Origin of the sequence: Vibrio chemaguriensis, from assembly GCF_012275705.1 — a bacterium.
Classification (GTDB): Bacteria; Pseudomonadota; Gammaproteobacteria; order Enterobacterales; family Vibrionaceae; genus Vibrio; species Vibrio diabolicus.
In genome coordinates, this window is sequence record NZ_SHOE01000029.1 from 1 (window position 1) to 51,720 (window position 51,720).

General features: G+C 44.6%; 39 protein-coding genes. 19 read left to right on the forward strand and 20 right to left on the reverse strand.

The window, feature by feature from the left end:
- The first annotated feature begins 146 nt into the window (after positions 1 to 146).
- Together EX191_RS19890 and pepT are read left to right on the forward strand one after the other, a co-directional pair.
- The gene (locus EX191_RS19890; RefSeq protein ID WP_031780521.1) at positions 147 to 1,010 is read left to right on the forward strand and encodes a DUF6279 family lipoprotein; all 864 of its coding nucleotides are present in this window, start codon (positions 147 to 149) and stop codon (positions 1,008 to 1,010) included.
- Between the two features lie 170 nt (positions 1,011 to 1,180).
- Positions 1,181 to 2,410 (forward strand): peptidase T, encoded by a 1,230-nt coding sequence (pepT, locus tag EX191_RS19895; protein ID WP_193448338.1) that lies wholly within the window; start codon positions 1,181 to 1,183, stop codon positions 2,408 to 2,410.
- A gap of 87 nt (positions 2,411 to 2,497) precedes the next feature.
- Here the strand turns inward: pepT and EX191_RS19900 are convergent, their stop codons facing one another.
- Positions 2,498 to 2,962: a dCMP deaminase family protein gene (locus tag EX191_RS19900; RefSeq protein ID WP_005373515.1), complete on the reverse strand. Its 465-nt coding sequence runs from the start codon at positions 2,960 to 2,962 to the stop codon at positions 2,498 to 2,500.
- A gap of 417 nt (positions 2,963 to 3,379) precedes the next feature.
- Here EX191_RS19900 and vmeY point away from each other — a divergent pair, with 417 nt between their 5' ends.
- On the forward strand, positions 3,380 to 4,507 hold the full coding sequence (gene vmeY, locus EX191_RS19905) for a multidrug efflux RND transporter periplasmic adaptor subunit VmeY (protein ID WP_005396140.1): 1,128 nt from the start codon (positions 3,380 to 3,382) through the stop codon (positions 4,505 to 4,507).
- Positions 4,508 to 4,515: 8 nt separating this feature from the next.
- Positions 4,516 to 7,668, forward strand: a complete 3,153-nt coding sequence (vmeZ, locus tag EX191_RS19910; RefSeq protein WP_046875892.1) for a multidrug efflux RND transporter permease subunit VmeZ — start codon at positions 4,516 to 4,518, stop codon at positions 7,666 to 7,668.
- A 92-nt stretch (positions 7,669 to 7,760) separates the two neighbouring features.
- On the opposite strand, the gene EX191_RS19915 is transcribed toward vmeZ, so the two are convergent.
- Positions 7,761 to 9,530 (reverse strand): methyl-accepting chemotaxis protein, encoded by a 1,770-nt coding sequence (locus EX191_RS19915; RefSeq protein WP_193448339.1) that lies wholly within the window; start codon positions 9,528 to 9,530, stop codon positions 7,761 to 7,763.
- 101 nt (positions 9,531 to 9,631) lie between these two features.
- Complete coding sequence (arfB, locus tag EX191_RS19920) at positions 9,632 to 10,045, reverse strand: alternative ribosome rescue aminoacyl-tRNA hydrolase ArfB (protein ID WP_005396137.1); 414 nt, start codon at positions 10,043 to 10,045, stop codon at positions 9,632 to 9,634.
- Positions 10,046 to 10,121: 76 nt separating this feature from the next.
- Between arfB and EX191_RS19925 the strand changes: the two genes are divergently transcribed.
- Positions 10,122 to 10,724, forward strand: a complete 603-nt coding sequence (locus tag EX191_RS19925) for a beta-phosphoglucomutase family hydrolase (RefSeq protein ID WP_031780520.1) — start codon at positions 10,122 to 10,124, stop codon at positions 10,722 to 10,724.
- A gap of 87 nt (positions 10,725 to 10,811) precedes the next feature.
- Here EX191_RS19925 and EX191_RS19930 read toward each other — a convergent pair whose 3' ends face one another.
- The gene (locus tag EX191_RS19930; protein ID WP_005396135.1) at positions 10,812 to 11,804 is read right to left on the reverse strand and encodes an OmpA family protein; all 993 of its coding nucleotides are present in this window, start codon (positions 11,802 to 11,804) and stop codon (positions 10,812 to 10,814) included.
- A 461-nt stretch (positions 11,805 to 12,265) separates the two neighbouring features.
- Between EX191_RS19930 and aroG the strand changes: the two genes are divergently transcribed.
- From aroG to EX191_RS19945, 3 genes are all read left to right on the forward strand, one after another.
- On the forward strand, positions 12,266 to 13,318 hold the full coding sequence (gene aroG, locus EX191_RS19935) for a 3-deoxy-7-phosphoheptulonate synthase AroG (RefSeq protein ID WP_193448340.1): 1,053 nt from the start codon (positions 12,266 to 12,268) through the stop codon (positions 13,316 to 13,318).
- Positions 13,319 to 13,460: 142 nt separating this feature from the next.
- Entirely contained in the window at positions 13,461 to 14,633 is a 1,173-nt protein-coding gene (locus EX191_RS19940) for an MFS transporter (RefSeq protein WP_193448341.1), read from the forward strand.
- A gap of 211 nt (positions 14,634 to 14,844) precedes the next feature.
- Positions 14,845 to 16,398: a methyl-accepting chemotaxis protein gene (locus EX191_RS19945; RefSeq protein WP_193448342.1), complete on the forward strand. Its 1,554-nt coding sequence runs from the start codon at positions 14,845 to 14,847 to the stop codon at positions 16,396 to 16,398.
- A 141-nt stretch (positions 16,399 to 16,539) separates the two neighbouring features.
- On the opposite strand, the gene tkt is transcribed toward EX191_RS19945, so the two are convergent.
- Together tkt and tal are read right to left on the reverse strand one after the other, a co-directional pair.
- On the reverse strand, positions 16,540 to 18,531 hold the full coding sequence (gene tkt, locus EX191_RS19950; protein WP_193448343.1) for a transketolase: 1,992 nt from the start codon (positions 18,529 to 18,531) through the stop codon (positions 16,540 to 16,542).
- 123 nt (positions 18,532 to 18,654) lie between these two features.
- Positions 18,655 to 19,605 (reverse strand): transaldolase, encoded by a 951-nt coding sequence (gene tal, locus EX191_RS19955; protein WP_005396118.1) that lies wholly within the window; start codon positions 19,603 to 19,605, stop codon positions 18,655 to 18,657.
- 466 nt (positions 19,606 to 20,071) lie between these two features.
- Here tal and EX191_RS19960 point away from each other — a divergent pair, with 466 nt between their 5' ends.
- On the forward strand, positions 20,072 to 21,073 hold the full coding sequence (locus EX191_RS19960) for a sugar-binding transcriptional regulator (RefSeq protein WP_005396112.1): 1,002 nt from the start codon (positions 20,072 to 20,074) through the stop codon (positions 21,071 to 21,073).
- 131 nt (positions 21,074 to 21,204) lie between these two features.
- A complete protein-coding gene (locus tag EX191_RS19965) occupies positions 21,205 to 22,497 on the forward strand; it encodes a glycoside hydrolase family 18 protein (RefSeq protein WP_193448344.1) in 1,293 nt (430 codons plus the stop codon).
- A 25-nt stretch (positions 22,498 to 22,522) separates the two neighbouring features.
- Here EX191_RS19965 and EX191_RS19970 read toward each other — a convergent pair whose 3' ends face one another.
- From EX191_RS19970 to moeA, 7 genes are all read right to left on the reverse strand, one after another.
- The gene (locus EX191_RS19970; protein ID WP_046875898.1) at positions 22,523 to 24,814 is read right to left on the reverse strand and encodes a bifunctional diguanylate cyclase/phosphodiesterase; all 2,292 of its coding nucleotides are present in this window, start codon (positions 24,812 to 24,814) and stop codon (positions 22,523 to 22,525) included.
- 21 nt (positions 24,815 to 24,835) lie between these two features.
- On the reverse strand, positions 24,836 to 25,666 hold the full coding sequence (locus EX191_RS19975; protein ID WP_193448345.1) for a sulfurtransferase: 831 nt from the start codon (positions 25,664 to 25,666) through the stop codon (positions 24,836 to 24,838).
- Between the two features lie 39 nt (positions 25,667 to 25,705).
- Positions 25,706 to 26,002, reverse strand: coding sequence for a hypothetical protein (locus EX191_RS19980; protein ID WP_005396101.1), 297 nt, complete (start codon positions 26,000 to 26,002; stop codon positions 25,706 to 25,708).
- A 140-nt stretch (positions 26,003 to 26,142) separates the two neighbouring features.
- Complete coding sequence (locus tag EX191_RS19985) at positions 26,143 to 26,592, reverse strand: hypothetical protein (RefSeq protein ID WP_193448346.1); 450 nt, start codon at positions 26,590 to 26,592, stop codon at positions 26,143 to 26,145.
- Positions 26,593 to 26,602: 10 nt separating this feature from the next.
- Positions 26,603 to 28,714 carry an LruC domain-containing protein gene (locus EX191_RS19990; protein ID WP_193448347.1) on the reverse strand — a complete coding sequence of 704 codons (2,112 nt, stop codon included), beginning with the start codon at positions 28,712 to 28,714 and terminating at the stop codon, positions 26,603 to 26,605.
- Between the two features lie 185 nt (positions 28,715 to 28,899).
- On the reverse strand, positions 28,900 to 29,649 hold the full coding sequence (gene moeB, locus EX191_RS19995) for a molybdopterin-synthase adenylyltransferase MoeB (RefSeq protein WP_047008138.1): 750 nt from the start codon (positions 29,647 to 29,649) through the stop codon (positions 28,900 to 28,902).
- Between the two features lie 9 nt (positions 29,650 to 29,658).
- Positions 29,659 to 30,894 carry a molybdopterin molybdotransferase MoeA gene (moeA, locus tag EX191_RS20000; RefSeq protein WP_193448348.1) on the reverse strand — a complete coding sequence of 412 codons (1,236 nt, stop codon included), beginning with the start codon at positions 30,892 to 30,894 and terminating at the stop codon, positions 29,659 to 29,661.
- Between the two features lie 287 nt (positions 30,895 to 31,181).
- On the opposite strand from moeA, the gene folE reads away from it, so the two are divergent.
- Both folE and EX191_RS20010 read left to right on the forward strand, forming a co-directional pair.
- Positions 31,182 to 31,835, forward strand: coding sequence for a GTP cyclohydrolase I FolE (folE, locus tag EX191_RS20005; protein ID WP_006741127.1), 654 nt, complete (start codon positions 31,182 to 31,184; stop codon positions 31,833 to 31,835).
- A gap of 275 nt (positions 31,836 to 32,110) precedes the next feature.
- On the forward strand, positions 32,111 to 33,349 hold the full coding sequence (locus EX191_RS20010) for an NRAMP family divalent metal transporter (protein WP_006741126.1): 1,239 nt from the start codon (positions 32,111 to 32,113) through the stop codon (positions 33,347 to 33,349).
- A gap of 46 nt (positions 33,350 to 33,395) precedes the next feature.
- Here EX191_RS20010 and EX191_RS20015 read toward each other — a convergent pair whose 3' ends face one another.
- Together EX191_RS20015 and clcA are read right to left on the reverse strand one after the other, a co-directional pair.
- On the reverse strand, positions 33,396 to 34,361 hold the full coding sequence (locus EX191_RS20015) for a TDT family transporter (protein WP_119184670.1): 966 nt from the start codon (positions 34,359 to 34,361) through the stop codon (positions 33,396 to 33,398).
- Between the two features lie 243 nt (positions 34,362 to 34,604).
- A complete protein-coding gene (gene clcA, locus EX191_RS20020) occupies positions 34,605 to 36,008 on the reverse strand; it encodes a H(+)/Cl(-) exchange transporter ClcA (RefSeq protein WP_193448349.1) in 1,404 nt (467 codons plus the stop codon).
- A gap of 491 nt (positions 36,009 to 36,499) precedes the next feature.
- On the opposite strand from clcA, the gene EX191_RS20025 reads away from it, so the two are divergent.
- Positions 36,500 to 37,078 (forward strand): hypothetical protein, encoded by a 579-nt coding sequence (locus EX191_RS20025; protein ID WP_193448350.1) that lies wholly within the window; start codon positions 36,500 to 36,502, stop codon positions 37,076 to 37,078.
- On the opposite strand, the gene EX191_RS20030 is transcribed toward EX191_RS20025, so the two are convergent.
- Positions 37,059 to 37,472 carry a helix-turn-helix domain-containing protein gene (locus EX191_RS20030; protein WP_005396084.1) on the reverse strand — a complete coding sequence of 138 codons (414 nt, stop codon included), beginning with the start codon at positions 37,470 to 37,472 and terminating at the stop codon, positions 37,059 to 37,061. The two genes, EX191_RS20025 and EX191_RS20030, sit on opposite strands and share 20 nt — an antisense overlap.
- Before the next feature lie 95 nt (positions 37,473 to 37,567).
- Between EX191_RS20030 and EX191_RS20035 the strand changes: the two genes are divergently transcribed.
- From EX191_RS20035 to EX191_RS20055, 5 genes are all read left to right on the forward strand, one after another.
- Positions 37,568 to 38,476, forward strand: coding sequence for an aldo/keto reductase (locus tag EX191_RS20035; protein ID WP_047008144.1), 909 nt, complete (start codon positions 37,568 to 37,570; stop codon positions 38,474 to 38,476).
- 366 nt (positions 38,477 to 38,842) lie between these two features.
- Entirely contained in the window at positions 38,843 to 39,847 is a 1,005-nt protein-coding gene (locus tag EX191_RS20040) for a response regulator (protein WP_006741121.1), read from the forward strand.
- Positions 39,847 to 40,284: a PAS domain-containing protein gene (locus tag EX191_RS20045; protein WP_005396081.1), complete on the forward strand. Its 438-nt coding sequence runs from the start codon at positions 39,847 to 39,849 to the stop codon at positions 40,282 to 40,284. Before EX191_RS20040 ends, EX191_RS20045 begins: the two co-directional genes overlap by 1 nt.
- Positions 40,285 to 40,370: 86 nt before the next feature.
- Complete coding sequence (locus tag EX191_RS20050; protein ID WP_193448351.1) at positions 40,371 to 41,912, forward strand: NAD(P)H-hydrate dehydratase; 1,542 nt, start codon at positions 40,371 to 40,373, stop codon at positions 41,910 to 41,912.
- Between the two features lie 436 nt (positions 41,913 to 42,348).
- Complete coding sequence (locus tag EX191_RS20055) at positions 42,349 to 43,392, forward strand: GMP reductase (RefSeq protein WP_005396079.1); 1,044 nt, start codon at positions 42,349 to 42,351, stop codon at positions 43,390 to 43,392.
- 134 nt (positions 43,393 to 43,526) lie between these two features.
- Here EX191_RS20055 and EX191_RS20060 read toward each other — a convergent pair whose 3' ends face one another.
- The 3 genes from EX191_RS20060 to EX191_RS20070 form a co-directional block, all read right to left on the reverse strand.
- Positions 43,527 to 44,822, reverse strand: a complete 1,296-nt coding sequence (locus EX191_RS20060; RefSeq protein ID WP_243238769.1) for a linear amide C-N hydrolase — start codon at positions 44,820 to 44,822, stop codon at positions 43,527 to 43,529.
- Between the two features lie 463 nt (positions 44,823 to 45,285).
- Positions 45,286 to 45,612 carry a hypothetical protein gene (locus tag EX191_RS20065; protein ID WP_047008149.1) on the reverse strand — a complete coding sequence of 109 codons (327 nt, stop codon included), beginning with the start codon at positions 45,610 to 45,612 and terminating at the stop codon, positions 45,286 to 45,288.
- An 87-nt stretch (positions 45,613 to 45,699) separates the two neighbouring features.
- Positions 45,700 to 47,391 (reverse strand): FAD-binding oxidoreductase, encoded by a 1,692-nt coding sequence (locus EX191_RS20070; RefSeq protein ID WP_193448352.1) that lies wholly within the window; start codon positions 47,389 to 47,391, stop codon positions 45,700 to 45,702.
- 283 nt (positions 47,392 to 47,674) lie between these two features.
- Between EX191_RS20070 and EX191_RS20075 the strand changes: the two genes are divergently transcribed.
- The gene (locus EX191_RS20075; RefSeq protein ID WP_193448353.1) at positions 47,675 to 48,148 is read left to right on the forward strand and encodes a DUF1842 domain-containing protein; all 474 of its coding nucleotides are present in this window, start codon (positions 47,675 to 47,677) and stop codon (positions 48,146 to 48,148) included.
- Between the two features lie 134 nt (positions 48,149 to 48,282).
- On the opposite strand, the gene EX191_RS20080 is transcribed toward EX191_RS20075, so the two are convergent.
- A complete protein-coding gene (locus tag EX191_RS20080; RefSeq protein ID WP_341480784.1) occupies positions 48,283 to 50,964 on the reverse strand; it encodes an ATP-binding protein in 2,682 nt (893 codons plus the stop codon).
- Positions 50,965 to 51,720: the final 756 nt, after the last annotated feature.

The following is a 51,720-nucleotide window of genomic DNA, read 5'->3' on the forward strand; positions in this document are numbered from 1 at the left end:
GCTATTCGTCGGCAGCGTCAGATGTGTATAAGAGACAGTTATTAAGGTGGCAATCAATATTTGTCACACTGGTGTAAGTTTGCCGCAATATTAAGTGATACAAGTTGAGTATAGAACTTAATCAATAGAAAAGGGAATACGAATAAGTGACTAAATTACAGGGTGTATCTAATAAGGTGCTTCGCTATGGCCTTCTATTTTGTTTCGTATTTCTTCTTGCCGGATGTACGAAGAAGTTTCTATACAGCAATATCGATTGGTTCGTTATCGATTACATAGAGGATTATGTTTCTCTGCAAGGTGAACAAGAAGTCTTGGTCGAAGAACGCTTATTATTGTTAGCAGAATGGCATAAGAAAGAAGAGTTACCGTTATATATCGATCATTTAAAAGAGCTTGAGAGATTAAAAGCGAGCGATATCACCCTAAATTATTTGCAGGAAAATCGAGATAGAATGCGAGCGCATTACGATAGAGTGGTAAGCAAAGCGGCACCAGACCTTTTTGCTTTGAGTTTACAGTTAACGAAAGATCAAGAACGGGAATTTCTGAGTAATGTACAAGAGCATTATCAAGAGCGAAACGCAAAATATGCGGATAAAACGGAAGATGAAATACGTGAAATTATTCTAGATAACACAGAAGAATGGATGGAAGAGTGGTTGGGAAGTCTATCAGAAAGTCAGCGCCAATTAGCTCAAACGTTTTCTCAACAAGTCACTCTTAACAGTCCTTTATGGAGAGGTTATCGAGCAACGATATATCAAGAGCTCGAATATCTGTTCGACAACAAGTCCAATGCTGTCACTTATCAGGATATATTTATGCGCCTGTTGTTCGAGCCAGAGAGCTATTACAGTGAGCAGCTTTCTAAAAATATTGATTCTAACTTTGTGCTGGTCGATCAACTGACATTAGATATTTCTCAATCTATGACCGATAAACAATGGCGTCATTTTCGCGGTAAGGTAAAAGAGTGGCGAGTACTAGCTGAGGAATTATTAGATTAGATTCATGCTTCAATTGACGAGGGGATGTGCATTAGCCTTTCTTATGAAAAAATGATTCAAAGCAAATTCTTATTGAGCTAAGAGCGTAACATAGCTTGAGGTTTGATGAGGTAAGGTCAGCTTACTGATGGTTGATAAAGCCTCATCGTATAAAAACAATGAGAATAAATATGAAACATTTAGTTGAAAGATTTCTTCGCTACGTCACGTTCGATACCCAATCAAATCCACATGTTACGCTTTGCCCAAGCTCGCCTGGTCAGCTTGTGTTTGCTGAGTTGCTTAAGAAAGAGATGATCGAACTTGGCTTAAGTGATGTGACATTAGATAAAAATGGCTACTTGATGGCTAGACTGCCAACTAACGTTGATTATGAGGTGCCGCCTATCGGCTTTATTGCCCATATGGATACCGCGCCTGACGCCTCAGGAAAAAACGTAAAACCGCAATTTATTGAAGATTATCAAGGTGGCGATATTGCGCTAGGGTTGGGGGATGAAGTGTTATCTCCGGTGCAATACCCAGATTTACATCATCTACATGGCCATAACCTTATCACTACCGATGGCACTACATTACTTGGCGCGGATAACAAAGCTGGTATTGCTGAGATTCTCTCTGCGGTCGCGCTGTTACTAGAAAATCCAGACATTCCACACGGCGACATTCGTATCGGCTTCACACCAGATGAAGAGATTGGCCGGGGCGCAGATTTATTTGATGTTGAAAAGTTTGGCGCGAAATGGGCATACACTATTGATGGTGGCCCGCAAGGTGAACTGGAATACGAAAATTTTAATGCGGCAAACGCCGATGTGATTTTTCATGGTGTCAGCGTTCACCCTGGTACTGCAAAAGGTAAAATGGTTAATGCGATGAACTTGGCTGCGAAATTTCAGGTTCAAATGCCTCAAGATCAAACTCCCGAAACAACAGAAGGCTACGAAGGGTTCTTCCATTTAAAATCGGCAGAAATGGGCGTGGCGCGAAGCGAGCTTGGTTACATTATCCGAGACTTTGATCGTCAGGGCCTTGAAGAGCGAAAAGCCTTTATGCAGAAACTCGTTGATGATATGAACGCGGGCTTACGCCATGGTTCTGTAGAACTGAAAATAACAGACAGCTATTACAATATGAGAGAAATGGTTGAGCCTTACCCGCATATCATTGAGCTAGCAAAGCAAGCGATGGAAGCGTGTGATGTGGAGCCAATTATAAAACCTATTCGTGGTGGTACAGATGGCGCTCGTTTATCTTTTATGGGGTTGCCGTGCCCGAATATCTTCACTGGTGGTTTTAACTTCCATGGGATTCATGAGTTTATTTCGGTTGAAATGATGGAGAAGTCAGTGCTTGTCATCGTCAAAATTGCTGAACTCACCGCGAAAAAACACGGTTAACAGAGTAGGTCGAGCGGTTCTTGTCGATTGAATGGGGAAAAATAGCCCAGAGTCATCTGGGCTATTTTTAAATTCAAAAACGAAACATTAACGTACGTCTTTGTCTTCAATTTCAATGTCTTCTAGTGGTAGCCAGTCGACTTTCACACCCGCTTGATCGAACATGTCTTGGCTGACTTGGATTTTATCTCCCCAGCGAGATAGAAAGTCTTCAGATTGCTCAGGGCAGTGCACGTGTGAGATCCCTGTTTGAATGATCTTTGCCGCGCAGTTAGGACATGGAAAATGAGTCACCCAAATATCACATCCGTCTAAATCACGTTTTGAGAACAAAATTGCGTTCTCTTCCGCGTGTAGTGTTTTAAGGTATTTCAACTCGCGTTCATCGGTATCGACACTGTCAGAAACACCGTGCGGGTAGCCATTAAATCCAACAGATACAATGCGATTCTGTTTAGTGATAACTGCACCGACTTGTGTTGATGGGTCCTTACTCCATGACGCCACTAGTTCTGCCATCTGGTAAAAGCGTTTTGCCCATTTAGAAATCATAGTCATCCTCTCTGTCGAAGGCGTTGAATTAATTGAATGATAACCCATTTATATTAAAAAAATAGTCAAAATCGGGGTCTTGAGTATGAAGGCGTCATTTTTTGTCTTTTTAACCATAAAACGTTCTTATCTTGAGCACCGAATCTCACTTTCCGTCTTTATACGATATCTCACTTAGTGTTTCCTAGCGCCTCTAAATGCACGATGCCTGAGAGTGTATATCAAATAGTTATGATTGAGCTGCTTGTGTATTGTTCGTTAAATATCACTGTTAACTAAATTACTTTATTTTCTTTTTGTTTCTCATGTTTACATTTAGAAACATTTTGGGGGCTTTTGAGTGAAGTTTTCAGTGGCAGCAAGGAGTAAGGTTGATGGGAATTCAACAATATCCTGTTCTATAAAGACGGTAAATACATGCAAAAGAAACCACTTGTCGCACTAATGGCGGCTACAGCAATCCTCGCTGGATGCGGGGAAGCTAATAATGCCCAAAGGGAAGGCCAAGCGCCTCTCGTAGTGACTCAGGATGTCACGGTTATCGACTACCAACCGAGCAAGTCTTATATCGGTCGCATTGAAGCAGTAGAAGATACCAATATTACCGCGCAGATTTCTGGCTATTTAAAAGCTCGTCACTTTGAAGAGGGGCAAATGGTAGAAAAAGGGCAGCTTCTTTATTCTATCGAGCCATCTTCTTTTGAAGCACAAGTCGCGAGCGCTAAAGCGGCACTTGCACAAGCAAAAGCCGCGCTAAAAAAAGCGGAACTAGACCACACCCGAGGTAAAAACTTGTTGCCTCGCGGTAGTATCTCTCAATCTGAGTTTGACGCCTTAACTGCGGCACTTCTTGGTGCGAAAGCAGAGCTAGAAGCAGCAAATGCTCAGCTTAAGCTTGCTGAAGTTAACCTTTCTTATACTCAAATCCGAGCTCCGTTCAGCGGTCGCATTAGCGATACCAAAGTTAGTACCGGTGATCTTGTTTCCCCTTCATCTGGCGTGCTGACGACATTGGTGAGCTTAGACCCAGTGCATACTTCATTTAGTGTGAGTGAGCGCGAGCGTTTAGCCATGGGTATGGATCAAGTCAAAGGCGACGGCTCAGCAGAATCAAACAGAGTTGAAGTTCAGCTTGAGCTGGAAAATGGCCAGTTTTTTGAGCATCTCGGTAAGCTCGATTTCTTAGGTAATCGTATTGATACCAAAACTGGTACGATTGCAATGCGTGCGCTAGTGCCAAACCCAGAGCAGAAGTTACTTCCGGGTCAGCACATCAAAGTGAACTTGAGAGATAAGAACACGAAAGACGTTATTGTTATCCCACGACGTGCCGTACAGACTGACTTAGAAGGTGACTTTGTGATGGTGATGGCTGAGGGAAGTGTGGCAGAGCGTCGTAACGTCGAGCTTGGACCTCAGGTTGAACAAGGCATTATCATTCGAGAAGGCCTCGAACAGGAAGATACGGTTATTACACAGGGCCTACAGCGTGTGCGTAATGGTGTAGAAGTGCGCATTCAAACACCTGCTGAAGATAAGCAGTAGGGGGCACTATGTTAAGTCGTTTCTTTATTCAGAGACCTAAATTCGCGCTGGTTATTTCGATCATATTAACGCTAGCAGGCGCGATCTCACTGGCGATTTTGCCAGTGGCGGAGTACCCACAGATAAGTCCGCCATCAGTCAGTGTTTCGGCATACTACACCGGTGCGAGTGCGGAAGTTGTCGAGCAGGCCATTGCGGACCCCATAGAGACGTCGGTCAATGGCGTTGAGGACATGATCTACATGTCTTCAAAGAGCGCGAACGATGGCTCATACAGCCTAAATGTCACGTTCGATGTTGGGACCGATCCAGACATGGCGCAAGTAAACGTGCAAAACCGTGTGTCACAGATCGAGTCAAAACTGCCTCAAGAAGTGCGCATGGTTGGTGTGACGGTGAAAAAACGCTCACCTGACTTGCTGATGGTCCTTAACTTCTATTCACCTGATGGTAAATATGACGATCAGTTCTTGATTAACTACATTAACTTGAATGTAAAAGATCAGCTGGCTCGTGCGAAAGGCATTAGTGAAGTTAACGTGATTGGTGGTGGCGAATACGCAATGCGTGTTTGGTTAGATCCGGAAAAAATGGCCAACCTTAAGCTAACCACGTCAGACGTATACGCCGCTTTGGCTGAACAAAACGTTCAAGTTGCGGCAGGGCGTGTTGGTGCAGCACCATACAACAATCCGCAAGAAGTTCAGTTTAACCTTGTGACCAAAGGTCGCTTGGAAAGCGTGAGCGAGTTTGAGAACGTTGTCCTTCGAGCTAATCCAAATGGTTCCACGGTTTATCTGAAAGATGTCGCTCGTGTCGAACTAGGTAAAAAGTTCTACGATGGTAACGGTAAATTCCGTGGTCAGGACGCGTCAATTGTTGCATTGTCTCTTCAATCGGATGCGAACGCGTTAGAAAGTGGTCAGGCCGTCATGGAGCTGCTTGAGGACTTGAGTAAAAACTTCCCTGAGGGAATGGCGTATGAGACCAGCTACGATACAACCGTGTTCGTATCTGAATCGATCAAAGGGGTAGTGAAAACGCTGATTGAAGCGATTCTATTGGTGATTGCTGTAACTTACTTGTTTTTGGGTAGTGCGCGTGCAACTTTGATTCCTGTTGTTGCGATCCCCGTTTCTCTGATTGGTACGTTTGCCATCATGCAGGCGACGGGCTTCACCATCAATACGGTCACTTTGTTTGGCTTGATCCTCGCGATTGGTATCGTGGTGGACGATGCGATTCTGGTTATCGAAAACGTCGATACCACCATGGCGAAAGACCCAACCATTTCACCGCGTAAAGCGACATTGCTAGCGATGAAAGAAGTAACGGGCCCAATCATCACGTCGACCTTGGTTTTACTTGCGGTATTCATACCAGTCGCGATGCTGCCGGGTATCACTGGTATCATGTATCGCCAGTTCGCTTTGACCATCTGTATTTCGGTTGTGATCTCATCCATTAACGCATTGACGCTGTCTCCAGCACTTTGTTCTTTGGTATTGAAGCAGGGTGGGGGCAACACCGCTAACTGGTTCCAGGCTTTCAACCGAGGCTTAGAGCGTATCACAACGCGTTATGGTCAGGTCGCTGGTTTCTTGGTGAAGAAATCTTTGCTACTCGTGACGTTCTTTATAGTCGCTATCGCGGCGGTCACTTTCTTTGCGAAAACCACCTCAACAGCGTTTGTTCCTCAAGAAGATAAAGGCATTTTGCTGGTTAACGTTCAGCTACCAGATTCAGCATCTTTATCTCGTACTGAAGAAGTCACCAATGATTTAATGAACATGATTGGTGAAGAACCTGGTGTGGATGGCGTGACGGTTGCGAACGGTTACTCGTTTATGACAGGCGCAGCAGCATCAAACGGTGCATCTGTGTTTATCAAACTGCATGACTGGGATACTCGTAACTCGTTGCAAGGGGAACACTCTGCCAATGCTATCGCGGCGCGTATTAACGGTCGTGCTGCAACAGAGTTGCCTCAAGCGGTTGTGTTTGCGATGGGGCCACCAGCGGTTCCTGGTATGGGGGCAGCGTCTGGTTTTGAGTTTGTGCTTGAAGATACGCTAGGGCGAAGCCGTACCGATTTGTCGATGGTCATGGGAGAAATGATCCAAGCGGCCAACCAAGCCCCTGAAATTGCCTACACGTTTAGTACGTTCCGCGCGAATGTCCCTCACTACTACGTTGATATCGACCGTGAGAAAGCACAGCAGTTGGGTATTTCACTGTCGTCTATTTTCCAAACCTTGCAAGGCAACTTAGGTTCGCTTTATGTGAATGACTTCACCATGTTTGGTAAGAACTTCCGCGTAACCATGCAAGCTGATAGCCAGCACCGTAGCAGCATGGAAGATCTAGAGCGTTTCCATGTTCGTTCTTCGAACGGCGATATGGTTCCGCTAAGTACGCTAGTGAGCTACGAGCAAGTGTTCGAGCCTGATGTAGCATGGCGTTACAACATGTACCGTAGTGCTATCATTCAAGGCCAACCAGCTCCGGGTTACTCTAGTGGTGATGCGATTGCTGCAATGGAACGCGTTGCTGCTGAAGTTCTCCCGCAGGGATACACGTATGAATGGACAGGTATGGCCTACCAGGAAGTACTTGCGGGTAACCAAGCCATTTATGCGTTTGCACTGGCTTTGATCTTCATTTACTTGTTCATGGTGGCACAATATGAGAGCTGGAGTATTCCATTAGCCATCATTTTGGTGGTCCCAGTAGCAACGTTAGGTTCCTTCCTTGCGTTGAATCTAACTGGCACGCCGCTTAACTTGTATGCCCAAATTGGTCTTGTCTTGCTCATAGCCTTGGCGGCGAAAAACGCAATTTTGATTGTGGAGTTCGCCAAGCAAGAGCGAGAAGAAAAAGATGCTGATATCGATAGCGCAGCGGTTAAAGGAGGCACGTTACGTTTCCGCGCTGTGAATATGACATCATGGTCATTTATCCTGGGTATCTTCCCGCTTATCTTTGCCGCTGGCGCGGGGCACGTGAGTCAAAACTCACTCGGCGTGTCGCTGATTGGTGGTCTATTGTGTGTGCTTCTAGCAGGTACATTCTTGATCCCAGGCTTCTACGCTCTGGTGCAAAGACAGCGTGAGAAAGTTCATGGCGGCAACACCAAGCTGGTTCCTCTTGATGATGAATAATCACATCCGAAGTGCGCAGTAAGCACGAAGTGACAATTGAAAAAAAAAGCCCGAAGCAATGATTGCCTCGGGCTTTCTATTTTGAAAAAGGGTTATTTTAGCGCAGTTTTGAATTGTGCAACGGCTTCATCCATATCATGAGCTTGAGCAGAGACAGAGTTCACTTCATGCAAGCATTCCTGAGCGGATTGCATGTTATTCTCAGATATTGCGTTAAGCTCGGTGATTGAGCCACTAACTTGGTTCATCACGATACCTTGCTCTTCAATCGCAGAAGCAATGCGCTCCGAATTGCCTTGGATTGCATGCATGTCAGTGATGATCTGCTGCAGGCTAGAATCCAGTTTTTCAGAGGCATTAAGCGTTTGTTGTCCTTGATCGTTACATTGATCAATATCCGCCACGACCGTAGACATTTGAGCTTGAATATCAACAACAACTCGCGTGATTTCCTCGGTAGATTGATGAGTTCGGCTAGCTAGGGCACGTACTTCATCGGCAACAACGGCGAAGCCACGACCTTGTTCGCCCGCTCGCGCGGCTTCAATTGCTGCATTGAGAGCCAGTAAGTTAGTTTGTTCCGCAATTTCTTGGATGATGTTCACCGCACCACCAATTTTATCTACATGTTGGTTCAACGAGCCAATCGACTGCTGACTGTTCGATAAAATACTGGTCAATTGACCAATGTTGGTTACAGTAGTTTCAACAACACTTCGGCCTTGTTCGGCATTATTCGCGGCTTGATGCACACCCTCTACCGCAACCGACGTGCTTTCCGATATTTCGCCTATCGTTGCCACCATTTGCTGAACCGCAGTAGCCATCGATGCAGTGTGGTCCGTTTGAGTATGGAACTGCTCCATAACCCCTTCTAGCTCACGATGCATATTATCGGTACTGGCCGTTAACTGCGCCGATTTTTCTTGGGTGCCACTAATTAACTGCTCAAGCTTATCCAACAGATCATTCAGGTGGTGGCTGATATCAAATAGCTCATCTTTGCCTTTCAAGTCAGAGCGCAGTCCCATGTTGTTTGTTTCGCTAATGCTTCGAATGGTACCAAGCAAGCTGTTTACTCGTGTATTGATTGAGTGAGAGATCTGCCAAATCAATGCGAAAATAACACCTAAGATCAGGGCAGTAATGACTTGCTTGATGGTCGACATTTGTTCATCACGCTTTGCAGCAGCAGAGCTAAGGGCTGTCGAAAAGGTTTCAAATTGCTCTTCTACGGCATGAGATAATGCGCGAGTTTCACCAAGTAGGCCTTGGTCGTAAGCGACCCCTACAACTTGTTTTTGTGCCGCTACTAGCTTACCTGTTTTGATGAGCTCCGGAGCATATAGCCCAACAAGCAAATCACTATTGAATTGACCTGATTTGACCGCAGAGTCAAAACGAACCAACGCCAGCAATTGCTGGTGGTCGGAGCGTTGCTTGGCTTCTAACAGTGCTTGCTCGTAAGCAGCAAGAAGGCCACTCTTTGCATCAAGTCCGTAGCGTTGGTAAGCACTGACCAGATTCTGAAAGCCCTTTTGGTATGCAAGGAGGTCTTGTTTGAATCGTTGACTGGAAGGTAATTCATTGCTCGTGAGTATGCTCGCAAGCTCTTTTTCTGTATTTAGAAACTTATCAACATTCGCATCAAATTTGCTTAAGTATTTGTCATTACTACGCAGTAAGAAATCTTTCTCGTTTCTGCGTAAGTTGAGTAAACGTATTTCTAGATCGCCAACGAGTTTGATGGCGTTGTTAAGTTCATTGCTCTTATTGGCGAAATGGGATGACGTACCCAAAAGGGCCACGATGCCTAAAATGGCGATAACTCCGAGGAAGTAGAGTTTTTGCCTAATAGTCATATTGTTGTTTCCTGAATAAGTAACTAAAAAGAGAAATCCAATGAGATTTCCCAAGGGCTAGCAAACGTTGTTCAACTAACATGTCGAGAAAACGACATGCATTAATACAGCACTTTCTTACGTTGCTGCTTTTTCGCTCCATGCTTGTTCTTGGTATCAAGTCTTCGGCGTTGAGAAGCGCGGGTTGGTTTCGTTTTAATACGCTTCTTCTCCTGTAAGGCGGCAGCTTTAATTAAAGCTTGAAGCCGATTCAGGGCGTCTTCCTTATTTTGTTCTTGCGTGCGAAATTGTTGCGCTTTGATGATGATCACGCCATCTTTAGTTATACGACTGTCAGAAAGAGCAAGTAATCGTTCTTTGTAGAAGTCAGGTAAGCTGGAATGTCGGATATCAAAGCGTAAATGTATAGCGGACGCTACCTTGTTAACGTTCTGGCCACCATTTCCTTGAGCTCTAATTGGGGATAATTGAATTTCCCACTCTTGAATTGTGACGGAGTTCGAAATTTTGAGCATGATAAGTAAATGCCGGTAAGGACGATTGAAAGAGCTGATAAATTAACATCACAGATGTACAAATAGAAGAAAAGACATGAGCACGATTGATTTTAGGCCCTATGAGGGATTCATATTTGATATGGATGGTACTTTAATAGATACCATGCCAGCCCATTTGGCTGCTTGGCAAGCAACCGCAGATCGCTTTGATTTTCCGTTTTGTCAGGAGTGGTTTCACAGTTTAGGGGGCATGCCGAGCTTTAAAATTGTTGAGGAGCTAAACCGTGTGCATGAGCTTTCATTAGATCCTAAAACCGTCGCTACATTTAAAATGGAAACGTTCGCTGCTATGGAGCTGCACGGGGACGTTATTCCGTGCACTAATATCGTGTTAGAAGAATATTTAGGCCACAAGAAAATAGCGGTCGGGACTGGCAGTCAACGAGAAAGTGCCATGCGCTTATTGAGCCACTCCGGTTTATTGGACAAGTTGGATGTTGTGGTAACAGCGAGTGATGTAGAGAACCATAAGCCTTTTCCGGATACCTTTTTGGTGGCGGCCGAGCATCTTGGGTTGGAAGCGTCACAATGTCTTGTATTCGAGGATACCGAGCTAGGTAAACGAGCGGCGCATGCAGCGGGTATGGATTGCGTTATGGTGCAAGATAACGAGTTAATCTTTTTTCCAAAACCATAGTAAAAAGAGCGATAAAGCGAGATCAAAATGGGGTGCAAACGCACCCCATTAACTGTTACAACATCATAGATAAAGTATCATAGATGTTTATTCAGGTTGAACTAGCTCTTGATATTCAAACGAAGGAACCACAACCTCTACGCGACGGTTTTTCTCACGACCTTCACGAGTGCTGTTGTCAGCAACTGGGTTTTCTTCACCCATGCCTTTCACAGTTAAACGATCTGAGTCAATGCCTGCAGCAGTTAGATAATCCGCAACAGATTGAGCACGACGCTCAGACAGTTTTTGGTTGTAAGTCGCAGGACCAGAGCTATCCGTGTAGCCAGTGATCTCTACTTGAGCTTGAGGGTATTCGTTCAAGAATGATACGAAGTTGTCTAGACGCTCCGAAACAGAGTCTGTTAGCTTAGCACTGTCGAATTCAAACGTACCTGTACCGTACTCTTCTTTGTGCACTTTGCTCATCATCACTGGTTCTGGATCTGGCTCAACCACTTCTTCTGTTACAACTGCCGCAACCACTGGCGCAGCCGCAAATTTGTAGTTAAAGCCGATACCGAAGAAGTTAGCGTCCATGTCGTCCCATACGTCATCAGACAGGTCTTGATAGCGTTGATATTCTGCGCGTACGCTCCAGTTTCTGTCGATAGTGTATTCAGCACCTAGCGAGCCAGTTGGAACGAAATCTTTTTCGTCATCAGACATCATGTAAGCACCACCGATCTTAGCGAATAAGTTCCAAGATTCGTTCAAGTGCCAGTTAAATTTAGGTGCGAGAGTTAAAGCCGTTAAATTGCCGTCGATCGTATTAACTGTATTAGCCCCTGACTTAAAGTTAGCTTTGTAATCGCCTAAGAAGTCGACACCATACTCTAGCCCGATGATATCGGTGAAGTCATAACCGATATGTAGTCCAGCACCAAAAGCTTCATCATCACAAGGGCTATTTAGATAGCAAGCATCGTCAAGTGTAGTCATGCCTACTTTGCCCCCGATATACATTTCAGCCTGAGCAGAGTTTAAAAGCGCGCTACTACCAGCTACCACTGCTGCTACTGCAATTGCTACTTTGTTCATAATGTTTCCTTGTATTGATTGCATATTAATTTCTACTTCGTTTTATCAAAAAATTAGAAAAAACCAGCGTTTATAAGAAATTAGTTTAATATTCTAATCATTTCATATCAAGCAACAATATCTTTGAACTTGATCAACATTTAATAACCAATAACACCTCACAAACTTCTGATATTTCTTACATTGTAGTAAAGATTTTTGGGGTCATAAGAAAATTGATGATTATTTTGAACTTTTTTTCGTAAACTTTATTTTACATTGTGCGCGGTGGTTAACAGGTGGTTTTTATTTGCATTTATTTGCAAAAACTGATTGCAAGTCTACGCCTAAGCCGATAAGTTACTTAAACGCTAGACAGAAAATGACCAGAGCCCTTGATGCTGCTCGCTTTGTGAACAATGTTGCAATGAGTTCAGTTGGCAAAAAATTGGGTCGGAAATAAAAACCAGGAAGTAGAAGTAATGTTTCAAACTGATGATGTAAGAATAAATAGAGTAAAAGAGTTATTGCCACCTGTAGCAGTATTAGAGAAGTTCCCAGCGACTGAAACCGCTTCTTCGACCACTTTCGATTGCCGTAATGCCATTCACAATATTCTTGAAGGAAAAGATGACCGATTGCTTGTAATTGTTGGCCCGTGTTCCATTCACGATCCTGCTGCTGCGGTTGAATATGGTAAAAAGCTAAAAGTATTACGTGATGAACTTGGTGAACAACTAGAAGTTGTGATGCGAGTTTATTTTGAGAAACCGCGTACAACGGTAGGATGGAAAGGTCTGATCAACGACCCTTACCTAAATGATACCTACAAGCTGAATGATGGTCTGCGTATTGGACGTAAGCTTCTTCTTGATCTTACCGATATGGGCTTGCCAACCGCGAGTGAGTTCCTAGATATGATTACGCCTCAGTACGTGGCGGATCTGATCAGTTGGGGTGCTATCGGTGCTCGTACGACAGAATCTCAGGTTCACCGTGAGCTTGCCTCTGGTCTTTCTTGTCCTGTTGGGTTTAAAAATGGTACAGACGGGAACATTAAGATCGCGAGCGATGCGATTCGTTCTGCAAGTGCTTCTCACCACTTCTTATCAGTAACAAAATACGGTCATTCTGCGATCGTAGAAACCGCTGGCAATCCTGATTGCCATATCATTCTCCGTGGTGGTAAAGAGCCAAACTACAGTGCAGCGCATGTTGCTCAAATTAAAAACGAGTTAGGCGGCGCAGGGCTACCGAAAAAAGTGATGATTGATTTTAGCCACGCTAACAGCTCGAAGCAGTTCAAACGTCAAATGTTGGTATCTGATGACGTATCAGAGCAAATCGCTGGTGGCGAAGAAGCAATTTTTGGTGTGATGATTGAGTCTCATTTAGTTGAAGGTCGCCAAGACCTAGTAGATGGCAAAGCGGCCACTTATGGTCAGTCGATTACCGATGCATGTATCGGTTGGGAAGATACGGAAACCGTACTTCGTCAGCTTTCAGATGCAGTAAAAGCGCGCCGTAACAAATAAGCTCAACAGAAAGAACTTTTTTAAAGAGCCAGAGGCATTGTGCTTCTGGCTCTTTTTTATTGAGAATTACTCGCATCTCTTTCTATTGTTTCTGCTTTCCTATATGTTATCTGTATGCGCTGTAACCAAAAGGAATTTGGAATTGAATCGTAATGTATGGCTATTATCCCTTTGCCAAGCCCTATTAATGACAGGGAATATTTTACTCATATCTGTTATTGCCCTTATTGGCAAAACACTTGCGCCGTCATCAAGTTTTATTACGTTGCCCGTTGCGCTGCAATTTTTAGGACTGATGGCTGCGACGATCCCTGCGTCACTAATTATGGGCAAGTTGGGACGTCGCCTTGGGTTTAGTCTCGGTAATGTTATTGGCATTTTGGGTGCCAGCCTAGCGACGTATGCGTTAAGTCAACAGAACTTCTATCTGTTCTGTGTTTCTACCTTTTTGCTCGGTGTTGGTATTGGCTTCGGAACGCTATACAGATTTGCTGCTATTGAAGTGTGTGAAGAGTCGGCAAGACACAGGGCGATTTCGATATCTATGGCGGGAGGGGTACTAGCGGCGATACTTGGCCCTAATTTGGCGGTGTATTCACAGCAATGGTCAGATGATGGTTTGTACATTAGTGCTTTTGCCGTGCTTATTGGACTTTATATAACTGCGTTGATCGTGCTGCAAACGATTCGTTTTCCACCAGCACACACGCAAGTTCTACATACTAAAGCGGATAAAGTGGGGCATATTATCCGTCGACCTAATTTCATGCTAGCGGTTATCGCCGCAATGGTTGCGTATGCGGTGATGAACATTTTAATGACAGCAACGCCTCTGGCGATGATTGGTTGTGGCTTTGATTTTGACAAAGCGGCAGGAGTGATCGAATGGCATGTGCTGGGCATGTTTGCACCAGCGTTTGTCACGGGACGGTTGATAGATCGGTTTGGCGCGAAGAATATGATTTTAGCCGGTGGATTGCTATTTGTTGCTTGTATTGGAATTAACATACACGGAGTGTCCATTTGGCACTTTAGTCTTGCTTTAGTTCTGTTAGGCGTTGGTTGGAACTTTATGTTTATCGCGGCAACTGGGTTATTTAGTCAAAGCTATGAAGCGAAAAACAGGAGCAAGGCTCAGGCATTTAATGAATTCTTCGTGTTCAGTTGTGTCACTATCACTGCATTACTATCTGGCTGGCTCGAATCCACCGTAGGTTGGCAAAACCTTAATTTGTACGTTCTTCCTTTTGTGCTACTCGTCATCGTGATGTTTGCTTTGAAAACGAACAAAGAAACGGAATCCCAAACTGCTTGATTAGATCTTCTATACATGGCCCGGCATAACGTGTCGGGTTTTGTTTATTAGCTCAACTCCACAACTTCTTCTTTATGTTTTTATTGATAATGTGAATTCCCACACTAAAAATGTCGAATTGATAAGACTTTTTGTCTAACTTTTTGTAATAAAAATAAAAATCCTGTATATATCTTGCCGAAAATCAATAAAAATTACAGAGGTTTCGTCTATGTCAGTCAATATTTCTCATAAAGCTCAAGAAACTCTCGTGAGGGAGTCTGAGGAACTCGTCTCAACAACGAACCTACAAGGTGTTATTACGTATTGTAACGAAGCCTTTTGCCGTGTTGCTGAGTACACTCACGAAGAACTCGTCGGTCAGAACCATAATATCGTTCGCCACAATGACATGCCTAAAGCCGCTTTCGGCGATATGTGGGCACGTCTTAAGCAAGGCAAAGCCTGGCGCGGCATGGTTAAGAATGCCACTAAGTCGGGTGGTTACTATTGGGTTGATGCCTATGTCACCCCTATTTATGAAAATAACCACGTTGTTGGTTATCAATCTGTGCGCGTGAAGCCAAAGCGAGAGTGGGTTGATATAGCCACGAAAGCCTACAAGAGTATGCGCGCCGCCGAGAAATCAGGTCGCACTTGGTCGTTGAAACTCAATGAAACCATTCGCTATGCGATTCTACTTGGCGCATTGACCGCACCGGCCGCCGCATATGCATTGTCTATTGAAGGTCCATTGGCTTGGCTTGCAAGTGCACTACCTGCGAGTGTTCTAGCGTTGTTATTCCGCCAAGAATTAATTGATACGCCTCAACAACTGAAAAAGTTACAAAAGCAATACGACAGCGTGAGTCGCTTGATCTATTCCGGCAACACGGCATTTTCGATTGCTGATTTCCATATCAAAATGCTGTCCGCAAGAATTCGAACCGTGTTGGGAAGAATGACTGACTCCGCACTGCCGTTGCAGCATTGTGCTGAAGAATTGAGCCAAACCACAGCAGAAGTTTCGGCTGCATTAAATCAGCAAAACACCGATATTCATCGCGTACGTGATGCGACTCAAGAGGTGGAGTCTTCGGCGAATTCAGTCTCTTCTAGCACCAATGATGCCCATATGCTAATTGATGACACCTTGAAGTCATGCTTGATGGCGAAGGAAACCATCGATCAAACGCACACCAATCTAACGCAGTTGAGCCTTCAAGCTGAAAAAGCGACGGAAACGACGTATCAACTGAGTGATCAGGCGCAGAAAGTGAATCATTTGATGGAAGAGATTGGTGGGATCGCAGAACAAACCAATTTACTGGCACTTAACGCGGCAATTGAAGCGGCGAGGGCGGGTGAGCAAGGTCGTGGTTTTGCTGTTGTTGCCGATGAGGTGCGCGCGCTCTCTGGTCGCACATCCAATGCAACTGAACAAATCCAAGCGTCTATCTCTGCTATGTTGGCGACGATACAAAGTTGGCAAAAAGACATTCTGGCAAACAAAGAGCAAACGGATACATGTGCCGAACAAAGCGCGCTTCGTTTGTCTGAGGTTGAACAGATGATGCAAAGCATGAGTGGGTTGATGGTCGATGTGGCGGAAGCGGCGAATAACCAGCTGAAGCTATCCAGCGATGTAAATCAGCATATTCACTCTATTGCTTCTACGGCAGAGCAAAACTTGGCAGCAACGCACTCCGTAGAGCAAAACAGCCGTCAGTTGAAAGAGCAAGTACAAGATTTCTATCAGCTCGCGCTTCGATTTGAAGACAAATAGCCGTAACGAAAGTCGTTGTGTTCACTTTCTGGCTGTGTTTACACAAATAGGGGCAAGATAAAAGAAAGCCCCGCCATTGCTGGCGGGGCTTTTCAGTTTTCACATTCGCAATAGAGAAAACTGATTATCTTTTTACTGAAATTACGCTAGTAGTTCTTTTGCTGTATTTACTACGTTTTCAGTAGTGAAACCGAACATTTTAAACAGTTCACCAGCAGGTGCAGATTCACCGAATGAAGTCATACCGATGATGCGACCGTCGAAGCCTACGTACTTGTACCAGAAGTCAGCAATACCTGCTTCGATAGCGATACGAGCTGTTACGTCTGATGGTAGAACGGCTTCACGGTAAGCGGCGTCTTGCTCGTCAAATGCATCTGTTGATGGCATTGAAACAACGCGTACTTTCTTACCTTCAGCAGTTAGCTGTGCTGCTGCTTCTACTGCTAGTTCAACTTCAGAACCTGTTGCGATAAGGATTAGCTCTGGCTTGCCTTCGCAATTTTTCAGGATGTAACCACCTTTCGCGATGTTTGCTAATTGCTCCGCATCACGCTCTTGTTGCGCTAGGTTCTGACGAGAGAAGATAAGCGCAGTTGGTGCATCTTTACGTTCAATCGCTAGTTTCCAAGCCACTGCTGATTCAACTTGGTCACATGGACGCCATGTGCTCATGTTTGGCGTTAGACGTAGCGATGCCATTTGCTCAACCGGTTGGTGAGTTGGGCCATCTTCGCCAAGACCGATAGAATCGTGCGTGTACACTTGGATGTTCTGAATCTTCATCAGAGCCGCCATACGCATTGCGTTACGAGCATATTCCATGAACATTAGGAATGTCGCGCCGTAAGGAACGAAACCACCGTGTAGCGCAATACCGTTCATGATCGCCGTCATACCGAATTCACGTACACCGTAGTGGATGTAGTTACCAGAGAAGTCACTTGCTTCTAGAGACTTAGAACCAGACCACATGGTTAGGTTAGACGGCGCTAGGTCAGCAGAGCCGCCCATGAACTCAGGTAGTAGAGCACCAAATGCCTCTAGAGCGTTTTGAGATGCTTTACGTGACGCAATGTTTGCTGGGTTTGCTTGAAGATCGGCAATGATTTGGCTTGCTTTCTCTTCCCACTGTGCAGGAAGTTCACCGTTTACGCGGCGTTTAAATTCAGCTGCCAGCTCAGGGTACGCTGCTTCATAAGCTGCAAATTTCTCGTTCCACGCTGCTTCCTTAGCTGCGCCTGTTTCTTTCGCTGACCATTCTGCGTAGACTTCTTGCGGAATTTCAAAAGGACCGTGCTCCCAACCTAGTTCTTTGCGTGTTGCTGCGATTTCTTCTGCACCTAGTGGCGCACCGTGACAATCGTGTGAACCAGATTTGTTTGGTGAACCAAAACCGATGATTGTCTTAGTACAGATCAGTGTAGGGCGAGGATCCGCTTTCGCCGCTTCGATTGCTGCGTTGATCGCTTCAGAATCGTGACCATCTACTGCCGGGATTACATGCCAGCCGTACGCTTCAAAACGCTTAGGCGTGTCGTCAGAGAACCAACCTTCAACGTGACCATCGATAGAGATGCCGTTGTCATCCCAGAATGCGATCAGTTTGCCTAGACCTAGTGTACCAGCTAGAGAACATGCCTCGTGCGAGATACCTTCCATTAGACAGCCGTCGCCCATGAACACGTAAGTGAAGTGGTCAACGATGTCGTGGCCTTCTTTGTTGAACTGTGCTGCTAGCGCTTTCTCAGCTAGAGCCATACCAACCGCGTTAGTGATGCCTTGACCTAGAGGACCCGTTGTGGTCTCGATACCAGGCGCGTAGCCGTACTCTGGGTGACCAGGAGTCTTAGAGTGAAGCTGACGGAAGTTTTTCAGATCATCGATAGATAGCTCGTAACCGCTCAAGTGCAGTAGAGAGTAAATTAGCATTGAGCCGTGGCCGTTAGACAGTACGAAACGGTCGCGGTCTGCCCACTCAGGGTTTGATGGGTTGTGGTTTAGGTGAGAGCGCCAAAGAACTTCAGCGATATCAGCCATGCCCATAGGTGCACCTGGGTGACCAGAGTTAGCTTGTTGAACACCATCCATGCTTAGCGCACGAATTGCATTTGCTAGATATTTACGATCCATAGTGATTACTTCTCGATAAGGGTTTGAATAGAGGGAACTCGTCGAAACAAGTTCAAATAGAAAATCTTGAATAAGCGCTGATGGTAAAAGCGAGTAGACGGGCTACTCGCTTTTGGTAAGCAATTAAAGCTTAGCTTCGATCATCGCTTCTAGTTTACCTTGGTCAACGGCGAAGTTGCGGATGCCTTCAGCCAGTTTCTCAACCGCCATTGGGTCTTGGTTGTGTTCCCATAGGAACTCAGAATGAGTCATTGGTGCAGGACGCTCAGCTGCGCCTTTAGAATCAACTAGCTTCTCAACCACTTCACCTTCTGCAGCTTCTAATTCTGCAAGTAGAGCAGGAGCGATAGTTAGACGGTCACAGCCAGCTAGTTCTAGGATCTCACCGATGTTACGGAAGCTTGCGCCCATTACGACAGTTTTGTAGCCGTACTCTTTGTAGTAGTTGTAGATCTTAGTTACAGACAGTACGCCTGGATCTTCTGAAGCTTCGAAGTCACGGCCTTCTTTCGCTTTGTACCAGTCCATAATACGGCCAACGAATGGAGAGATTAGGAATACGCCAGCTTCTGCACAAGCACGCGCTTGAGCGAATGAGAATAGAAGCGTTAGGTTACAGTTGATGCCTTCTTTCTCTAGGATTTCTGCTGCGCGGATACCTTCCCAAGTAGACGCTAGTTTGATAAGGATGCGGTCGTTAGTGATGCCAGCATCGTTGTACATTTTTACTAGTTGACGTGCTTTCGCTACGCTGCCTTCCATATCGTAAGATAAGCGCGCGTCAACTTCTGTAGAGATACGACCTGGAATAGTTTTTAGGATTTCTTTACCGATGTTTACTGCAAGCATGTCACAAGTGTCTTGAACTTGTTGAGCTTTGTCGTTGCTCTGTGCTTTAGCATATTCGATTGAAGCATCGATTAGAGGTGCGTACTCTGCGATTTGAGCGGCTTTCAGGATAAGAGAAGGGTTAGTTGTTGCGTCTTCTGGTTGATACTTTTTGATTGCATCAATTTCGCCAGTGTCTGCTACTACAGTCGTTAGTTTACGAAGTTGCTCTAACTTGTTGCTCATAATCGATCATCCTATTTAAATGGGCTTAAGCGTGGTTTTTGTTGCCACAGCTTGTGCATTTGCAAGCGAGTTAGCTAATCGTCTCATCGTATTTAATGAGACATCTGCTCAGCCAACTACGGAAAATTTCGTTACCGAACAAATGCCATGAACATTTGATCGATAGCTGAGTAAATGATGTGTCCATATTTATCCTATCTATGCTGAAAGTCAATCGCTGAAATCGACTTATAGTGAACTTCATCAACGTTTTTTTACTGTGTGTTTAGTGGTTAACCCAAATAAACGTTTGCCCTTATTGTTCAAAGGTTGAGCGTTGTACGCTAGGGTAAAAAATTGTAGTGAGAAAATGTTATTGCGATGAGCAAATGTAGCGTTTAAATTGATAAAGAACATATGCTAAGTCAATGAGCATATGCTCACTTATTGCATACAATATCGATCCTCTTAAAGGGCGAGAGAAACCATGAGCAGTTCTAATCAAGATATTTCCATTGAAAACACGGATTTGTTGACAGAGATTTCCGTCGCGTATTATCAAGACGGTGCGACTCAGGAAGAGATATCGAGAAAATTTGCCATATCACGCGCAAAGGTCGGGCGAATGCTCAAGCAGGCGCGTGATGAAGGCATCGTTGAAATTACCGTTAAATACCACCCGGTGTTTAGCGCCAAGATTGAACAACGTTTGATCGAGCGATTCGGCGTTAAGCGCGCGCTTGTTGCTCTTGATCAGCCAAATGAAGAGGCACAACGACTACAGGTGTCGGGATTGGTGTCCAATTATCTCACCAGCACGCTTAAAAACGGCATGGTGGTGACCGTTGGACAAGGGCGTAACGTATCTTCTGTCGCTCACCATATTGGTGTTATTACGCCGCGTGACTGTAAATTTGTATGTGGTATCGGCGGTATTCACCCACGTGGTGGTATGTATAACGCCGATCACATTTGTCGTCAGTTAGCGAAAAAGTACGGTGGAACGTCCGAAACTCTCTATGCGCCGGCTTATGCAGAGAACAGAGAACAGAAGTTGGCTTTCATGCAAAATGCAACCGTGAAACAAACGCTCGATTTAGCACGTAAAGCCGATGTCGCTTTGGTCGGTATTGGTGACATGAGCGAAAACAGTTACATGGTGGACTTAGGTTGGTTTACGCCAGATGAGGTCGTTCAGTCGAGACTTCAACAAGGCGTGGTCGGGGACTTTGCAGGTTATGATTTCTTTGATATTCACGGTAATGTTGCCAACACCGTAATGAGTGACCGAGTGATTGGCCTTGGTATTGAAGAGTTTCGCCCAATATCGGAAGTCATCGCGATTGCAGCGGAGAACAGTAAGCCGCTCGCCTTACTTGGAGCATTAAGAACCGGAGCGATAGACGTGATCGCCACAAGCGTCAGCAACGCATTAACGGTGCTCAACTTAGATGAGCAAATGCACGGCAACGCGGCATCTGAGAGTTAGCACAAATAATATGCAATTTATGTAATCAGGCTGCGAGGAGTTATAAATGACTCGCAGCCTGATTTCGTTTTCAAGTTAAAAATATTCTCTAGGAGTAGCTTTAAATTTGTACATCTACTCTGGAGAACACAATGAAAAAGACACTTCTTGCTGCACTGATTATGGGGCTAACTGGTGCGGCGCACGCCGAGCGAAAAGTCGTAGCGGGTTACTTTGCGGATTGGCAGTACGCAAATGCAGAAAACCCATACACGGTGAACGATATTCCCGCCGATAAACTGACGCACGTGATTTACGCGTTTCTTAGTATGTGCGGCCCTCATACCGGTGCTTCTGAAACGGTACAAAAACTGGTTGCCGAACAATGTGAAGGAAAAGATCCGTATACGGCGATCATTGTCGATACCGAAGCAGCATTAGAAAAGGACTTTGGCGATGTCTCCGTTAACGTGCCATACAAAGGCCACTTCGCTCAACTTGCTGAAATGAAGAAACAACATCCTGATCTTAAAATGCTCCCTTCTTTTGGTGGTTGGACAATGTCCGAACCGTTCCATGCTATGGCGAAAAGCAAACAAGCGATGGATCAATTCTCAAAAACTGCCGTTAAGTTGATTGCTCAATATGATTTCTTTGATGGTATTGATCTGGATTGGGAATACCCAGGTGGTGGCGGTTTAACAACGTCGCCTTGGAACCCTGACACCAAGCTTTCTGATGAACAAAAAGCATCTGAGCGTGAGGCCTTTACCTATTTGGTGAAAACCATGCGTGCAGAGTTAGATGAACTCACGAATCAAACCAAACGTGAATACGAGCTCTCTACTGCTGTAGGCGTTGGTCCAAAAGCAGCAGGTATCGATTGGAAAGCCGCGGAGCCGTACCTAACTAACATGTTTGCAATGACGTATGACTTCCTTGGTGGTTGGGGGCAGCAAACCGGGCATACTACCAACTTGCATGCGACTGAGCGAAGCTGGTGGGGCATGGGCGCAGACGTGTTCATCAACCAGATGATCGAGCTCGGTATTCCAAGTGAGAAACTGGTGATTGGCGCTGCGTTTTACGGGCGTGGCTGGCAAGGCACCAAAGACTTCTCGGGTGGCTTACCAACGCAAGATCTTGTATCCGAGCAAGGAGCGCAGTTTGGTACGGGTGAGAACGGCTATTTCATGTTTTGGGATTTGGTGAAGAACTATGGAGCGGAGCAGGGCTACGAGTACAAGTATGATGAGCAATCTCAAGCGCCTTACTTGTGGCATCCTGTAAAGAAAGTCTTTATCTCTTACGAAGATCAACGCTCGATCAAAGCCAAAGCAAATTGGGCTAAACAGGCGAACTTAGGTGGCATTTTTACCTGGGAATTATCAGGCGACCCGAAAGGCGAGTTGGTGGAGGTGATGTACCAAGAAATGAATAAATAAAACCTTCTAAGCAAAGCGATCGTAGTTATTCAACTACGGTTTCTTTGCTTTGGTTCTGCTTCGTAAAAGCGATCAAGTCTTCAAGCGATAAAGGTTTAGAGTAGAAGTAGCCCTGAATCAAATCACAACCGCAAGCTTTTAACTCATTCAGTTGCTGCAGCGTCTCTACTCCTTCAGCTAGTACTTTCATTTCAAAGTTTTTGCCGATAGAAATGATATTCTTAACCATATTCAGCGCTTTTTTGTCATGCTCAATGTGATCGACAAAGCTCTTGTCAATCTTCACCTCGTCAATAGGTAGCGTACGCAACATGCTTAACGAAGAGTAGCCAGTCCCGAAATCATCGAGCGAGATTTTAAAGCCAAGAGCATGCAAGCGCTCGCAAATTGGTGCGAACTTTTCAAGATCTTCAATAAACAGGTTTTCGGTGATCTCTAGGGTAATCTTTGAACATTCGATGCCGCGTTTCTCAATAGCATTCATAAGATTAGTAATGAATTTGGCGTGAACAAACTGTTTGACCGAGATGTTAATAGACATCTGGATAGATGTATCAATATTACCAGTCAGTTTAGCCATATCTGTCAGGCTATTTTCAATGATTTGTTCACCAATACGAACCATCAACCCAGTGCTTTCTGCGACGGGAATAAATTCACTTGGTGGGACTAAGCCGAGCTCATCATCACTCCAACGAATAAGCGCTTCGACACCATAAATATCGCCTTCTAGGTTTAACTGAGGTTGATAAACCATATGAAGCGCTTGCTTATCTATCGCGAGCCTCAGGCGTTGCTCAATTTTCATTTTACGCAGGTGTGTAGCTTGCATCTGCTGATTGAACAGGCTGTATACGTTGCGTTGTTTTTTCGCTTGATACATCGCAATATCGGCTGACAGGAGCAGTTCATCTAATGTTTCACCATGGTGTGGATAGCAGGCAATACCAATACTGCAACTGAGCAGGAACTGACTGTCATTGACTTCGTAGGGTTCTGATAGCGCCTTTATTAAGTCGCTCGCTAGTCTTTTAACGCTTACTTCATCAATTCGATTTGTTAGAAAAATAAACTCGTCACTGGCTTCACGGATGATTAATCGGCCATCGTTAACAAAGGTGTTTAAGCGGATAGATATTTGTTTTAGAACTTCGTCGCCAAAGTCATGACCATGTGTGTCGTTGACTGATTTGAAATTATCAATATCGATAAACATCAAAGAAAAAGGATTCCCTTTCCCTGAAAGCCAATGTCGAATGTTTGCGCGTAGGTACTCTCGGTTTGGTAATCCAGTGAGATGATCGTGGTTCGCTTGATAGAGCAAACGCAGTTTTGTTTTATGTTCATTGTTCGCAATGGAGCGGAATAAAGCGTAAAAAGCACCTTGGACGATAAGAAAAACAATCGAGTACAGTGCAAACTGTTCGTAAAATCCGCGCTTAATAAAATTCAAATCTGTCGAGGAAGAGGCCCAAAGATGATAATCAGGAAGATATCTCAATGTGATTAACTCACTCAGGCGAGAATTGTCGACAACAATATTGAGCGCTCGTGTGAGCTCTTTTAGTTGCGCCATATCCCAGCCTGAATCTTTTGTGATTTGAGCCATAACGGCTTTTATATCTAAATCATTGGCAGGTTTTAGGTAATCTTCTAGAGTTGTGTCTTCTGACGAGCTAAAAGTAAGGTAGCCATCACTGCGGATCAATGTGACCCGGTTGTGCTCATTAGCATGGATGTCGTTACGAAAAACCGAAGATGAATTCATATTAAAGCCAGCCGTCATCACTGCTTGTACAACACCATCTTTATTTGGAATTGCTTTTCGGATCGGAATCACAAGTGAATCTTGAGCTGGCATAAAATACGTTCGACCTATAATCATTCGGTCGGAGTTGAGCGCTGCCAAAAAGGTATCACGAGTCAGTGGATCTTGTTTTAGATTATGCAGCTTTGCCAAGATCAAATTGGAGCTTACGGCGATGTAGTCTCCATCGGGGTTGGTTAGGCCGAATCCAATAATCGCCGGATGGATACTGAGCAGTTTGTCCAGCATCGGGCGAGTTTGAACTGCTGCTGTACGAGTAAAGTCATTTCTCTCGACCAACTGATGACCAATGACTTCAAGTAACGATTCTTGTCCTTTCAGAAGTGATTCGACAGAAGAGGCAAACAGCTCCAATTGTAGGAGCTGCTTATCTTTGTACTTATTCAGGGTTGACTCATAATGGTAGCGGCCAAACAACACGAACAGCACGGCGCTTATCGTAAGTAGCGCCATGTATAGTGTCCAAATGTTCTTCTTTAACCTGACCATGCCGCTTCGATAGCTCCTAGATTAGCGAGTAATGGGTAATGAGTGGTCTGCGCCCCATTCTGTCCATGACCCGTCATAGACCGATAAATCACGCCAACCTAACTGGTATGCTGCTAGCAGCAAAATACAGGCCGTTACACCTGAGCCACAACTGAAAATGATTGATTTATCATTATATAACGTTAGTGCACTAAATGCTTGTTTCAATTCCGAGTCTGCCTTTATAAAGCCATTACTCAACAATGTTTGGAAAGGGAGGCAAACAGAATTAGGAATATGACCAGAACGCAGTCCCTCCCTTGGCTCTGGTACCTCGCCTAAAAAACGTGCACGTGAGCGAGCGTCAACAATGTTTGCACTGCAATTGTTTGAGTACTCTAATATTGCATTTGCGTCCAAAAAAGCATGTTTATTTAATTTCCCGGTAAAGTTTCCAAGCTGCTTAGCCTCTGACAATGCATCCGTGACAGGCAGTCCAGCCTCAATCCAAGCCGGGAGGCCACCATTAAGCACTTTGACATTATTGTGTCCCATTGCCTTAAACATCCACCATGCGCGCGGAGAGGCGAGTGTTCCTGAGTTGTCATAAACAACAATAAGGTCTTCGTTGTTCAGGCCAAGTTTCTGAGCGCTGTGATTAAACCCTTCTTCTGTTGGCATCATATGAGGGAGATTGGTATCTGGCAGACAAAAGTCATTGTCGTAGTCGAAACGCAATGAGCCTGGAATCCACTTATTGGTGATCTTTTTCCCTTCGGAAGGAATTTGAAAACGAATACTCGCGTCTAGAAGTTTTACATTTGGTTGGTCTAATAAAGCATGAAGTTCTTTGGCATCGATCAATGCTTGCATGGTTAAATCCTTCTGATTTGGGAAGTCCGCACAGTATCTTTACTCACAGCGAATGAATGAAAGGGATGAGTCAAAACTTGAGCGGGATGCTTGGTGGAACAACGCAATAGAGCCCACTGGACAAGATGCGGACACTGGAACCGTCACTCGTTGTTGCTCTATCTCAGGTGAATTAATAGTGAGGTACCGACGTTGACCATCAAGGGACTGAGTTAAAGTGTTGCTAATGACGGTGGCTGAAACCGTGTTCTCATCCGTCTGCTTAATGAGCAACAAGAGCACAAGTAGGGCAATGAAACCGCTGAAGACCAACATATAGGTTTTGGGATTATCCAATTTGCGCTCCATTGCTATTGTTTCAAGTAATCATTTTGTTTTACAACAAAAAAATCGCATGTTCAAAGAACGATGCGATTTTGTCTTAAAACCTGTGGCTTGCGCCAGTCCCGAGTATCAATGCTCACCAATAGAGCATCTTACATGCGCCATGTCGTATTTCCGGTTGAGACGACTTTTTGCAGAGGTTCTGAGCCATCGTAGAACCAAATTTCGATTAACAGGTTACCTTGGCTATCCGAGGTGGAGAAGTCTAAGTTAGCTTTCCCACTCGTCAGCGCAGCAGAAGCAACATTGCTCGAATATTTCGCTTGGTAGGTTCCAGACGCATCTTCACGGTACTCCTTATAAATGCTCAGATGTGCGCGCTGTAAAGAGTAACCACTAATATCTACCGCAAGTGAGCTTTCTAACCTTGGGTCATAATCGAACCCATCTGGTACGTCTAAATTTTTCATGCTTGGCTCTTCAACAATAACGGTAGTTTGAGCTGGAGGTGGAGTAGCGTTATCGTTGCTTTTGTCTCCACCGCCGCCACCGCCGCAGGCTGTTAACGCTAATCCCATGATGATTGTGATTAAGTTTTTCATGATGTTTCTCCTATGGAATGTAACGTTTGTTTGCTTTAGGTTGGGTATGCCAGTTTGCTCCTTCTCGCCCACCAGACTCGGCGTAGGTGGCAAACTCTGGGTAAGCGTCAACTAAGTCAACTTTCTCTAACGGCCAATTCCACTCTTCGACGATAAGCAATGCCCAAGGGAGGTTGTTCGCTGTTTTGAAGTACACGCCTCGAGCCGGGTCACTTGCGTCTACGCCCACGCCATATAGGTTTGCGTCATCAAACTGCTCAGTTGGTGCTTGGTCTGGCAAATGTACTTCCCATTTTCTACCTGGTTGAAAGGTGATGCCATCGCCGTGATATGTATTGGGTGTGGCAAAGATAAATGGGTCATAAGGCATGGCCTGTAGCGCTGAGCGGTCGGCTCCTTCCTTAAAGTAGATGGTCAGTGTGAAAGACAACGCGACGTTATCATTGCAACCCGTTTGGGTTCGAAAATACGCACATTGACTTTGCGCATACTGACTGAGGTCGTCACTGATAATGAAGATGGCTTCTTCTGATATCGCTTCTAGACCGTTGGTCGGTTGTTCTTTGCCATTAAACGTTAGCTTTGTTAAGCCGTTTTCAATGCTCGCTTTCGAAACGCCAGGTAGACGAATAGCAAAGCCATTTTTATAGCCAGCCCCATAGGCGGCCAGATCTCCGCTAATTTGGATATTTTCCACCGTGCCGTCCATACGTGTTTCAGTCATACGGAACTTAATGACTACGTCATTCATGTCGTAGTCAGCGGTGTAAGGCCAGTTGTCTTCATACGCGACCGTTGCGTAGGAATCGGCACTTGGGAAGTGCTGTACGGATACGCCGTTTTCAGTGATTGTGATTGGGTAATCTTCTACTTCACCTGATGTTGATCCGCCATCAAAGTTCAGACCAGTTTGTTGGCTAAAGCGGAATCGGCTCCAGCTAGGACCTGCGGTTGCCAGTTCAGAGACGACAAATGGAAGCGTATTGCTGCCTGCAGAGAGTAACTCATCGGTGAATACTTGCTCACCTTCGTCAGCAAAGTCACCATCTCGGTTCCAGTCAAACCAAGCTGACAAGTAGCCGGATGTTGATGCAGTTACGCTCACTAGTGAACTTAACCCTGGGTCGAGTGCGGTAACAAAGCCGACGCCATCTTCATCTGCTGTACCAACTTTGTTATCTCCAGACGGAGCCACTTGTCCATCGGCATCACCATCTGGCGCAATTGTGCCAAGCCAAGTTACACCATCAACAGCGTGGCGTGGTCCGTTAGAAGAGAGCAAGGTAGCGTAAGTGTCAGGTGCGTCACCAAAGTCAATTGGCTCGTCTTCGTCAATAACAGGAGCGTTCGCGCATCGGGCACCGTCATTTTGGCTGGAACTTGGACCGTTAGACACAAACTCTACAGCAGGAACAATGCCCGCAGCGATATTGGCGGCATTATTTTCTGATAAGTCGACGCGATAAATTTTGCCGTCCTGGTTACGCGATACGTAGTAGTTTCCGTTTACATCAAAGTAGCCTGCACCAAAGGTACCCGTTTCCCCTGTATTGCCGATCGCGGTTGCTTGGCCTGTTTTTGTATCGAATTTATACAATACGCCAGACCCATTATCGATACCATAGAGCGCACCGTCGCCAGGGTGGAACGCAAAATCGGTTAAACTCACACTTGCATTTGATGTGATTTTATTCAGGGTTAAGGTAGCATTTGGGTCCGTATCTAACGGCGACAGATCAATGGAAAACAGCCCTTTACCTTTGCGATACAAGTAGTATACGTGGTTGTACACGTCACCGACAAAAAACGTATGGCTAGGAAGCCCTTGTACGTTGAGAGTTTCTGCTTGAAAGTCCTGGCCTAAACGTACGATTTTCAAGTTGGTTGTATCGTAACCATAGATGTATCGATCAGTGAAGTTGAAACCGACGCCGTTAATACCAGATGCTAAGCCCACATCGTCGGTCAGTAACTTGGTTGATCCGGTAACCAGATTAACGCCGTAAACTTGCACTGGGGTCGATTGGAATAAATATGCTTTGCTCGGACAAGTGTCGAATGGCGCTGCGCTTACGTATGCGCTTGCAAACAGAGATCCAAGTAATAGTGATGTCCTTTTCATGATTCGCCCTCTCATTGGTTTGTATGATATGCAATGAAAGGAATGTGCCAGTTTTTAACTTACTGTTTATAATGAATTTTATATCGGTAAGTTATTTGGTTTGAAATATGAATCTCAGAATAAGAAAAAGCTCAACGTTACGTTGAGCTTTTTGAGAATCTTCATTGATAAGCTGACAGCATTACTTAGCCACAAACAGGGCAGGTCGGCATTTTCATCAAATTCATTTCCCGCCAGGACATGCTAAACGCATCGAGAATGAGGATCTTCCCTTTTTTGGGTTGGCCGTAATTTGCAATCACCTTGATGGTTTCCATCGCTTGTACAGCGCCAACAATACCCACAACAGGCGCCATTACGCCAGCTTCAACGCAACTTAATGCACTGCTGCCGAATAGCGCGCTCAAACACTGATAGCACGGTTGAGTTGGGTCGTCGTACGTAAACACACTCACTTGGCCTTCCATACGAATGGCTGCACCAGAAATAAGCGGTGTTTTTGTTGCAAAGCAGAGTCGGTTGAGTTGATTGCGAGTGTCGACGTTATCTGAAGCATCGACCACCACAGTGTGTTGTTCAATCAAAGCTTGAAGCTGAGTGTCGTCAAGGCGTTTAGCTACGGTGTTTACTTCGATATGAGGATTAAGTTCCCGCAATGCATCCGCCGCGGAGTCAACCTTTTTACGGCCAATATCGGCGTCGTGGTGCAATACTTGGCGTTGTAAATTGGAGAGCTCAACAATATCGTCATCGATAAAAGTAATATTGCCAACACCAGCCGTGGCAAGGTATTGGCTAGAAGCGCAACCTAAACCGCCAGCACCCAAAATAAGCACTGAGCTTTGTTTGAGAGCTTCTTGCCCTTCGAAATCGAACTGGCGAAGAATGATCTGGCGGTTATAGCGCAGCATCTCCTGATCGGAAAGAATATCCACGGTACGTTCCTAGTATAACGTTGAGTTAAACAGTTGGATTTGAACCGTTTCGCCAACTTCCACACGGCCACGTTCACGTTCCAATACAACAAAGCAGTTTGCCAAACTCATTGAGCGAAAGGCTCCTGAACTTTGGTTGCCAGTGGTTTCAACGACAAATTTACCGTTTTCTAGAGTATAGATACCGCGTTGGTAGTCTGTACGTCCCGGCGCTTTCTTAAATGCGGTTTTAGTCGTCGCAGGGATAGACTCAGGCGCTTTCCATTCAGTATGGCCTGCCAATTTAGCCAACATTGGTTGAACAAGTACGTACATTGTTAGCACCGCAGATACAGGGTTACCTGGTAGCCCACAGAACCAAGCAGTACTTAACTTGCCAAATGCGAAAGGTTTACCCGGCTTGATTGCCAGTTTCCAGAAACCGATTTCGCCAAGTTCTTCAAGAATGTCTTTGGTGTAATCTGCTTCACCAACGCTGACGCCGCCAGACGTTACAACTACATCCGCGAGGGTTTGTGCTTTTTCGAATGTTGCTTTTAGTGTTTCTGGGCAGTCAGGGATAATGCCAAGATCAATCGCTTCACAGCCAAAGTTTTCGATTAACGGCTTAATACCGTAACGATTACTGTCGTAGATTTGACCCGCCTTGAGTGGCTCACCCAATGGTTTAAGTTCATCACCTGTGGAGAAAAATGCCACCTTTGGCTTACGCACGACGGTGACATGGCTGACACCAAGAGAGGCAATCATTGGAATATCGCGCGGTGTCAGGCGCGCGCCTTTTGCCAATACAATATCCCCTTGCTTGATGTCGTCACCCGTAGGGCGGATGTTATTTTGCGGCTTCACATCCGTTTGGTTGAACTGAATACCAGCGTCGGTCACTTCCGTATTTTCTTGCATGATAATGGCATCACAGCCTTCCGGAATTTTCGCGCCAGTCATGATTCGAACACAAGTGCCTGCCGGCCATTCACCCTCAAAAGGCTGACCTGCGAAGGATTTACCTGCCAGAGGCAACACTGTAGACACTTCTAGGTCTTGAATACGAATGGCATAACCGTCCATTGCTGAATTGTCGAAAGGGGGTACGTGAATTGGCGATAAAATATCTTCAGCCAGCACAAAACCCAGAGCGTCAGCAAGAGGAAGAGAAAGTGTCGTTTGGATAGGTTTGATTCGCGATAGCATCTTATCCATCGCTTCTTCAATTGGCATCAAGCCAGGTGCGTCGCAGCAGCCCATTGAGATAATCCTATGTTCTTTTGTTTTGTGGCAACTCTACCATAAAAGGGGACCGAGTAAGAATGTCCACCTATAAAATATGGGTGTAATTATTCAAAAATCCGAGTATCCTTGTCACCCATCCGAAAGGGGTAAAGTTCCTACGGAGCATGAGAAAATAGCTCAGTGTATTCTTGTTATGTGCCTTGGCGTTATAAACATCGGACTGAGCGACTTTAACGCTACGGGATGAAAACACGGCAATTGTATTTCACACCGAGAGTGGTAGTTACAAAAGAGGAAGTGAAATGTCAGGTCTTAGCGAGTCAGCAAAGTTAGTGAAAGAAGCGCTAGAGCAACGCGGGTTAGAAACACCAATGCGCCCTAATGCCGTTAGCCGTGAAGAGAAGAAGGAAAAGATTGAATACCACATGCGTGAGATTCTTGGTCTGCTTCAGCTCGACCTTACGGATGATAGCTTAGAGGAAACGCCACACCGCATTGCAAAAATGTACGTGGACGAGATTTTCTCTGGCTTGGATTACTCCAACTTCCCCAAGATCACAGTTATCGAAAACAAGATGAACGTGAGCGAAATGGTTCGCGTGAAAGACATTACTGTGACCAGTACGTGCGAACACCACCTTGTGACAATCGACGGTAAAGCCGCTGTTGCTTATATTCCTCGCGGTAAGATCATTGGCCTGTCTAAGATCAACCGTATTGTTCGTTTCTTTGCGCAACGCCCTCAAGTCCAAGAGCGTATGACCCAGCAAATCCTTGTTGCTTTGCAAACATTGCTTGAGTCTGACGATGTAGCGGTGACTATCGACGCGACGCATTACTGTGTGAAATCACGCGGTGTGATGGATGCCACCAGTGAAACCACGACTACAGCGTTAGGTGGTATTTTTAAGAGCAACCCAGCGACCCGTGCTGAATTTCTGCATGGCCTGCGTTAATCAAATCGACAAATAAAATTGAGAGAGGATGGCGAGTTGCCATCCTTTTTTATATCTTTTATATCCAAATCATAGTCAAGTGAGTCGCAATAAATAGTAATTATGCAATTGTGTATTGACAGTCACATTCGTTGCTCTTAATATATGCGCCCAATGAACGGTTACAACTTGTAATCGTTTGTTTTAAAAAGAGATATTTCTCTAAGTTCAGCTGATCTCGGTCAGTTGTCTTTCTATTTTCTAATAATAGAAAGACAACAAATTTGGGACTCGGCATGACTACACAAAGCACTATCAGCACCTCCTCTATTTCAGCTCCAGTTACAGAAAGCAGTTGGCAAAAGAAAGCCATGCTCAGTGTCGCTTTTTTGATGGCGACAACCTCTGTGGGTCCCGGCTTTTTGACTCAAACCGCAGTCTTCACAAATATCTACAAAGTCGATATGGCATTTCCAGTTTTGGCTTCTATTTTTATCACGTTTGGTATCGTGATGAACTTGTGGCGTATTGTCGGCGTTTCTGGCATGCGAATCCAAGATATTGCGAACAAAGTGGCACCCGGCATGGGTTATGGTGTTGGTATTCTCCTTGCGCTTGGTGCAGTGGCGTTTAACTTTGGCAACGTGAGTGGCGCAGCGTTAGGCATCAATGTGCTAACGGGCGTGGACACAACATGGGGCGCACTGTTTACTGGTGTCGTTGGCTGTTTGTTGTTTGTGGTTCATAACGCTTCCAAACGAATGGACCAAATGGCCCGCTACCTTGGCTTGTTTATGATTGTTCTGATCGCATACGTGGCTATGACGAGCTTACCTCCGATGGGAGAGACACTAAGTGCAGCGGTGATGCCTATGGATGTTGGTAGTTTGCTTCTGCCTACGTTGACTATCGTTGGCGGTGCAGTTGGCGGTTACTACACGGGGGCACAACGCCTAGTAGACATCGGCTTGAAAGGCAAAGAGAACGTGCCTTCCATCACCTCAACAGCGTGGGCTGGTATTTCTATCGCGGTGGTTATTCGAATCCTACTGTTTTTGGCGGTGTTTGGCGTTATCGCGACAGGCGCAACGCTGGATACGGCTAACCCTGCGGCGGATGCTTTCCGTCAAGGTGCGGGCCAACTCGGCTACTTCATCTTTGGCTTAGTACTGTTTGTAGCTTCCATCACGTCTGTGGTTGGCAACTCTTACATGGCTATCTCATTAATTAAGACGCTTTTCCCAGTTGTGGCGCGAAACGAGAAAGCTTGGTGTGTTGGTTTCATCATCCTAACCTCGTTAGGCACGGTAACCATGGATATGCCAATTCTTCTTTTGATGCTAGCAGGCCTAGTGAACAGCATTATTCTTCCTATCGTTTTGGGCACTGTATTGGTTGCGACAAAACGCAAAGATATCGTCGGTGACTACCAACACCCAATGTACTTAACGCTAACTGGAGCAGCGATTGTTATCGTAATGGCGGCATCGAGTTTGACTAACATTGGGAACTTCATGGCGAAGTTTGCGGGTTGATGTCTTATTGATAGAGATAAACAGCGGCCTCAGATGAGGCCGTTTTTTAAGCTTGTTTAGAGGGCGACTTAACGATTTCTGGCCAATACATTTTGATGTAACCTGCCGATACCCAAACCACCAACACAGTCGCAATGCTGAGCTCTAAAAAGCCAAAATCGTGTAGCCAGTGCCAATGTGGGTGCGATTCGGCAAAAAAGGAGGTTAAGCGGTGCATCGCAATGGCACTGATCACGGAAGGAAAGGTTACCGCCGCGATAGAAGGTTGAAACTTCAATCGAAGTAAGCGGAAGTAACACAGGTAGATCAATAACGTCATTGTGATAGCAATCCCTGCTAATGCGCCCGTCAGTATCGGATCGGGAAGGGGAAAGTTCACCAAGTATGCCGCCAATGACAAGTTTACCGGTGCGGCCATAATTGCGAGGGTCGGCCTAGCTCGTCTCGGTAGAGATCCGAAAAACACCAAACGATAGAGTACCAGCGGTAACATAAAGAAATAAATGCCAATGCACATCATCGCTAAGGTTTCAGAGAATAGGTTGTGACCCAATTGGGAGCCTGCTAATGAGCTGCTGATCAGTCCCACTGGATATAGAAACCAGCTAGGTACGATATTCGACATTTTGAAGTTCATTAGCTGAAAGCTAAAAAACAGTACCATCATAGTAAAATGCAGCAAAAGTGCCATAAACCAGAGTGGATAAGCAATGATTGGCGCTACAGAAGCAAGATAATCTGCAAGGATCAGTAACGCCATACTCATGGGTGCCATTAAGCTACCGCTCAATGGGTGACGAATGTCGACCATAAATAATCGTGGATTCGTGGCATATTTTATCAGCACAGGGGCGAGTAAAAGCGCGCCGAGTGACGCTAAAAATGGGCGTATTGGTTCACCAATTTCAGGGACATAGAGTGCCCAAGCTTGTCCTAAACCTATCATACCTAGCGCTAACGCGGCTTGAGACGGCGGAACGCTATAAAACTGCACAAGTCTTCTCCAGTTCAAATCTACTCCATTTGATTTTTGCCTGAATGAAACGAAACGTGATGATTTGGATGAAATGCTCTATTTGAGTAGCGAATACTAGCAAGTTTAGAGAGTGCTTACTCATGAAAGGTGGTGAGGAAATATCAGAGAATGGTGTTTTTGTGAGTTTGGTATCGAATATTTTGGAAAAGATGTAAAAATGTAGAGTTTATCGCTCCAAACCCTTCGATGGTTTGGAGCGAAATAATAACAAAGCGAGAATTATGTCGATTGGTTTTCAGGAAGATCCTGCTGACGTAACTTATCGTTTTTGATTGTACGATGTAGCAACTGGCTGTAAATCGGTTGTCCGCCAAACAACTGAGCAATAATCACGGCACCTAAACAAGTAATGATAAGTGGTAGAATTAAGTAGTAGTTATTGGTCATTTCAATCACCAACAAAATGCCCGTGATCGGTGCGCGTACCGTTGCAGCAAACAGGGCCCCCATGCCCGCAATAGCAAATACGCCAGGTTCGATATCAAGCGTAGGAAGCAACACATCAGCACTCGCTCCGAATGCATAGCCAAACAAGGTCCCCAGAGCAAGCATAGGTGCAAAGATACCACCCGGCGCACCAGAGCCAAAGCATAGCAACGTCGTGATGACGCGACCAAAGAAAAGCAGAACTAAAATGGATACCGAGTAGTTGCCATTGGTAATATCAGGAATAAGGCCGATGCCACCGCCAGTTAGCTGCGGCACGTATAAGAGAAGCAGACCAAAAATGCCACCAAGTAGTGAACCCACAATTAAATAGCGTTTACGATCATTTTTGTGAATTGCGACAAAACTGTCTTGTGCCACGGTAATCAATTTATTGAAGATCACTCCGAATACGCCAAACAATGCGCCAAGCAATAAAAACAACCAAAGTGACTGAAGCTCTGGAGAGTGATATTGCGGCATTGTGATGACAGCGTCTTGCCCGTTGATGGCGCGAAACACAATGTTGGCCATAATAGCAGAGATGATCACCGCGCGAATTGAGATCAGAGAATAGCGAAATTGAGGTCGCATTTCCTCCACAACGAACATAATGCCAGCGAGTGGGGCATTAAAGGCGGCAGCCAAACCACCAGCGGCACCTGAAGCGAGTAGGGAATGACGAGTATCGTCATCTTTCACACGGAAAATATCGGTCACCATTCGACCAACTGCGCCGCCCATTTGAACTGTCGGGCCTTCGCGACCAAGTACCATTCCGGAGCCAAGTGCACCCATGCCGCCGAAGAATTTAACAGGTAGAACTCGCCACCAACGCACTGGACGAATGTTGTCCATCGCGCCTTCTATTTCTGGGATGCCTGATCCCGCAGCCTCCGGAGCAAAGCGGTGAACAAGAAAGTAACCAACAAAAGCAAGCAACGCGCTGATCAGCACCGCAGCAAGCCAAAGAGGAAGTACGCTACCGATTTCGCTTCTCAGCCATTCGGTACGGGTTTCAGAAACAAAATGAACCGCAAGTTCGAAGTAAGTACCGACGAAACCGGCTAATGTGCCGACGATGGCGGCCATAATCAGGACAGAAAATGGTGTTGACCCTCGAGAGACAAACTGGTTAATCGCATCTTTCGGTACGTGCGCTAACACAGATTTCACAATTCTCTCTCGTTTGGTCATTAACAAGTTCTCCTGTTGCTGGTGGAAGGGACGCGAGAAAGTATACGCTTCGCAGAGTCTAGACCTAATCAATAAAGATGCAATTTAGCTTTTCACTATTGAGTGTTCGAAGTGTCGCGATGTCATTCATTCACCAAGACTGTGCTATTGCTCTCATAATTTGGGATAAAAAACTTGTTTTTTGAGCAAAATGAACCATGCTTTAGGTGTAAAGCAACATGACTGCTTCAGAAGGAGGGATGTGAGGTTTTACACACAATTTGGATGGATTCAAACCCTACGGTAAGTCCTCGTTTTATGTTCGGGATGCATCAATAGACATCTCCGATTCGCACACTCACGATTGAGTAACGAGGTAGAGGCGCACGCAAATGTGCGCCTTCTTAATTTCTGCTCTACAACTTTCCGCACTACCTGCCACTATTTTTATCTTGAACAATTTCTACTAGTCGGTAATGTCTGGGTTCGATGTTAATCAACCAGAGTAATTCATGCGCTTTTATCCTCGAGTCCTGTTTTCTTTATGTTGTTTTTCGGTAACGTTTCCAGCATTTTCAACCCAGAGTTGGTGGCAGGACACGTTGTCTGCAATGCCGTACTCCAATTTAAAAGAGCGTATAGAAACAAGGGGAAGCTGGTATCGCTGTGACGTGCAGCAGCAAGATGCTTCAACGTATTTCAGCACATTTTGTTTGGACGATTTTTCGTACTATCAGCAGCATCTGTATGGTGAAGTTGTTTTGGGAAAGGACAGTGCTCTGTTCTCTTTTTTGACCGAATATCAATGGCAAAGTCTCAATGACTTAATCCTCAATTTAAGAAAAGACGGGTTGGTTTTACGTAGTATAACTATCGGACAAGAGCACTATGACGTCGTTGAAGCGCTGGAAAAGAAATCTTCTGAGCTTGTCGATAAAGAAGTTATCTTGTTGATAAACCGCTATCCGCAAGAAACGATTCGAAGCTTACTTTGGGTAAAGCCGGACGAGTTTGCGACGCCATCACCGTCTTTAAATGTGGAATTGCACAGCGATGGCGAAATTATCGATGTTAAAGTGACTCGTTTTTAGATTCTTTATGGAGAGATAGGAAGGTCGCCATCGCAGACTCGTCCAAAAATCCATCCGATTTTTTGTGCGCGCGCAGGTATTGATAGCCAGCGATGAGCTTACGGTGCTGTTCTTCTGCCTCATCTGGCAACGGCTGATTCATAACGTGTTGAAATGCAAGTTTGTACGCATCCATATCTACGACTTCAGCGCGGCGATATAAATAACCACATCCGGTCGCTAACCATTCAAGAGAGCAGTTGGCTCGCATCGCAATTTGATTTGCTTTCGTTAGGCTCGGTTCACTGCCTTTTAAATATTTGCGTATTAAAGCTTCAGACACATCAACGCGTCGTGCAAATCCGCTGATGCTTTCTTCTCCGATCAAGGTGGCTAGGCGTTGGGCAAAAGACATATTTCGTACTCCAGTTCGAATTGCCAAAGTTTACCCGTTGAGCCGATGTGAAAACAAGACTACGATGAATGCAGATCAATTGAAGGAGAAAAACCATGGTTGCAAAAGTTGTGACTGCACCAAAAGGCCCTGAGTTCTCAGAGCTGGTCCAAGGATATTGGCGTGCAGTTGATTGGGGTATGACTGCTCAAGAGCGTTTGTCATTCCTCAAGCAACATATTGAGTTAGGCATTACCACGGTCGATCACGCAGACATATACGGTAATTACGAGTGTGAGAAGTTGTTTGGTGAAGCACTTGCTCTCGATAAGAGCGTGCGAGAGCAGATTCAGATCGTCACAAAGTGTGATATCAATCTGTGCGGAGATAAAACACCAGAGCGTAAGATTAATCACTATGATACGAGTTCCGCTCACATCTACCAATCGGTGAATAACTCGCTTGAGCGTTTGAATGTGGACGAAATCGATGTGCTTTTAATCCATCGCCCTGACGTGTTAATGGATGCCGATGAAGTGGCTGAAGCATTCTCAGAGCTACACAAAGTGGGTAAAGTGAAGCACTTTGGTGTATCTAACTTTACTCCACGTCAGTTTGAATTGTTGCAATCCCGTTTAGGTAAGCCTCTTGTGACTAACCAAGTGGAAATCAACCCGCTTAATTTTGAAGTTGCACATGATGGAACGCTTGATCAAATGCAAATGCTGCGTACGCGCCCAATGGCTTGGTCTTGCCTCGGTGGAGGCTCTATCTTCAGTGGTGACAGTGAGCAAGCCGTTCGTGTTCGCAACGAATTAGAAGCGATTCGCGAAGAAGTGGGGGCGACTAGCATTGACCAAGTGATTTACGCTTGGGTACGCCGTTTGCCATCTAACCCAATTCCAATCATTGGCTCTGGTAAGATTGAGCGTGTGCAAACGGCAGTAAATGCGCTGAATATCGAATTGACTCGTGAGCAATGGTATCGCGTATGGGTGGCTTCGAAAGGTCACGGTGTGCCATAGAAGTGACACGTTATTGATGAATACATTATTCAAGGCACCCTATGAAAGGGTGCTTTTTTATTGCTACGTGATACCGATTTCCCCAGCACTCATACTGAGCGGATAGAGTGTAAGTAAAAACGGATTTTTAATTTAAAATGCAACTTTGTGCTTATTTTTAATGGAGGCGTTTTATCCATGTTTGTTTCATGTCACTAAACAGCGAATGGGATGTTTGCTTTTTCGCCATTTTGTTCACTCATCCATTCATATTGCGTATGCTTATTGAATAAAAAAGAAATAAAAACTCGTCAGTTTTCTCGTATTACATGCTGTAACAATCTGTTAGACTCCGGCGCAGATTGTGGAATATAAAAAGGTGATTGAATGTCTTTTCCCGTACTCATCTGTGATGATTCAGCGTTAGCACGCAAACAGATGGCGAGATCACTACCAGCCACATTGAATGCCGATATTACGTTTGCTATCCACGGAAAAAATGCGCTAGAAGAACTCGAAAAGAACGAGTTTAAATTGATGTTTCTTGATTTGACCATGCCAGAAATGGATGGCTTTGAAACACTAGAAAACATGCAGCGGTTAGGGAATACAACTCCCGTGGTTGTGGTGTCGGGGGATATCCAACCTAAAGCGAAAGAACGTGTGTTCGCGCTGGGTGCAAAAGCGTTTATTCAAAAACCGATCGCCAAAGATGAACTCAAGAATGCGCTTAAAGAGTTGGTTGAGCCAGAGCCTCGTCCTCAAATTATCACGCCTGTTTCTATTGAGTTACCGATTTTACGTCGTCGCGATATTTACATGGAAGTGGCGAACGTCTCTATTGGTCGAGCCGCAGATGCATTGGCGCGTCATTTTGATGTGTTTGTGCAATTACCGCTCCCGAACGTTAATATCTTCGAAGTGAGCGAACTACACATGGCACTCCGTGACTTAGCGTCGCATGATAACGTATCGGGCGTTTGTCAGGGCTTTTGTGGCGAAGGTATTGCGGGTGAAGCGCTGGTGATTTTGAGCGATTCGAGCGTATCGGATCTCAAGAAGTTGATGAAAGTGCCAGCTGACAGCGACGAACTGGAAGAGCTTGAGCTGCTCATGGATATTTCCAATATCTTGGTGGGGTCATTCTTAAATGGCTTAGGCGAACAATCTGAAGTGCGATTCTTCCAAAGCCCTCCAGTGCTTCTTGGTCAGCATATATCAATTGATTCGATCATTGAGTCTACGACGGGCGCATTCAGCCGCACCATGACATTCGAGGTGAGCTACAACATTGAGGGAACGTCAATCCGTTGTGATTTATTGTTTATGTTCGTCGATGAATCTTTGCCGCTGCTCGATAACAAACTGTCATATCTAATGGAGGAGTTCTAATGTTGAATATGCCAGCAGAGTTTGAACAATTCCATTGGATGGTCGACATGGTGCAAAACGTCGACATGGGGCTCGTCGTCATTGACCGAGATTATAATGTGCAAGTGTGGAATGGGTTTATGACTCATCACAGTGGTTTGCAATCTCATGATGCAATTGGTCGTTCTATCTTTGATATCTTCCCTGAAATCCCGCAGGAATGGTTTAAGTTAAAAACAAAGCCCGTGTATGATTTAGGTTGCCGCAGCTTTATTACGTGGCGCCAGCGTCCTTACTTGTTCCGTTGCCGTAACGTACGCCCTGTTACTCAGCAAGCGGAGTTTATGTACCAGAACGTTACGCTGAACCCCATGCGTACCCCGACTGGGAAAATCAATTCGTTGTTTTTATCTATACAAGACGCGACGGCTGAAGCATTGATGTCTCAGAGTCAGTAGCGATAAAAAACTTTCTCAAAAGCCAAGGTTCGCCTTGGCTTTTTTGTATACTTATAATTGTGTTTCCTAATGCGCAGAACGTGAAGATGGACTTTAATCTCGCCCTAAAACTCTACACCGCAGAACAAGTAAAAAACGGTGAAACGCTGGCAGCGCAAATGGCTGGTGTTTCTATGTATAGCCTAATGCAACGCGCAGGTATGGCTGTGTATGAGCGTTTTTTACACTTATATCCCAAATCAAAAAATATCTTAGTCATTTGTGGCAAAGGGAATAATGGTGGTGACGGATACGTATTTGCCTCGCTTGCTAAACAAGCGCAACTCAATGTACAGGTTTTCCAACTTGGTGATGTGACTGCGCTCAAAGGTGATGCTTTACGCGCATATCAAGATTGGCAGTCCATCGATGGTGTTAACAATGATTGGGATGAGTGGAATACCGCATTGCTAGAAGCCGATGTGATCATTGATGCCATGTTAGGCACTGGTTTAAGTGGTGAGGTTCGTTCGGAGTACCGTCGCTACATTGAGCAAATCAATCAAATTCACACCCCAGTGATTGCAGTCGATATTCCTTCCGGGTTGTGTGCAAATACAGGTGCTATTTTAGGCGATGCCATTCATGCTGAGCATACTGTAACCTTCATTGGTGTTAAGCAAGGCTTGTGCACCGGACAAGCGAGAGATCGAGTTGGTGAACTCCACTTTTGTGGATTGGGTGTAAATATTGAGTTTGATTCTATCGAAGTAGAAAGTGCACTAGGTATTGATCATCAGGTTGTTTCAAGGTTAATGCTCAAGCCAAACCCGACAGCACACAAAGGTGACAATGGCAAACTACTTTGCGTCGGTGGTAACCAAGGTATGTCAGGAGCGATTCGTTTATGTTCCTCCGCTGCGGTTAGAGCCGGAGCGGGTTTAACTGCCGCAATTACTCACCCGAGTAGCCTTATTCCACTACAGATTGGCTGCCCAGAAGTAATGAGCCAAAGCATCACCGCTGACTTACTCAGGGATACTGAGAACGACTTAACCAAACGCATTCGCTGGGCTGAAGTATTGGTGTTTGGTCCAGGTTTTGGTGATGATGAGTGGGCTTATCAAGCCTATCAATATCTGGCTCAAGAACAAAAACCTAAAGTTGTTGATGCTGATGGGCTCAATATTCTAGCGATGCTAAGCCAACGATGTGATGGCACTTTGGTGTGCGACAACCAGCGAGTGATCACGCCGCATCCTGGAGAGGCAGCTCGACTATTAAATGTGACCACTCAACAAATAGAAAGTGACCGATATTCTGCTGCAAGACAACTGCAAGAGCGTTATGGCGGTGTGGTGGTTTTAAAAGGCGCGGGAACACTTATTTACGATGGAACGAGAATGTACGTCTGCCTAGCGGGTAACGCCGGAATGGCGACGGGCGGAATGGGAGATGTGCTATCTGGTATTATTGGTGCGTTGCTAGCTAAAGGGTTACCCATTTCCATTGCGGCACGTTTAGGTGTGGTACTCCACAGTCATGCTGCGGATATAAACGTGAGTCAGCATGGTCAAATTGGTCTTTTGGCAAGTGATGTTATAGGCACACTTCGTACCGCTATTACTCAACAAATCGATAGGACGTAGCTAGATCTCGCCCATCACTATGAAAAAGTGGGCGATTTTTTTGAGTACTTTTTCCGAATTAGCAGCGCATCTTAGTATTAGGTGATTGAGTTTTAGGCAGATTTGAGAGGTGATGCGTTTTCATTTTAAAGGTATGACGCAAAGGTTTGCGCAATAGGTTAACTTAAACGTTTTCTTAAGTTGTTGATAATTATAAATAATGAGAAAAAATAACGACTTGAGGAGTGTTTTTGATATGCGATTATCAAGATGGTATCACAAAAAAAATTCAAATATCAGACTTGTAGGAAATAAATCACAGCCTATAATGCTGAAAACCGGAGCGTCTGCCAACGCTCCGGTTTTTTTGTGTCCGAAGAACAGTGAACTCGTCTGCCAACGAAATCACTACGCACTCTGAGATGACACATATACATATGAATCAAGGAATTACACAATGCGTATCGAACAAGAACTTAAGTTAGGTTTTAAAGATGTACTGTTTCGCCCGAAACGTTCTACCCTTAAGAGCCGTTCTCAAGTAAATTTAACCCGCGATTTTACATTCAAGCATAGTGGTCGTCAATGGTCTGGTGTGCCTGTAATCGCAGCAAACATGGATTCGGTTGGTAGCTTTGCAATGGCTAAAGCGCTAGCTGAGCATGGTGTAATGACTGCTGTTCACAAACATTACACGGTAGAAGATTGGGCTGAGTTTGCTAAATCAGCTGATAAAGCAACCCTGAATAACGTAATGGTGTCTACGGGAACATCTGACGCAGACTTCCAAAAAACCAAAGATATTATGGCGCTTTCAGATGAATTTATTTTCATCTGTATCGACATTGCAAATGGTTACTCAGAGCATTTAGTCGAGTATGTTGAACGCGTGCGAGCAGAGTTCCCAGACAAGGTGATTTCTGCGGGTAACGTGGTTACTGGTGATATGTGTGAAGAGTTGATCCTCGCTGGTGCAGACATCGTGAAAGTAGGCATTGGCCCTGGCTCAGTTTGTACAACTCGTGTAAAAACGGGTGTTGGTTACCCGCAGCTTTCTGCAATCATCGAGTGTGGCGATGCAGCGCACGGCCTTGGTGGCATGATCATCGGTGACGGCGGTTGCTCATGCGCAGGTGATGTATCCAAAGCATTCGGCGGCGGTGCGGACTTTGTTATGCTAGGCGGCATGTTAGCGGGCCACGAAGAGTCAGGCGGCGAAGTGATCGAGAAAGACGGCGAGAAGTTCATGAAGTTCTATGGCATGTCTTCTAAGAGCGCGATGGAGAAGCACTCAGGTGGTGTTGCTGGTTACCGCGCAGCCGAAGGAAAAACCGTACTATTACCTTACCGTGGAAGTGTTCACGGCACTATCCAAGACATCCTTGGCGGCGTTCGCTCAACTTGTACATACGTGGGTGCAGCAAAGCTTAAAGAGCTAACCAAGCGTACTACATTCATCCGCGTTCAAGAACAAGAGAACAACGTGTTCGGTAAAGAGTAAATCGACTGAATGGCGATTATCTTGTTTAGTTCCAGATAAATTAAGAATAGTGAATTTAGCAGTTTGTCTTTTAAAAGCCCCGCTTAGAAAGCGGGGCTTTTTGCTTCTCATTTGTTTGCGCTTCAAAATTAACTCTAAGCGATTTTAATAGTTGGTCGAGATTCGACTTGTTCAAACGGTAATGATGTTGTAACTGGCATGAGCTGTAAAACGCTTGAAATCTGACAGTCTCTATTTAATCCAATATAGTCTTTGACATTGGCTACTCGCCAAGTCATGTCTCCGTAAGTACGCAGATAGAACGCGGGTGACTGATGACTGTTATGTCTAATAACGCTCCATTGGGTGATATCACTAAAAAAGACTTCAGGGTTATCGGATGTCTCAAACTCATTCGCCATGATGCCCAAAGGTATATCAACGCGATTAAGTAGCTTTTGTCCGAGTGAGAAGGCTTCGTCGAAGTTAGTTGGTTGTTCGCTTAACTGCTTAATTGCATAGGTTTGTACAAATCGAGACGGCGGTGTTGGGTCGGCGGGTAGGCCCATCAAGCCAGCGCCATTGATTGATTGAAGTGGGCCAGGCACTTGGACATGACGTTGCATGGTTACTTCATTGTTCGGTTCTGGGTTGTAGTTGCGCAAATTGGAAAAATAAGAGAGGTGATTGACATGCCAATGGTAATTTGGGCAGTTAGTCATTACTCCAACGTAGGAGTGGTCCACAACCACTTTATAATCATCAAAGTCGTATTCGGTACATTGATAGCGTGCTTGCTGATTTTCCTCTTTGCTGAACATATCGCTTTCTTTGAATGCTCGATAGATATGCATATTACCGTTAAGAAACTCAATGACTGCACTGTCATTATTTGCGTCGTGAATCACGAAATGCTGGTCCAAAGCCATGTTGTCACTCTCTGTTTCACCAGTTGAAATAGTCGAGTTAAACACGTAAACGGGGTGAGTAGTGAAGTACGTCACCATCTCGTCCACAGTATTAAACCTAGACAAGATAAAAGTACCAAACAGGCCGCTGCCTAATGCAAAGGCATCATCAGGGATGTGAGAGGTCGATACATTTTGATTGAGAATGGGCAAGTACAGTGACCCAACAGAAAGGCCGGATTCATTAATGCCATCAGCTGTTAAAAGAGGGTTATTATATCGGGTAATGCCGTTGCAGTGGATGAAGCTTAATTTTCCCTTCCAACTTGCTTTAAACTCACATTCTTTACTGTGACGTTGTGGCGGCTGACCATTAAAAACACGGTCGGCTTTTTCGTCGGAAGTAAAGGTCGTAATTTGGTAAGTTTGTTGGGCTCTAAACCAAATCTCGGTCTGAAGGTTAACTGCAAACTCCATGGTTCTAGCGGATAAGGTTTGGTTGTTGCAACCATAATTGATATTCACATCTGTACACATAGCCATGCTTTCCGTTGTTTATTTTGAATGATGCATATCCAAGAAACTCTCTGAATCAAATGCTTAGAGATTACGTGGATATAGAAGAATTGCGCTTTAATAATGGTTTTAGCCATTGAGATAAGCGCATGCTATTAAGTTAAGCATTCAATCAAAAAACGTCAGTAGCAGTTTAGTATCAGTTGATAGAGTTAAAATAAAAAGTGATGTATTAAGTAAAACTCTTTGATCTTAGAACTCAGTAATATATTTATTTTTTCAATCCTGGTTACTCTAGATTTAAAGTTGGTTTTAAAAGTGATTTTTATTGATTCGATTATCTTGCAGTGGTGATATAAATTGAGAACATAAAGTTAGCAATTTCAGATTATGATTGAAAATGGGGAGTCTTCAATCCAAATACCGAGAAATGAAACTGCCCGAGAAGTTGTTTAACAGTCTCGGGCGAAGTGATGAATCGGGTAAGCGGCTATAAAGTTTTCTCACAAGAACCGCTAAGTGGTGGAGATATTTTTAAATTATCATTAAAGATTTCCACAGCGACGGGGCCTTTATTTTCGTCTTTTGCATAGTATGCACAGGACTTGTCCCCAGTATAGGTTTCACCTGCCTTTTTGAAACTGTAGTACCAGGAGTCATGGGTAGCGGCACCGGATTCAAAACTAGCAGATTCAGATTGTTCGCCAGTATTCAAGTCGAAACGGACCTCCATTTCCGGAGAGTCTTTAAATCTCACATATCCGGTGATTTTATCGCTGGAGTTATTTTTAACGTAAAATGAACCCTTAGTTGTCATAATTTTTCCTCTTTTTTAATTTCTATACGTGATAGAACGGCCAAATGACGGTCTGTTAATATATGCTTCTTAAGATGCATATTGATGTTAAATGATGGTCTTATTAGTTCTAAGATGATTAAACTTATCCTTAGCGTATTTCTCTTTTATACCGATTAAGTCGCGGTAGCTTCGATCAAAATAAACGCTTGTCGGAATTGCCGGATCTTTAAAGCTGATGAAGGCACCATAGGTTCCCGGTATATCAGCTTCTCTGGCTTTATCAATCCAGTCCATGGCTCTGTTTACATCAACAAGTACTGGGTTATTTTGTAGTTCTAGTTTTTGTTTGATCTCTTCATTCCACCAGGTTTGGTATTGGACTGTATATTGACACTGGCGGTAGGGGAAAGATATGTCTTCAAGATCGTCTAAGTGATGATAAAAACCGCCAGTGATCGCCCCTAAGGTTACGTAACTAAATAGCCCTTGATCGCGGTTTTCTGGCTTTATCAAAGGTGAAGTTAAGCTTTGCAAAAGTGCAGTATAGCCTTCTGCTTTAAGACCTCGCTCTGACACCAATCGCGAAGTGATTTTGTGAGGTGCTGGGGCGTCATAATCGGGAGGGAAAGGAGAACCGCTTTGACACAAAGAATCGCGCCCCCATGTGCTCATCAGGGAGTGATCGTATTTCTTCCCGTCAAAGTCAGTGCCATGTGCTTCATAGACTTGAACTAAATCAGGGAAGCAAGCGCCAAATTGAACGGCTATAAATTGGTGAAGATCTTGTTCTGTTCCTTCCCAGTAGCCATACATGGTGCAGTGATGGCTGATGGTTTCGAGATCACAGTGGTTAGATGATTCAGGCAGAGCATCAATTTGCAAGTTGGTGCCAAGAAGTTTAGGCGTATCAAGGCTTTTTATAGCCTGCTCCCAATTTTTTAGCACATCTATGGTAGGGTGCGTTGGTATTGGCTGAAGCATACCGTTGATTTTTGGATAGAGGTTCCACTGAAGCTCGAAGCGGTGGATCTCTTTGGGTAAAGGGAATGTTTTTACGCGTAGCTCGGTAACAATGCCATAACTCATGCCTCCGCCGCCTCTTAGTGCCCAAAATAGGTGAGGGTTGGACTCTGCTGAGACTTCTGTGATCGTACCATCACCCAATACCACGGTTGCACTCACTAGGTGCTCACAACACATGCCGTATTTTCGCGTCCAAGGGCCCCATCCTCCGCCTTGAATATAGCCAGTCAACCCAACTGTGGCACAGGTTCCATGTGCAATCATTCGATCATGCTCTGCAAGTTTTGGTGTCAGTTGATAGAAGCGATAGCCAGCACCAATGGTGGCAATATTTTCACACAATTGGAAGGTCTTAATTCTGCTCACGTCAATCAAAATGACGTTGTCACCACTGCATTCACCTGCGTGATCATGCCCTCCTGAGCGAACACGAATCGGGAGACTGAATCGAGTTGCTGTTAGATAGGCTTGCTGAACTTCTTGCGTACTTTCGCACATGACAATGACAAAGGGTTGGTGTTGATAGCGAGTATTGAAGATGAGTGACTCGACTTGATATTGGTTCAAACCGGGAACCGGTGAAACCGTGTTTTCAAGAGGTGTCAGTAGTCGCTCTTTAGGAAAACCGCATTTATCCATTTTCTGAATAAACAGTTTGGCATTATTGATTGAGATTGAGTACGCGTTAAGTACAGCGAGGCGTTGTATTTGAGGGTTAGGGTGCTGTTCTACCACTTGGTTTTCTTTAGTTCCCTGCATCCATTCTTGTTCCATTATTTTTTCCATTTGGCTTATGTATTGAATAGTTGTTTAAATATTAACTCGCACGCATATGTTCGCCATATCAGTTTGGTATCAGTTGTTCTGTACAAATCGCCAAAAGCATCAGCGAGAGAGCAATAATATCTGGTTGATGAAAAGAACGAGCGGCATCTGCGTGACCGTAGATAATTTATGTAGTCAAGTAGATCTGAGCCTAAAGTGATACTGAACTTGAATGACGTGTTATCTACATTGAATGGGTCACTGACGACAATAAATTCAGTTGGAGAACACAATGAAAATGGAATCAAAAGAATCACAAGCAATTTTTACTGCTCATTATCAAATTGGTAACGGCTTACCTGGAGGAGTGAACTTCGATGTTAATCTACTCGTGGCCAGCGAAGACAAATCAATAGTGGGTAAAGGACATATCTTTCAGGCCATTAACCCACCGTTAAATGTGGTGTCTGATCTCAATGGCAGTTTCAACTATCAATGCACGATGCGTGATTGTCATATCATGGTGACGTTGCAGGGCTACCAGCCTTACCTAGGCATTGCTCCTCTAGGAGCAGATCTTCACAACGTAACGCTCAACATCCTACTTAATGATGATTGGAAGTCAGGCGTGGCATTCTATCGATATAAAAATAGTTCAGGTAAATGGGTTGAAGTAGCAAATCAACGCGTTACTCTACTTTTACGTGAGCATGTTCCTAGCATCGAAAACTTTAAGGTGGAGCAAAGTGATCATGCGCCAGCATAAATCTAATCAGCGGTGACACTGTGCCAAAACACAGATATTCGATGGTTTCGAATATCTGTGTTTGACGAGGTAAATCGAGCAAACAAGATGATTTGACGGTGCAATTAGTCGACTTTCTTCGTTTATTGAATATTTCATGGTTGAGTAGATGTGAAGAGCCAATGGTCGAGCTCATCAACACTTATTTGAGCCTGGTTCAGTTGATGCTTACGCGCGGCCTGATTGAAGTTTAACAACTCAGAGACGGAGCTGGACTGGTCGAGTAAGGCAAGCATCAGATTCGCTTGTTCAATATAAAAATCACCCCATGGATGCGGATCTTCTCGGGTGAAGTTAGCAAGCTTATCGCGATATTTTCGAAGTAGCGTAGGCTGCTTATACTGCCACGCTACTTGGATTCCTTGTTGGTAAAAGCGTAAATAGTTATGACCAACACAGGTAGATTCTAGCCAAGCCTCACCAGTGCGCAAAGCGGAGAGGGCCGTTGATTCATCGCCACAAATAAGTGCCTTGGTAGATACGAGCCAAGGACCAATAAAATTGTGTAGCTTATTGATATGAACAAGCTCTAGAGCCGTGTCGATGTCCGAAAGGGCTTTCTCCTCTTTTCCCTGATACCAGTGCAATCTTGCACTGGACTCCAAAAGAAAAGCGACAAATCGATGAGCATTAAGCTGTTTTGAAAGTTGCAGAGCGGTCGAGATTTCGTTTTCAGCTTGCACCAATACATTACGGTCGAGAAAGATCCATGCTGCCGTAAGCCTGGAAACAATTTCTGCTCGGCGGTTTGCCGTGAGATAAGCAAGATTCGAGGCATGCTGAGCCTGTTTTAGTGCTTCGTCAGATTGCAGTTGATAGATCATCACTGTTGCCAGCATGTAGCGATTGGCAGTTTCAATCGAAAGCAACTGATGCTCTTCACACAGTTGCAAACACTCGGTTAAGTGCTCGTATGAGCGAGCCATTTTTCCTTGTGCGTAGGCACAATCACCGAGGCCGCCAAGCGATTTCGCTTTCGCGCGAAAACAGTTTGCTCGTTGACTGTAATCTAATGCAAGTAAATGTTCTTTCTCACATTCGTCTAGCTGCCCAGTAGGGAACAGCATATTACCTCTCATCGAATGAATTTCACACAAAGATTTATTTAACGTCAGCTTTTCACACAGGGCTTGGGCTTGGTCTAAAATCGACATCGCTTGTACAAAGTTGTCGGTTAAGCGATAGGGGCTAATGAGGTCTAAATAGTATTGAACACGTTCAGCATCATTTTCTGTGTGATGAATCGCTTGCTCAAGAACTTCAATACTCTCTTTGATGCGTCCCATCGAATACAGGCAGTTTCCTTTCATATTTAGTGCATAAGCCATCTGTTCTTTAGGTGACTCTTTAATAGCGTACTCAATAAGAGTCAGTGCTTTTTCAAACTGATAATTACTCAGGTAATGTTTGGCGGTCTGTTCAAGAACAGTAAATACACCTTCGACCTTGGCATGATTAATATGGACGGCATATAAGAATCGATCTCGGTTCTCATACCATTTTGCACAGGCCATGTGTATTTTTGAACACTGTGACTTGTCTATTTGACGGAAAACAGCATTACAAATCAAATCATGATGGAAAAGGTATTGATCGCCATTGAGTTTTACTAAGCCAGCGTCGACTAACTTATCTGGTACGTAGCCGGGAATTCGAGTGATTTCACGCAGTTGCTCCAGTTGAAAGCACTGCCCCAACACAGAGGCAGTACAGAGTGCTTGGCGATCTTGGTCTGGAAGTTGAGCTAATTGTATCGAAACTAAATGTTCCAATGACTCCGGAACGTCTTTATCAAACTGAGAGCAAAGCAGTGTTTGGCGCAAGTATAGAGGATGGCCTTTCGCAAGCTTTATACAGTCATTGATATGTTTATTCTGTTGGCATGTGATTGAGCAAGCTAACTCGTAAGACTCTTCAGATGATAACTCCCTAAGTTCGATTAGATTCACGTTGGCAAACCAAGATTGTTTGGAACTAAGTCGTTTTTGCTGCCTAAACGTCAGAAAGAGTAAAGTATTGGTTTTTGTGATATGAGGTAGCAGTGTCTCAAGAAATGCCAACATTACTTCGTCGGCCCAATGGACATCTTCAACAATAATCAAATGCGGTTTGCTGGTCTCCCGTTGTTGAATTAAGAAAGGGATAGATTGCTCTATCGTTTGTTTCAGCGTTTGGAACTCCATTAAGTTCAGCAACTGCTTTTCTGATTCGTTGAGTGCTACCCCCATTAACCAATAAAGGCAGAGGTGGAAAGAAGAGGGAATTGATGACTCGACAGTTTGCTGACGAATAGAATCATCGGTATCTTCACGAGTAAATGAACAAATTGCCCGAGTGAATATATTTTGAGGGGACAAGAGATCAGCACTACCATGATTCAGGATTTGAATCTCTGTGGTTAAACACGAAGATCGATTCAAAGACGCAATGACCTGGTTGAGTAGGCTGGTCTTTCCTATCCCTGCGGTACCAGTAATACAATACGTTTGGCCTGCTTCTTGTTTTTGCCATCGCTTGATTCCGCTATTTAATGTTTCTAGTTCAAGTTTACGCCCTACAAAACAGTCAGTATGGTTTTGGTGTAAGGATACAAGATGCCAGTTGTTGAAGTCTGGCTCTCCTGTTAGAAACGGTTTTATTGGCCTGGCACAATTGGACGAGATAAAGCAAGGGCAAGCAGCTATTTCTCCCCAAGGGATTTTAACTAGGATTTCATTGATTGGGGTTATCGCATTCGGATGTTCCGATAGCTCAGTGACTCGATGCTTGTATTTCACATTGATAAAAGACCGAATCGAAGCCGAAAGAGCAACCTGTAATTGAAGGGCTAGTTGTCGAATTCGTTCAAAAACATATTCGTCCGATTCCTGTATAGACCAAGTAAGAACAAACGTCCGGTTTTGTATTATGGGTGTAGTGTTTTGGCTGAAAAGTAATGTTTGCAGAGTCTTTACGGTCAAATCACACTTTGCTTCGATTGCAAAAATAAAAAAATATGGTGGTGATGAAGACACATTTGTAAGTAATGGTTCTGAGGCGCGATCTATTAAGAGGTCCTCTACGGGGACAGAAAAGTATTCCGCGAGATTGGATGCGGTACGATACAGCACATTCGCCCCAGACTCTGCTCGCTTTATGGAAGCAATAGATACGACAAAACCCTGTTGAAAGCATTCTTCCGCCAGTCTTTCTTGGCTCAGTCCTAATTTCTTTCTCAGTTCTTTGAGTCGTAATACGTTGAGTGGAATTCTTCCATCCCTATTTGCCATATTTCACTCCGTTGTAACGTATAGCTTTTTCCAGTAAACCTGAATCGATTGGATATGTTGAGTGAATAAATTTATCTTATTTCACTACATATAATACTAGTAGTTAAAATGTTATATACGAAAATGAAATGGGCATTTTAATCTTCAAACTACCTTAATTCATTGTTGTATTAGTGGTGTTTTTGTTATTAATAATTTTGATATTTATTGTTGTGAATTCATGTTTTTCTTAATAAGTTTTTTGAAATATCTTTAAATGTATGT

Excerpts from the sequence above, each read along its gene's own strand:
- EX191_RS19945 (WP_193448342.1), top strand. The coding sequence starts at position 14,845 with ATGTCAGTCAATATTTCTCATAAAGCTCAAGAAACTCTCGTGAGGGAG.
- moeA (WP_193448348.1), bottom strand. The coding sequence starts at position 30,894 with ATGGGCTGCTGCGACGCACCTGGCTTGATGCCAATTGAAGAAGCGATG.
- EX191_RS20035 (WP_047008144.1), top strand. The coding sequence starts at position 37,568 with ATGGTTGCAAAAGTTGTGACTGCACCAAAAGGCCCTGAGTTCTCAGAG.
- EX191_RS19965 (WP_193448344.1), top strand. The coding sequence starts at position 21,205 with ATGAAAAAGACACTTCTTGCTGCACTGATTATGGGGCTAACTGGTGCG.
- tal (WP_005396118.1), bottom strand. The coding sequence starts at position 19,605 with ATGAGCAACAAGTTAGAGCAACTTCGTAAACTAACGACTGTAGTAGCA.
- EX191_RS19925 (WP_031780520.1), top strand. The coding sequence starts at position 10,122 with ATGAGCACGATTGATTTTAGGCCCTATGAGGGATTCATATTTGATATG.
- EX191_RS20025 (WP_193448350.1), top strand. The coding sequence starts at position 36,500 with ATGCGCTTTTATCCTCGAGTCCTGTTTTCTTTATGTTGTTTTTCGGTA.
- EX191_RS19915 (WP_193448339.1), bottom strand. The coding sequence starts at position 9,530 with ATGACTATTAGGCAAAAACTCTACTTCCTCGGAGTTATCGCCATTTTA.
- EX191_RS20010 (WP_006741126.1), top strand. The coding sequence starts at position 32,111 with ATGACTACACAAAGCACTATCAGCACCTCCTCTATTTCAGCTCCAGTT.
- EX191_RS20050 (WP_193448351.1), top strand. The coding sequence starts at position 40,371 with ATGGACTTTAATCTCGCCCTAAAACTCTACACCGCAGAACAAGTAAAA.
- folE (WP_006741127.1), top strand. The coding sequence starts at position 31,182 with ATGTCAGGTCTTAGCGAGTCAGCAAAGTTAGTGAAAGAAGCGCTAGAG.
- EX191_RS20030 (WP_005396084.1), bottom strand. The coding sequence starts at position 37,472 with ATGTCTTTTGCCCAACGCCTAGCCACCTTGATCGGAGAAGAAAGCATC.
- EX191_RS20040 (WP_006741121.1), top strand. The coding sequence starts at position 38,843 with ATGTCTTTTCCCGTACTCATCTGTGATGATTCAGCGTTAGCACGCAAA.
- pepT (WP_193448338.1), top strand. The coding sequence starts at position 1,181 with ATGAAACATTTAGTTGAAAGATTTCTTCGCTACGTCACGTTCGATACC.
- EX191_RS19985 (WP_193448346.1), bottom strand. The coding sequence starts at position 26,592 with ATGAAAAACTTAATCACAATCATCATGGGATTAGCGTTAACAGCCTGC.
- clcA (WP_193448349.1), bottom strand. The coding sequence starts at position 36,008 with ATGACCAAACGAGAGAGAATTGTGAAATCTGTGTTAGCGCACGTACCG.
- EX191_RS19960 (WP_005396112.1), top strand. The coding sequence starts at position 20,072 with ATGAGCAGTTCTAATCAAGATATTTCCATTGAAAACACGGATTTGTTG.
- EX191_RS19990 (WP_193448347.1), bottom strand. The coding sequence starts at position 28,714 with ATGAAAAGGACATCACTATTACTTGGATCTCTGTTTGCAAGCGCATAC.
- EX191_RS20070 (WP_193448352.1), bottom strand. The coding sequence starts at position 47,391 with ATGGAACAAGAATGGATGCAGGGAACTAAAGAAAACCAAGTGGTAGAA.
- EX191_RS19970 (WP_046875898.1), bottom strand. The coding sequence starts at position 24,814 with ATGGTCAGGTTAAAGAAGAACATTTGGACACTATACATGGCGCTACTT.
- EX191_RS20060 (WP_243238769.1), bottom strand. The coding sequence starts at position 44,822 with ATGGCTATGTGTACAGATGTGAATATCAATTATGGTTGCAACAACCAA.
- EX191_RS20055 (WP_005396079.1), top strand. The coding sequence starts at position 42,349 with ATGCGTATCGAACAAGAACTTAAGTTAGGTTTTAAAGATGTACTGTTT.
- EX191_RS19900 (WP_005373515.1), bottom strand. The coding sequence starts at position 2,962 with ATGATTTCTAAATGGGCAAAACGCTTTTACCAGATGGCAGAACTAGTG.
- vmeY (WP_005396140.1), top strand. The coding sequence starts at position 3,380 with ATGCAAAAGAAACCACTTGTCGCACTAATGGCGGCTACAGCAATCCTC.
- arfB (WP_005396137.1), bottom strand. The coding sequence starts at position 10,045 with ATGCTCAAAATTTCGAACTCCGTCACAATTCAAGAGTGGGAAATTCAA.
- tkt (WP_193448343.1), bottom strand. The coding sequence starts at position 18,531 with ATGGATCGTAAATATCTAGCAAATGCAATTCGTGCGCTAAGCATGGAT.
- EX191_RS20075 (WP_193448353.1), top strand. The coding sequence starts at position 47,675 with ATGAAAATGGAATCAAAAGAATCACAAGCAATTTTTACTGCTCATTAT.
- vmeZ (WP_046875892.1), top strand. The coding sequence starts at position 4,516 with ATGTTAAGTCGTTTCTTTATTCAGAGACCTAAATTCGCGCTGGTTATT.
- EX191_RS20045 (WP_005396081.1), top strand. The coding sequence starts at position 39,847 with ATGTTGAATATGCCAGCAGAGTTTGAACAATTCCATTGGATGGTCGAC.
- EX191_RS19975 (WP_193448345.1), bottom strand. The coding sequence starts at position 25,666 with ATGCAAGCATTGATCGATGCCAAAGAACTTCATGCTTTATTAGACCAA.
- aroG (WP_193448340.1), top strand. The coding sequence starts at position 12,266 with ATGTTTCAAACTGATGATGTAAGAATAAATAGAGTAAAAGAGTTATTG.
- EX191_RS20065 (WP_047008149.1), bottom strand. The coding sequence starts at position 45,612 with ATGACAACTAAGGGTTCATTTTACGTTAAAAATAACTCCAGCGATAAA.
- EX191_RS19930 (WP_005396135.1), bottom strand. The coding sequence starts at position 11,804 with ATGAACAAAGTAGCAATTGCAGTAGCAGCAGTGGTAGCTGGTAGTAGC.